Origin of the sequence: Herbaspirillum lusitanum (assembly GCF_046025995.1) — a bacterium.
In the GTDB taxonomy this organism is placed as follows: domain Bacteria; phylum Pseudomonadota; class Gammaproteobacteria; order Burkholderiales; family Burkholderiaceae_D; genus Herbaspirillum; species Herbaspirillum lusitanum_A.
In genome coordinates, this window is sequence record NZ_JAQQFM010000010.1 from 115,343 (window position 1) to 172,333 (window position 56,991).

Genomic DNA, 56,991 nt, shown 5'->3' on the forward strand with positions numbered 1-56,991 from the left:
GCCGGGCCCTTTTGCACCACGTAGCCGCCCGCCTGCGGCCTCGCCTCCAGCCCGCTGTGCCAGAGGATCTGGATCAAGCCTTCCGCCGCAGAATAAGCGCCCCGCAAGCCGGCGCTCTGCAGGCCGGCCGTGGTGTCGGTGGAAAAGGAAATCAGCAGGCCGGTTTCACGGCCGAAGCGATTCAGCACGCTTTCCATCGATCCCGGCGCGATGTCGAAACGGAGATGTTGCTGCGCTGCCTGGCTGGAGGATATGGCGCCGGATGCGTCGGCATAGGTGTCGGCGCCATGCACCGGCGCAGCGGCAATCAGCCAGGCCGACAAACTTAAGGCCATGCGCGGCTTTGCAGTTTTTGCCATTCTGCGCGAGAGGGAAAAAATCATCCGCTCCTCCCGATCACGCAGGATTCAACATCGGAACGGCCGGCCTCATTTCTTTTGCGCGGCAGGAATGACGCTGACCCAGTAGCGCGTCAGATAGCGCAGCTCGACCGGCTGGCTGGCAGTCAGAATCTGCAGCACGCGCTCGGTGTCGGCCAGCGGATAGGTGCCGGAAATGCGCAGATCGGCCACGGCCGGATCGCAGCCCAGATGGCCCTTGCGATAACGGCTGAGTTCGGCCACAAAATCTTCCAGCCGCGTATTTGAGGCCACGATCATGCCCTCGGCCCAGGCGCCGGCGCTATTGTTCAGTGCCAGCGGCGTGGACACGCTGTGATGGCTGAATTCGGCGCTCTGGCCGGCATTGAGCGTGGCGCTGCGCTCAGGCGCATCGTGCGGGATGATCTTCACGCGATCGCGGAACACGTCCACGTGCGATACCCCGTCGATATGCCGCACTGCGAACACGGTGCCCAGCGGCTGCACCGTGCCGCGCGCGGTGGCGACCAGAATCGGGCGCGGCTGCGGATGACGGTCGGCCGCCGTGGTGAGCATGATTTCACCTTGCAGCAGTTCTATGCGGCGCTCGCGCTCACCATATTGCAGGCGCACGCGGGTGTCGGTGCCGAGCACCAGCGTGCTGCCTTCCGGCAGCGTCAGCGTGCGGCGCTCGCCGATGACAGTGCGTTCTTCGCCGGTCACGTCGAACAGGCCGCGATACTCGGCCAGCCAGGCGCCGCCGCCGGTCGCCGCCAGCAAGAGCAGCAGCTTGCCGAGGCGCCGACGGCCGGCATCGGTGCTGGCCGCCGGATGGGTCAGCGCCTTGTGCACGGTGGCGGAGGAGCTTGCCGCACTCAGGCCTGCCAGGCGCTGATTGATGCGCTCGATCTGCTGCCACGCCGCCAGATGGTCGGGATGCTGCGCCAGCCATTGCTCCAGCTTCCGGAGCGTCAGCTTGCGGCCGGCCTCGTCCTGCGCGCCGGATTGCAGCTCCAGCAGCCATTCGATGGCTTGCCGCGCGACATGCGGTGGAACGTCGGGTGTGTTGAGGGAGTCGCGAGTGCCACGTGTGCTGCGAGCATTCATGGAAGCGACATCGAGAAATAGCACTGCGCCGCCGCCTTGACCAGATAGCGCTTGACGGTGGCCAGCGAGATGTCGAGTTCGGTCGCGATTTCAGCCTGCGTCATGCCATCCAGCTGCGACAGCAGAAAGGCGCGCCGCACCACCAGCGGCAAGCCGTCCAGCATGGCATCGATTTCGAACAGGGTTTCCAGCAGCAGGGCGCGTTGTTCCGGCGAGGGCGACTGCGCCGGCGGCAGACAGGCAAGGGCGTCGAGGTAGGCGCGCTCCAGTGTCTGACGACGGTGGTGATTAAAGACCAGGCGTTGCGCCACCGTGGTCAGGAAGGCGCGCGGTTCGCGGGCGGCGATCAGTTCTTCGCGGGTCAAGAGGCGCAGGAAGGTGTCTTGCGCCAGATCGGCGGCCTGTGCGGCATCGCCGAGTTTCCTTTTCAGCCACTGTTGCAGCCAGTCGTGGTGGTCGGTGTACAGCATGCCGACTTCCAGCCGTAGTGCATTTTCAGTCACAGACATGCCGCTTTTCTCCCCTGATCCAGATCCGCCGTGTGGTCTCCCTCTCCGATTGATGTCGTATTAATGTGGATACTGACTCAAAATAAAGATAAGAATGATTCGTATTATTTTACGCGGCGGCCTGTGGCGCTGCAACTTGAGCGTCCCGGGTGTTGCTTTGCAAGCGTTTTACCAAAATTAGCTTGCCAACTGCGCCGGAAGCTTATCCGGCAGGGTCTGAGGCCCGGGCCGAAGTTCAAGTTCTTGACTCTATTGCAATCCTGAGATCGATTTCGGCGGTCTGCCGAAAAACCGCGTGAAGGCCGCACTGAAGTTGCCGGGATGTTCATAGCCCACCTGCCAGCCGGCCTGCGCCACCTGGCAACCGTTTTCCAGCAACGTCCAGGCATGACGCATGCGGATTTCCAGCAGTAACTGATAGGGACTTGCCTGGTACAGATAGCGGCAGCCTTGCTTCAGCTTGAATTCGCTGAGGCCGACGCGCGCGCACAGATAAGCAATGCTGAGCGGATGCGCCATCTGGCTGTGCATCAGCTCACGCGCCTGCTCCACCCGCAACAGATCGGCTTCGGCTATGCGTCGCCGGGCGGTTTTGGCGACGTCGGGGATATTCAGCGTCGGCAGCAGCCGCAACTGTTCCGCCAGCAAGCTCAATGCGTGGATGTGCAAATCCAGCGTGGAGGCGGGGATGTCCCCGGCCCGGGCCGGCAATTTCGCCAGGCCCGGCAGCCGGCGCGGCCTGATCTGCGGCAGCAAGGCCGCGGCGTGCACATTGCTGGCGGCAGCGGTGCGGCCGAAGGCCAGACTGCGGACGCCGGATTCCGGCAGCAAAGCGGCGCAGCGTTCGGCGCCGACGTAGCGCGCCAGCAATGATTCTTCAATCAGCAAACGCAACTGCGCCACGCGCTCGCCGGCGGCATAACGGCGCTGGCCGATGCTGTGGCGGAACGATGAAACCGTCGTATGGCCGCCGCGAAACGCCAGCTGCGAACCGTCGCGGCTCTGATACGCCGAATTGCCCTGCAGGCCCAGCGTGATCACCAGCACACGCGGTTCCTCTGGATTCACGCTGTTTTCAGCCAGCGCCTGGCGCGGCTGGTAATCCGAATGCACCAGCGTCAGGCCCGGTTCCAGCACGCGGCGGTGGGCGTGGCAGGCACCATGCCCGGTCGCCAGTTGCAGGCGTTCCCAGCCGAGAGCCGGCGGCACCGTTAAAGCCTCTGCCGGATGTGTATTCATGGAGTTTCCTTGACGTCATGGCGCCGGTTTGACGGTCGGCGCAGGCGTTTGCGCCGGAATTCATATGAAATCCGCCGTATTTCATATGAATTCAGATGATAACCATTCTCATTGTTGCATAGAATTTCTTCGATGCCAAAACAGCCGGATGCAGTCCGGCAGGCATGCCAAATCACATCGGGGAGTTCGAATCCATATGAAAACCATCGCAAGGCCTTGCCGCCGACCGGCGCCGCTGCATCCTGCCAATCCGAGAAATCAGGTGTATCCGCAACGCAAGCTGCTGCTCTGCCTGTTGGCCGGCGCGCTATTGTGCGGAACCGCATTCCCGGTGCTGGCGCAGCAGTCTGAGGCTGGCGCCGCCGCCAGTTCATCAAGCACGACGGCCGCGGCTTTGCCCGCGCTCACGGTCACCGCCAACAAACAAGAGCAGACCTTGGAAGCGGTGCCCGCCAGCATCACCGTATTCGACGGTGAAACCCTGCGCGAAACGCATGCCGGCAGCATCGAAGCGCTGGAGCAGATGACGCCAGGCCTGTCCTTTCAGCCCTTCGGCCAGAGCGGTGTGCACTCGCCGGTGGTACGCGGCATGACGGCCAATTTCTTCTCTTTCTCAACCTCCACACTCCTGCTGGTGGATGGCGTGCCGACGCTGATGGCGCAGGGGTTCGACAACAATCTGCTGGGCGTGGAGCGGGTCGAAGTGCTGCGTGGCCCGCAAGGTACGCTGTACGGCCGCAACGCTGAAGCCGGCGTCATCAACATCTGTTCGCTGGCGCCCGACAACACGCCGCGCAGCATGATTTCGGCGGGCGCCGGCAGTCGCAATCTGCGCAGCCTGAGTGTCGAACTCAGCCGGCCGCTGGTGCAGGACACGCTATATGCCAGCATTGCCGCCGAATGGCGCAAGCAGGACGGCTTCATCGACAATCGCAACCGCGGCGGCAAGGAGGATGGGCATGAGAGCACCGATCTCAAGCTGGCGCTGCGCTGGACCCCGAGTGCGCGCACCGACGCCACCTTGCGCTACAGCCGCAGCGATCAGGACGACGGCGGCTCGCTGTGGGGCGCGCCGAGCGCTGAACGCGCTACCGTGCGTTCCGGCACGCCGAGCTGGAATCATTCGAGCGGCTCGACCCTGTCGCTGAACGTGGCGCATGAGCTGGATTCCGGTCTGCGTCTGCGATCCATCACTGCCTGGAACGAATGGTTCGACCACGTGCAGCAAGACACCGATTTTCTGCCGGCTGACACCCTGCACATCGGCCGCGATCACCGCTTCACCACGCTGTCGCAAGAACTGCGGCTGGAAGGCAAACTGGGCCAGGCGACCTGGCTGGCCGGCGCCTATGCCGACCACGACGACCACCATCTGGTCAATGAGCAAAAGCTGCCGCTGGCCCTGAGCGTCAGCCGCGCCAGCCAGACTGGTGATTCGGCGGCGCTGTTCACCGACTGGAGCATCCCGCTGGCAGAACGCTGGACGCTGGCGGCCGGCGCCCGCGCCGAGCGCGACAGCGTGCGCTTCACGCCGCAAGGCAGCAGCCAACGCAGCGCCAGCTGGACACGCTTCTCACCCAAGCTCAGCCTGCAATATCAATGGGCCAAGGAACAGCAGATCTATGCCGGCGTCACCGACGGCTTTCGCGCCGGCGGCTATAACGTGTTCGTGCCCGCTGCCGGTTATGCCGCCTACCAGCCGGAAACCGTGCGCTCCTATGAACTCGGCGGCAAGGGCTGGCTGTGGCAGAAGCGCTTGCGTTATTCGGCGGCTGCGTACCTGATGAATGTGCGCAACATGCAGGTGCAGCAGATGCCCACCGCCGGCGTGGTGTACATCACCAATGCCGCCTCGGCGCGTTCCGGCGGCGTAGAGCTGGAGCTGGATTACCTGCTCGGCGGCGGCTGGCAGCTCAGGTCAGGGCTGGCCTATAACCGCACCCGCTTCGACCGCTTCCGCGACGGCAGCAATGTCTACGACGGCCATCGCAATCCCTTCGCGCCCGATCTCAGTGGCCATCTGACGCTGCGTTACGACGCGCCGTCCAGCTGGTATGCGCAGGTTTCGCTGAACGCCACCGGCAAGGTGTATCTGGATGCAGCCAATCGCTACAGCCGCAACGGCTATGGCCTGCTCAACGTGAGCGGCGGCTACCGCATCGGCCAGACCGAAATCTCGGCCTACATCAACAACCTGGCCAACCGCCGCTATGACGCGGTCGGCTACCAGAACGGCATCGTCACGGTCTACAGTCCGCCGCGCGAAGCCGGCTTGCGCCTGACCTGGCGCATGTAACCGGAAAGGACATCACGTGAATTTCGAGCAACATCACCCGTTGCAACCGTACTGGAATCTGGCGGTCGCCGGCGTCCATGCCGAAGCGCTCGACGTCGCCCTGGAGGCCGGCCTGTTTGATCTGTTGCAGGAGCGGACCGACTCCCTCAAGATTGCGTCCGTGCTGGACTGGCAGCCGCGCCAAACCGAGCTGATGCTGGAGCTGCTGTGGAGCATGGGTTTGCTGGAGCGCCAGTCGCCCTTGCCCGGCGCGGTCGGAGCTTTGCCCATGTATCGCGTCGCGGCCGCCCTAACGGCCTATCTCCAGCGCGCCAGCCATCAATATTGCGGCGATGCGCTGGCCTATCGGCTGCATTCGCTACGCCATTTCGGCACGCAGTTGCCGGGTTTGCTGCGCGGACGCGCGCAAGCGCCTGCGGCGCAGCCGGCGACCGTTGCTGCCGGACATCTCCCATCCGCCAGCGGCGCCGGCTGGGCCGATGCCGCGCGTCGCCAGATCGGCCAGGAGCAGCGCGCTGCCACTGCCGCCGCCGCGTTGAGCATTGTGCGTGGCATTCCCGAATTCGCCAGGCTGTTCGCGACCCGTAGCGCCACCGCAGACAGCAGCACGCGTGATCCTGCCGGCTTGCGCCTGCTCGACCTGGGCGGCGGCCCCGGCTGGATCGCCATCGAACTTGCGCGCGCCTGCGCGCAAGTGCAAGGTGCCGTGTTCGACTGGCCGGAGACCGTGGCCGTGGCGCACGAGAACATCGCGCAGGCCGGTCTGGCGACGCGTTTGCACGCATTGCCGGGCGATCTGGCGGCGGACGACATCGGCACCGGCTACGACCTGATCTGGTGCTCCTCGGTGCTGCATTTTGTCGGCGACATGCCGCAGGCCTTGCTGCGCATGCATGCGGCGCTGGCCGATGGCGGCGTGCTGGCGTGCGCGCAGGCGGAGGTGCCGGAAGATGCCGCCGCCGCCGCACGTGTCTTGCCGTATTACCTGCCGATGCGCATGCAAGGACGGCACGTTACCCAGCAGGGCGGCCTGGCGCAGTTGCTGGCGCAGGCCGGTTTCAGCGGCATCGAGCAAAGCAGCTGCCATGCATTTCCGATGGCGCCGGTGCAGGTGCTGATTGCGCGCAAGGCCGCGCGGTGAGCACCACCATCAGCATCATCGGCACCAAGAGAAAACCTGAAATTGGAAGAAGGATCAACATGAGAACAGCAGAATGAGCGTAGCCTATCGGCCAATGAAGGGCGGTGCCGGCGCGCGCGGCCACGGCTGGCATCAGGTCTGCTTCGGCTGGCTCAATCTGGTGCTGACCGCGCCCAGCGTCTATCTGTGGCTGGGTTTGCCGCTGATCATGCGTCAGCACGGCTGGTCCGGTGTCGAGCTTGGCCTGTTTCAACTGGCCGCCTTGCCGGCCGCTTTCAAATTTCTGATGGCAGCCCCCATTGACCGTCAGACCTCGGCGCTGCCCGGCGTCGATATCCTGCGCCGTTACCGGCGCTGGGCCTGCATGCTGTGTCTGTTGTTCGCCGCCGTGCTGTTGCTGATCGGGCGCCGGCCCTTGCTCGCTAGCCCCCATGAATTGTTTGTGCTGGCCTTCGGCGCCGCGTTGCTGGCGACCTGGGCCGATGTGCCGGTGAATGCGCTGGCGATTCGCCTGTTGCCGCCCCATCAGCGCCAGCGCGCAGGTGGCATCCGTTCGGCGGCGCTATCGCTGGGCGCGATTGTGGGCGGTGGTCTGATGCTACTGGCGCAACAGCGCTGGGGTTGGCGCGCGCCGTTCTGGATCATGGCAGCGTCCTTGCTGCCGGGTTTGCTGGCGCTGATGAGTCTGCGTTTGCGGCCGGCGCCGCCGCTCGCGTCGTCGGCCGCCGGTCCGACGACGGCTGTTGCTGCAGCCGACTGGCGTGGCTATTTCACGCAGCGCGGCGGCGGGCGCTGGAGCGTACTTCTGCTGCTGTGCTTTCCAGTGATCGGTGCGACCTGGTTTTACCTCAAACCATTGATGCTGGATCACGGTTTCGCGCCGCCGCAGGTGGCCGCGATTGCCGGTATCGGCGGCGGTGTGGTGGCGGCGGCCGGCGGCATGCTGGCGCCCCTGTTCAGCCGTCGTTTTGGTCTCGCCAGAGCATTGCCCGGCGCGGCCGGCTTGTGCCTGCTTGCCTTGCTGAGTCTGTTGGGGGCGGTGCTGACAGGCGGCGCGCCGTGGATATTCGTCGCCGCCGCCGGGCTGGTGGCGCTGGCCATGGGTTGCACGGCAGCGGTGGCGTTTGCGCTGATGATGTATTTCGCCCGCAGTAGCCGCAGCGCCGCCGACTACGGCGTGCAGGCCAGTTTGTTTTCGGGCGGACGGATTGCGGTACCGCTGCTGGCCGGCATCGCGCTGGATCGTTTCGGCTACGGCGGCATGCTGGGCATGCTGCTGGCGGCGATGCTGCTGATCCTGTGGTTGACCGTGAAGGCACGCACCGTGATCGGCGAGCGGGCGGATAAGTACCCGACTTGTTCTTGAACCCGGGTTGTCCCTCGCTCGGATTTGCTTCACATGCCCATGTAGCGGCCGGGACGGTGATTCAGCATGATCACCAGATTGGTGGCGACGGCGCCGCAGATCGAGGCCAGCAGCACCAGCGGCGTGACCACCAGCAGCGAAGCCAGCACGATCACGACATCCACGCCCATCTGCAGCTTGCCGGCGCGGATGCCGTGGCGATCCTGCAGATACAGGGCCACCACGTTGACGCCGCCGAGGCTGGCGCCGTGGCGGAACAGCACCACGAAGCCGGTGCCCATCAGCAGGCCGCCCAGCACGGCGGCGTAGAACAGATTGAGTTCGCCGAGCTGGATGAAATGAGGATGCAGCATGGAAAAGCCCGACACCAGCGCCACCGCGCAAAAGGTCTTGCCGGTGAAGCGCAGACCCATGCGGCGGAAGGCGAAATAGTAGAACGGGATGTTGATGGTGAAGAAGATCGCGCCGAAGGGAATGCCTGACAAATAATGAATCAGGAAGGCCAGACCGGCAGTGCTGCCGGTCAGCAGGCCGGCGTGGTTGTACAGCGTCACGCCGAAGGACACGAACAGCGTACCGATCACCAGCGCCAGCGCGTCTTCATGGCGTGCATGGCGTACCGCCGGCACGCTGCCGGCTGCCGCCGCTTCAGCCACGAATCACCTCGGCCATGGCCAGGCAGACCTTGTCGACATTGCCCGGATTGAGGCCGGCCACGCAGATGCGTCCGCTGGAGACGGCGTATACGCCATGCTGCTCGCGCAGGCGTTCGACCTGTGCGGCGCTCAGGCCGGTGTAGCCGAACATGCCGTTCTGGCGCAGCAGGAAGCCGAAGTTGTACTCCGGCAGCACCTTGGCCAGACCGGCGTGGAGACGCTCGCGCATGCCGTGCACGCGTTCGCGCATCTGATTGACCTCGCCCTCCCATTGCTGGCGCAGGTGCGCATCCGACAGCACCCTGGCCACGATCAGCGCGCCATGCAGCGGCGGGCTGGAATAGTTGCGGCGCACGGTTAGCTTGAGCTGGCCCAGCACATTGTTGGCCTGGCCGTCCTGCGGGCAGAACACCGACAGCGCACCCACGCGTTCGCCGTACAGCGAGAAAATCTTGGAGAAGGAATTGCTCAGGAAGAAGGCGATGCCGCGCCGCACGCATTCGCGCACCGGCCAGACGTCTTGCTCCAGGCTGGCAGCGAAGCCCTGATACGCCAGATCGAAGAAGGGCAGCAGCGCGCGGCGTTCCAGCACTTCGATGATTTGCGTCCATTGCCCGCGATCGGGGTCGATGCCGGTCGGGTTGTGGCAGCAGGGATGCAGCAGCACCACCGAGCCGGCCTCCAGGCTTTCCAGCTTGCTCAGCAGGGCGTCGAAGGCCAGTCCCTTTTTATCGGCATCGTAATAAGGGTAGCGCTGCACGCCGAAACCGGCGCCTTCGAAAATGCCGATGTGGTTGTCCCAGGTCGGATCCGGCACCCAGATCTGCGGCTGCGGAAAGAAGCGTGCGATCAGATCGGCGCCCACTTTCAGCGCACCCGAACCGCCCAGGGTCTGAATGATCGCCAGATGGTTTTGGTCCGGCAGTTCCGGGCCGAACAGCAATTGCGCCACCGCCTGCCGGTAGCCGGTATGGCCTTCCATCGGCAGATAGGTGCAGGGCGCGCTGTTGAAATGATCTTCAACTTCCACTGCGCGCACCGACGGCAGCACCGGAATCACGCCCGCGCCGTCGGCATAGACGCCGATGCCGAGGTTGACTTTGTCGGCGCGCGCATCGCGCTGGTAGCTTTCCATCAGGCTCAGGATGGGATCGCCGGCGTAGGGAGGGAGATGTGCAAACATGATTGTTCCTGCAATAAAAGAATTCGATAAAGGACGATCGGACCGGGTGCGCGGCGGCGCAGATGAGCGCGTCACAGATATTTTTTCAGACGCAGATGATAAACCGTTACGGCCGCCAGGCTCAGCACTGCGCATCCCATGAGGTAATAACTCGGGGCCACCGGGTTGCCGGTGCGCGCCACCAGCCAGGTCACCATGAAGGGGGTGAAGCCGCCGAACACGGTGGCGCCCAGGCTGTAGCTGATGCCCATGCCGCGCACCCGGGTTTCGGGCGGGAAGATCGACGACAGCACCACGCCCAGCGAACCGAAATAGACCGCCTTCAGAATGCCGGCCCACACCATGACCGCCATCATCACCCACAGCGTCGGGGTCTTGATCACCCACACGAAAGAGTAATAGATGGTGCACAGCGTCAGCACGGTCGACACCACCATCACGCGGGTGCGCCCGAAGCGATCCGCCACCATGCCCATGAAGGGCGCGCCGAACATCAGGATGGCGCCGCTCACGGCGGTGGCGGCGAAGGCGGTCGATTGCGGCAGATGCAGTTGCTTGATGGCGAAGGTCGGCATGTACAGCAGCATCAGATAGCTGGCTGCGGTGGAGACCGACAGAATTCCCATCGACACCAGCACGCGCAGGGTCTGCAATTTCCAGCCGGCTTGTTCGCCGGTGGCGGCGACGCTCTTTTTGGGCGGCGGCGTTTCATCGATGTAGCGGCGGATGTACAGACCGACCGGCGCGATCAGCAGGCCGAAGGCGAACGGCAGGCGCCAGCCCCAGGACGCGATCTGATCCGGCGTCAGCAGCGCATTGAGCAGAAAGCCGGCCAGCGCCGCCAGCAATGCCGCCGCGCCCTGGCTGGAAAACTGCCAGCTGGCCATGAAGGCTTTGCGCTTGGAACCGTGCTCGGTCAGCATCGCCGTGGCCGAGCCGAACTCGCCGCCGGCCGACAAGGCCAGCAGCAGGCGCGCCACCAGAATGCCGACCGGCGCCAGGATACCGATGCTTTCATAAGTCGGAATCACCGTGCAGATCAGGGTGCCGGCCACGGTCATGCTCATCGACACCAGCAGCGCCGCCTTGCGGCCCACCTTGTCGGCGTACCAGCCGAGCACGATGGCGCCCAGCGGACGGAACAGATAGGACAGGCCGAAGGTGGCGAAGGTCACCATCAGCGACACGGTCTCGTTGCCGACCGGGAAAAACAGTTTGGCGATGGTCACTGCGAAGAAGCCGTAGGCGACGAAGTCGAACCATTCGAGCGCATTGCCGATCGAGGAGGCGATGATCAGGCGCGTGGTCTTGTCGCCCGATCTGGTGTTGCTGTCGGCGCCGGCATTGAGTGCGGCGGCGCCGGAGCTGCTGGGTGTGGAAGTCATGGGTGTGTTCCGATAGGTGCGTGAAGCAGAACGAAAATGAAAAAGCGGATGTGAATCTTGTCTTGTATCTGTAAATGGCGCGTCAATCGGGCCGGCCGGGCTGGCGTTGGCCATGTTGGCTGCGTTGGCGCCGTACCGCATCGCCCTGTTCGCCCAGATCCCACAGCAGGCCGGCCATCAGTTGCAGGCCTTCGCGCGCAACGCTGCCCAGCAGATGCTCGTCCGGCGCATGTTGCGAGCAGGACGGATAGGAATGCGGCACCCAGATGGTCGGCAAGCCCAGTGCCTCTGAAAAACAATGGTTGGGAATGGTGCCGCCCAGATTCGGCAGCACGCTGACCGGCTTGCCGCTGCTGGTTTGCATCGAGGCTGTGGCGAAGGCCACCCAGGGATCGTCGGGATCGAGCCGGGTCGCCGGCGCGCTGCCTTCGAAACTCAGTTGTACCGAGTGGAAACCGCCGGCATCCAGATGGCGGCGCAGATGCTGTTCTGCGTTCTCCCAGTCGGTGCCGACCACGAAGCGCAGCTGAAACACCGCCTGCGCGATGGCCGGAATGGCGCCCACCGGACGCGCCGCATTGCCGGCCTCGAAGGCGATCATTTCCAGCGTATTCCAGGCGAACAGGCGCTCGGCCGGCGTCAGGCCGGGTTCACCCCAGCCGGCCGCCAGGGCCGGATCGCCGGCATCGGCGCCGACGCTGAAATCGCTGACCAGCTGCCGCACGCGCGGCGTTACCGGGGGCGGACGCAGGCCGGCCACCTGGATCACGCCGTCGGCGCTGACCAGACTGGCCGCCGCGTGCGCCAGCACCATGGCCGGATTGAGCAGCACACCGCCCCAGTTGCCGGCATGGTGGGCGCCGTTCTGCGGATCCAGCGTCAGACGGAACTGCAGCGCGCCGCGCGAGCCGAGGAACACGGTCGGGCGGCCGGCCGCCAGACGCGGCCCGTCGGAGGCCAGGAACAGATCGGCGCGCAGAAATTCGGCATGTCCGGTGCAGGCTTCCAGCAGACCGGGCGAGCCGATTTCTTCGCTCATCTCGAAGATCATCTTGAGGTTGACGCCAAGCTTGCCCGCGCGCGCCTTGAGCGTGGCCGCCAGGGCGCCGAGATTGATGCTGTGCTGGCCCTTGTTGTCGGCGGTGCCGCGCCCGTAGCATTTGTCGCCCTCATGGCTCAGCGCCCAGGGCGAGCGATCCTGCTGCCAGCGGCCTTCCTGGCCGTTGACGACGTCGCCGTGCCCGTACATCAGGACCGTCGGCAGGGCCGCGTCTTCGATGCGGCGCGCCAGCAGCAGCGGCGGCTTGCCGGCCTGGGCGTTGTCCACCTGCCGCAGTTCGAAGCCCATGTTTTCCAGGCTGAGGCCGATTTCGCGGCGCAGATAATCTTGCAGCTCCTGCGCCCGCTGCGGGTTCTGGCTTTCGGTGGGGCAGGCCACGCGGCGCGCCAGATCGGCGAAGAATTCGCCCGAATCGTAATACTGCGCGGCCAGCGCCAGCGCATCGTTCCTGCTCAGGTGGGGGCTTGCTACTTGACTCATGGTGCGATTCCGGTCCGGTATTGAATGGGCTTGCGTGTTGTCTGGCTGCGTCCGTCCGGCTGAAAAAGCGGAGCGCTGCATTCGACAGGCCGATTCTAGGAGTCGCGGACGTTTCTAACAATGTCAATTTTTCTAATCAATATTTGCCATAATTGGAAAGTAAAAAATGCCTGTTGCAGTGCAAATTTTCACTTTCGTGGTGCTGAATCTCTTTGTTTTAAGGCATGCATGCGTTTTTGGATCGCGTTGCACCATTCCGATCTTTGTCAATCTGTATAAAATAGAGACATTAGTCTTCTGATAATCAGAAAGATGCTTCCGCCCGGCAAGGACGCCTCATGCACAATCCCAATCTGCGCTATTTCTATCATGTCGGTCGCACCGGTTCGCTCACCGCCGCCGCCGAAAAATTGCACGTGGCGGTGTCGGCGGTGAGCCGTCAGATCGCCAAGCTGGAAGAAGAAACCGGCGTGCCGCTGTTCGAACGACGCGCCCGCGGCATGCTGCTGACGCCGGCCGGCGAAGTGCTGATGGCCTATGCACGGCGCAGTTTTCTGGAGCTGGAGCAGGTCATGGCGCAGGTCAAGGGCGTCAATGCCATCGGCCAGAGCGTGGTGACCATCGCCAGTTCGGAAGGCTTTGCCTGGGAAATGCTGCCGGTGGTGACCGCGCGCTTTCGCGAGACCTATCCCGGCATCCAGTTCCGGCTCAATGTGGTGGCCGCCGACAAGGCCTCGCAACTGGTGCTGGACGGCGAAGCTGACATCGCCATCACCTACAGCCTGACGCCGGCCGAGGGGCTGGCGATTCTGCATCGCGAGCAGGCGCCGATCTGTGCGCTGATGCGGCGCGAACATCCGCTGGCCTCGCGCAGCCTGCTGTCGCTGGCCGAACTGCAGCCGTATCCCATGGCGCTGGCGGAAGAGGGCTCGACCATCCGCCAGTTGTTCGACATCGCCTGCAGCTTGCGCGGTCTGCTGTTTGCGCCGGTGTTTTCCAGCCACTCGCTGGGCGCGATCTATCGTTTTACGCAGCAATCGCCGGATGTCGTCTCGCTGACCGGTTTTCTGAGCGTGCACAGCCGCGTCCAGGACGACGGCATGGCGCTGGTGCAGATGGCCGAGACCGAGCTGCATCAGCGCAGCCTGCAGATTCAGGCCATGGCCGGACGCCGCTTGCCGGCTTCGGTCAGCGCCTTTGTCGATTTCCTGATCGGATCGATGCGGCAGGCCGGCGCCAGGGCGCAGTTTCCGGGCGACCCCGGCGCATTCTGACGCTGCGGCACAAAAAAAGGCGGCGACATCTGCATGTCGCCGCCTTTTGCTTCCCCTGCGCGCTGTTTCAGCGAGCCAGCTTGGCGCCCGGCCACATGCGCACTACCAGCGCTGCCAGCGAGGTGCTCACGGCCAGTGCCACTACGCCGCTCCAGCCCCATTGCGCCAGCAGCAGGCTGCCCAGTCCGGCGCCGCCGGCCATGCCGATGAACATCCCGACAAACAGCACGGCATTCAGACGGCTGCGGGCGCCGGGTTCAATGCTGTAGACGATGGTCTGATGCGCCACCAGGGTTGCCTGCACGCCCAGGTCGAAGCCGATCGCAGCCAGCGCCAGCAACCAGAGCTGGCCGCTGCTCGACAACATCGGCGCCAGGGCCAGCGCAGCAAACGAGACGATCGCCAGCATCAGACCCAGACGCGTCACCAGCTCGGGGCCCTTGCTGTCGGAGATGCGGCCGGCCAGCGGCGCCGCCAGCGCACCGGCGGCCCCGGCCAGACCGAAAGCACCGGCTGCGGCGCTGCCCAGATGGAAGGGCGCCGCGTGCAGCATCACCGCCAGCGTCGACCAGAAGGCGCTGAAACCCACCGACAGCAGACCTTGCGCCAGTGCCGCACGGCGCAGCGCGCCATGCTTGCGGATCAGCACCAGCAACGAAGCCAGCAGCGCGCTATACGCCAGATGCGTGGTGGCCTTGAAGCGTGGCAGACCGCGCCAGGCGGCGACCCCGATGAGCGCGATGCTGGCGGCGGCGCCGACGAACATGGCGCGCCAGCCGAAATGCTGGGCGACGAAACCGCTCAACACGCGCGACAGCAAAATCCCCAGCAGCAGCCCGGTCATCACGGTGCCGACCACCTTGCCGCGCCGATGCTCCGGCGCCAGCGTGGCGGCGGCGGGGACGATATCCTGCGCCATCGTGGCCGCCAAGCCGACCGCCAGACTGGCCGCCAGCAGCAGCCCGATGCCGGAGGCGGCGCCGGCCATCAGCAAGGCCACGGTCAGCACCGCCGCCTTGATCAGAATGATGCGGCGGCGATCAAAGCGGTCGCCCAGCGGCGCCAGCAGCAGAATCCCCAGCGCATAACCGAGCTGGGTCAGCATCGGCACCATGCCGACCGTGCGTTCGGAGGCGCCGATGTCGTCGGCCAGCACGCCCAGCATGGGCTGCGAGTAATACAGAGACGCCACCGACAGGCCGGCGCCGGCTGCCAGCAACAGAATCAGCGAAGGCGACAGCACCGGGTCGGCATGCTGAGACGCATGGGCTGTCCCGGCTTTGCCGCCGCCGGTTGTTGTCGATGTGCTTGCTGCTATGGCAGCTGTCGCTGCGGCGCTGCCGCCGATGTTGCCGCCGCTTGTATGCGATTTTTGAATGACGTTCATGTGATGAAACTCCCTGATCCGATTGTTGCCGGCCCCCTTGTTAAACAGGCTTGATCCAGCATTGGAGCGAAGTTTGCGCTGTCGCGACGATCAGCGGTAGTACCGCAGTTTGAAGAATTGTTATACGCTGAACGTATGACCAAGCCATTAAATCTCGAAAAATGACAAAATCAGGCGCAAAAAGCAGCCCAGTCCCGCTTGCGGCGCTGGCTGCAGCCTCCACCGACCGCATTGAGCTGATGCAGACCTTCGTGCGCATCGTCGAGGCCGGCAGCCTGTCGGCTGCTGCAGCCCAGCTCGATACCACCCAGCCGACCATCAGCCGCCGTTTGCAGCAACTGGAACGCTCACTCGGCGTGCGTTTGCTGCAACGCTCCACCCACGCCATGAAGCTGACCGAAGACGGCGAACGCTGCTTCGAGCGCGCCAAGGAACTGCTGGCCGGCTGGGAATCCTTTGAAACCGATTTGCGCGGGGCCGGCATGCAGGTCGAGGGTTCGCTGCGGGTGGTGGTGCCGCACGCCTTCGGCCAGAAGCAACTGATCGGGCCGCTGGCCGAGTTCATGCGGCGTCATCCGCGCATTTCGGTGGAATGGCTGCTGCATGATCGCGCCGCCGATTTCATCACCCACGGCATCGACTGCGCCATCGAGGTCGGTGAAGTCAGCGATCCCTCGGTGGTGGCGATCAAGCTGGCTGAAGTACCGCGCATGATGGTGGCGGCGCCGGCCTTGCTCAGCCAGTATCCGGCGCCGACCCATCCGCGCGAACTGGCCGAGATGCCCTGGCTGGCGATCCCGGCCTTTTATCGCCGTGAAATCACGCTGACGCACGTCGCGACCGGCGAGAGCTGCGAGGTGGCGTTCCGGCCGCGCATGATTACCGACAGCCTGTACGCCTTGCGCAATGCCGCAATTGAGGGGCTGGGCATCGGCCTCGGCTCGGCCTGGATCATGTCCGAAGATCTGGCGCAGGGCCGTCTGCAGCAATTGCTGCCCGAATGGCAGCCGGCGCCTTTGCCGGTCTCGCTGATTTATCCCTATGCGCGTTTTTATCCGGCGCGCCTGCGCCACTTCATCGACACCATGCGCGAAGCCATGCCTTCGGCCGTGCTGGGGGCGACCGGCTGGGATGCGGACTGAGTGTGTTGCAGCGCCGCAGGCTGACCGCATCAAAATGAAAAAACGGCAGAGCATGCCTGAAGCACGCTCTGCCGTTGTCACCATCCGTACCGGATTGTATTGACCCCAGACTAAATCGAACCGTCCTGAATCAACTCAATCCATGCGCATGGTCTTGCGCTGCGCATAGTGCGCGTGCCAGGAGAGCGCCTCGCCGAGCAGATGCGGCGTGTGGCCGCCGGCGCGGCTGGCACGCTCGAAGTAGTCGCGCAATTGCGGACGATAATCCGGATGCGTGCAATGCTCGATCACCAGCGGAGCGCGTTCGCGCGGCGCCAGTCCGCGCAGATCGGCCAGACCCCATTCGGTCACCAGCACATCGACATCGTGTTCGCTGTGATCGACGTGCGAGACCATCGGCACCACGCTGGAAATGCGGCCATCCTTGGCCACCGACTTGCTCACGAAGATCGATAACTGGCCGTTGCGCGCAAAGTCGCCCGAACCGCCGATGCCATTCATCATGTGGGTGCCGCCGACGTGTGTGGAGTTGACGTTGCCGTAGATGTCGAACTCCAGCGCAGTATTCAGGCCGATGATCCCGAGCCGGCGCACCAGCTCGGGATGGTTGCTGATCTCCTGCGGACGCAGCACCAGCTTGTCGCGATATTTATCCAGATTGGCCAGGAAGCGTTGGTTCATGGCCGACGATAGCGTGATCGAGGAGGCCGAAGCGAAGGCCAGCTGACCCGAGTCCAGCAGTTCGATGGCGCTGTCTTGCAGCACCTCCGAATACATCGTCAGATTGCGGAAGGGTGAATCGGTCAGACCGTGCAGCACCGCATTGGCGATGGTGCCGATGCCGGCCTGCAGCGGCGCCAGATCATGGCTGAGGCGACCGGCCTCGACCTCGCATTCCAGAAACTTGATGACGTGGCCGGCAATCGCGCGCGTCTCGTCATCCGGCGGCAGGATGTTGGAGGGGCTGTCCGGCGTTTCGGTGATGACGATGGCGGCGATGCGTGCCGGGTCGAACGGGATCGCGGCGCCGCCGATGCGCTGATCGGCGCGCGTCAGCGGAATCGGCTGACGCTCAGGCCGCGCCGCCGGCAGATAGATGTCGTGCAAACCTTCCAGCGCCAGCGGCACGCTCAGGTTGAGTTCGATGATGATCTGCTGCGCCTGCTGCACGAAGCTGGCCGAGTTGCCGACCGACATGGTCGGGATGATGCCGTCTTCGCTGATCGCCACCGCCTCGATCACCGCGATGTCGATGCGCGACGGCGTGCCGCTGCGCAATTGCTCGGCGGTTTCGGACAAGTGCTGGTCGATGAACATCACCTCGCCGGCATTGATCCTGTTGCGCAGCGTCGGGTCCACCTGAAACGGCAGGCGCCGCGCCAGCAGGCCCGCTTCGGCCATCAGGCCGTCGCTGCCGTTGCCCAGCGAGGCGCCGGTGATCACGGTGAAGCGCAACTCCTCGGTCCTGGCGCGCTCGGCCAGTGCGCGCGGCATGGCCTTGGCGTCGCCGGCGCGGGTGAAGCCGCTCATGCCGATGGTCATGCCGTTCTTGAAAAATGCAGCTGCCTGTGTGGCCGACATGACTTTGTCGGCCAGCGCTGGCTGGCGTATACGCTGGCGAATCATGGTGTGCTCCCGCTCGGACTCTGGTCGATGGTGGTGGCTTGCCTGCTCCGTTCATGTCCGCCAATTGCAGCCGGGCAAAAGGACAAGAGGCAAGGACAGAGGGCGAGCCTTGATTGTTTTGCGTTCGAGTATAAAATCCGCTATTCATGCCCTGTATGATTTAAATGCTCCTGTTCCATTCGGTTTTTGCATACTTCACCCTGACGGAAATACCGTGGATATTCGCGCCCTGCGCTACTTTGCCGAGACAGTCCGGCTCAACAGTTTCAGCCGCGCCGCCGATGCGCTGCACGTCACCCAGTCCACCGTCAGCAAGATGGTGCGCCAGCTGGAGGACGAGGTCGAAGCGCCCTTGCTGATCCGCGACGGCCGCAATCTCTTGCTGACCGACACCGGCCGCGTGGTCTATGAGCAGGCCCAGCAGATCCTGGCCGGCATGCAGCGCCTCAACGCCGAAGTGCGCGACACCAAGGCGATGCGGCGCGGCCATCTGGACATCGGCATTCCGCCCATGATCAATCTGCTGTGCACGCCGGTGCTCAAGGCGTATCGCGAGCAGCATCCGGAGATCGTGCTGACGCTGAAGGAGGACACCGGCCCGCAGATCGAGCAGCGCGTGGCCAGCGGCGAACTGGAAATCGGCATGACGGTGTTGCCGGTCGATCCCGAACTGGAGCTGACGGTGATGCCGGTGGCGCGCTTCCCGATCTGGGCGGTGGCCCAGGCCGGGCGCTTTCAGAAAAATCGCGCCACGCTCAAATGTCAGGCGCTGGAAGGCATGCCGCTGGTCATGCTGAACAACGAATTCGGCCTGACGCGCAGCCTGCGCGGCATGTTCCGCGACATTGGCATCGCGCCGCAGGTCGCCGCTCAGAGCGGCCAGTGGGACTGGCTGGTGGCGATGGCGCTGGCCGGCATGGGGGTGGCGCTGCTGCCCGAACCGTTCGTGCATCGCATCGCCACCGATCAGTTGCAATCGGTGCGGCTGGTCGAGCCCGAGGTGCAATGGCAGGTGGCCTACGTCACGCGCGGCGACTATCTCTCGCATGCGGCGCGCGCCTGGCTGGCGCTGAGTCAGGCGATCTTTGCCCAGGCGCCGGCCTGAATGGAAGCCAGGCTGCTTGGCGCTGGCATTGCACCTGCAATCTGTTTCGCACCCTGCTCCATGAAAATTACGACTCACACCATGGAATTTAAGTCATACAGAGAATGACTCTGCTTTTCTATACTTTCTCCGTCGATACCTGCTGCGCATAGCCGGCGGCCGGAACCGGAATGACGGTCGCCGGCGATGAGCGCAGGTATCGATGTTTCTGCACCAACCGAGCTGTATCGTTTGCGGCGCCATGCGGACCGCCATCGGCAGCAGGCCGGCGCAGATCGCTTCAGCTTCATCCAGGCAGCCCGGTGCGTAGCTGTTCAATGCGCTTGCACCACCTCAGCCGGCCACCCATTCAGCTACCCAGCGCTTGAGCGCACAACCCGCATGCCGCACTCCCTCCGCTCTCTGTCTTCGACTATCTTGCCGAGGCTGTGCCCGGCTTCGCGCCGGTTGCTGCAATCCTTGTCGGCGTTGCAGCAACCGGCACGGCAGGCGCTGCTGCGCATCTATCGCCGCTGGGATGCACGCTTCCCGTTGCGCAATGCGAATCTGTCCGAAGGCTTGCGCGCCGCCTGCTGCGCCAGCAGCATGTTGCTGCTCGGCGAGTGGCTGAACATGCCCTTGTTTTCCTGGGCTGCCATCGGCGCTTTTCTCACCTGTCTGGCCGACAGCGCCGGCTCCAATCGCGCGCGCCTGATGTCGATGGGCGGCTTCACGCTGGCCTCCACCGCCGGCGGCATGTTCGCCGCCACGGTAGCGGGCTGGGGCATGGCGCCGGGTTTGCTGGCCATCATGTGCTGCGCCGGCGTGGCCGGCTTCTCACGTATCTACGGCGCCTCGACCGGGCTGGTGCTGATGCTGGCGGCCGGGGTTTCCGCCATCATGGCCGACTCGCCGGTGGTGTTGATGCCGCTGGCGCACAGCCATGTGCTGATCTACTTCGCCGGCTGCGTCTGGGCCACCGTGCTCGGGCTGACGGTCTGGCGTATCCATCCGTTCGCGCCGGCGCGCAATGCCGTGGCGCGTGTCTACGGTGCCCTGGCGGGACTGGCGGATATTGCAGCTGGCCACACCGATCATGAGCATCAGGGGCCGCAGCGCAATCTGCGCGCTCATCTTTTGCGCGATCCGCCGGCGGAACTGGCCGAACTCAGCGCGCAGAGCCGCAAGCACGTGCGGGCCGACATCGCCGCCGCCAACCAATGCGTGGCGGCGGTGTCCGGCCATCGCGCCGAGTCGCTGCAGCTGTACGAACATCTGCTGGTGAAACTGGCGCGCGCCGGCGCGCTGCTCGATTGCATCACGGTGCTGGCCGACCTGCGTTTGTCGCCGTATGAAAATGCGGCTTCGCGCCGCCGCACCGGGCGCGTACTGGAAGCCATCGCCCGGCTCTTGCGCGGCGTACAGCGCGAGCTGCAACGCGAAGGCAGTCAGGCCCGGGCTGGCCGCGCTGCGGCCGATGCGCGCGTGATGCAGCGTCTGCGGCAATTGATGGGACGCATGCATCTGACGCATGGCCATTTGCTGCACAGCTTGCCGGAGCCGGCGGCCTCAGCGGGGTTCAATGCTGTACCTGCTGCAGGCCGTATCGCGCATTCAAATGCCAAACCGGAGAGGACGCATCATCACGGCCTGCATCTGGCATGGCGCCGGCTCAAGGCGCTGGCGCAAACCGCCGCCTTGCATTGCAGCCCGGCGTCCGCCGAACTGCAACACGGCCTGCGTTGCGCCGCCGCCGCCGGCGCCACTTATCTGGTGGTGCATCTGTTGCGTCTGCCTTTCGGCTACTGGGCCACCATGGCGACCATGCTGGTGATGCAGCCTTCGATTGCCGATAGCTGGTCACGCAGCATGGAGCGCGCCATCGGCAGCGTGGTCGGCGGCGCGCTGGCGGTGCTGCTCTGTCTGCTGATTCATTCGCCGCTGGCCTTTGCGATTCTGGTGTTTCCATTGACGGTGCTGACCATGGCGCTGCGCCCGGTCAGCTATGGTCTGTATGCCACGTTTCTGACGCCGGTGTTCGTGCTGGTGGCGGATGTGGCGGTCGATCCGCACAATCAGCTGAGCAATGCGCTGCTGCGCGGCGGCAACAATGTGATCGGCGTGCTGATCGCGATTCTGGCCAGCTATCTGTTCTGGCCGCGGCGGCAGGATGTGAATCTGCATGGGCAGCTGTCGCGCATGATCCTGGTCAATCTGGCCTATCTGCGCGCCGCGCTCGATCCGCAAGCGCAGGCGCAACGTGAAGGAGTGGAACCGGCGCGCCTGATGCATGCCCAGCGGCGCGAAGCTTGTCTGAGCAACATTGAAACCGGACTGTTGCTGCAGCGGATGATGCGCGAGAAGCAATCCGGCGCCCATCAGCTCAGCGAAAGCCGCATTCGCAGCGCGCGCACGGCACTGGCGCTGTCGCGTCGCCTGGCTGGCGCCGCCACGCATATCTGGCTCAGCGGCCACGGCGAGGAGCAGTTCCCGGCATTGGTGGCCTGGCTGGAGCAGATGAGCGGCCTGTTCGAGCGGCGTTCCGGCGCAGTATCGGCCTACAGCGCCTTGCTGGCGCAGCGCCCGCTGCCGTCGGCGCTGGCGCAGGCCGATGCGGTCGATACCGTGTGTCTGCTGGCGGCGGCGGTGTATCCGGCGTTGGCCGAGAGTGCCGAGGGGCGATGAAAACGGTAGCGCGGATCGCATACTTGTTCATTTCATATCATCCGCACATCAGCCGAAATAAGATCCGCTGAAACAAAATCCCACTTCCCGGTTCATACCCGAGCAGGTGTGCTTTGCAACATGGAGCGCGCACCGCATCCGCTAAAAGAACAGGGAAGGGATGTATGAATTTCAACGTTTTGGACGATCTGCATGAAGGGCCGCTGCGTTCGGGCCTGATCGTGCTGGCCGCAGCTGCGGTCGCGGTTGTGCTGGCGGTGCTGTTGCATCGCGCCGCGATTCTCTTGCTCAGACGCATTGCGCGCGGCAAGCCCTTCACCAGCAATGCCACGCGCGTGGCGTATCGCGCCAGCCGCGTCGCGGTGGTGCTGTTTGCGCTGCGGCTGGTGCTGACCGGGGCGCCGGACGACACGCCCGGCATCATCTCGATGTCGTATCTGTGCACCGTGGCGCTGATTGCTGCGCTGACCTGGACCGCGATGCGCTGCATCGAATCGATAGGCCAGACGGTGGCCAAGCTGAATCCCTACGATGTTGCCGACAATCTCAAGGCGCGTCGCATCCTGACCCAGACCCGCGTGCTCACGCGCAGCGCCTATTTCATCGTGGCCTTGCTCGGCTTTGCGTTTGTGCTGCTGACCTTGCCCGGTGCGCGTCAGTTCGGCGCCAGCCTGCTGGCCTCGGCCGGCGTGGCCGGGCTGGTGGCCGGTATTGCCGCCAAGCCGGTGCTCGGCAATTTTTTCGCGGGTCTGCAGATTGCGTTTTCGCAGCCTATCCGCATTGACGACGTGCTGATCGTCAAGGGCGAATGGGGGCGCGTCGAAGAAATCACGGGCACCTTTGTGGTGGTGCGCATCTGGGATGAACGCCGCATGATCGTGCCGCTGCAATGGTTCATCGAAAATCCCTTCGAGAACTGGACGCATCGTTCGGCGACCTTGCTCGGCACGGTGTTTCTGTGGCTGGATTTTGCAGTGCCGGTGCAGCCGCTGCGCGAGAAATTCGAAAGCATCTGCAAGTCCATCCCGCAATGGGATGGCCGGGTCTGCGTGTTGCAGGTGACCGACACCAGTGAGCGTTCAATGCAGATTCGTCTGCTCACCAGCGCGCAGGATTCCGGCACCGCCTTCGATCTGCGCTGCATCATCCGCGAACAGATGATCGCCTTCATCGCGGAAAATTATCCGCTCGCTCTGCCGCGTCTGCGCACGGCGATCGATCCGATAGCAAGCGATGCGCCACTCAAAAACAGAGCGGATGCGCTCGACACTATCATCGACGGCTCGCCGCAAGAACGCTGAGGAGTCGGGAAAGAAAAGGGAGAGAGGAATGAGGAAACAAAAAGTAGCGGTGAAACGAAAAAAGGCGGAACCGTCAGGCGCCGGGCAACTGGGAATGATTGCCGGGCCACAGCGGACCGCCTTCCAAATCTACATCCACATCTGAATCTGAAACCAGTTCTGAAAAGAAAACATGCAAGGGAACAGTCAATGCTCTCGAGGTCTTCATCGTCAGCGAATCAGTATCTGATCGCTGCGATTATTGGATGACCTGAGCCTGATTAGGATACTGATCGGTCACAGCGATCTGGCCTTGCGCTTGTGCTTCCTTCAGTTGATTGATCACCTCGGCGCGAGTCAGGGTCGAATGAAACGGCTTTTCCACCGGATATTGATCTGTGGTTGCGATTTCGCCGTTGGCGCGCGCCACCTTCAGTTCGGCGATCACTTCAGCGCGAGTCTTGGTCGACACGAAAGGCTGTTCAACCGGATATTGATCGGTGATTGGGATCAGGCCCTTGGCGCGCGCATCCTGCAATTCGGCGATGACTTCGGCACGGGTCTTAGTCGATGCGGTGCGGGTTTCTGGTGGATAGGGAGCTTCTGCCATGGCGGCGCCGACGATGGTGGACAACAGCAGACCTGCAATGATGTTCTTGGTGTTCATGATGGTTCCTTGGTAAGTTGAGTGATGAAGCAGACCTGTCGCGTTTCGCTTCAGTCATCTTGCGTTTCATCGTGATACCAAGTGTAGGGATCGCAAGCCGCGGGAAAAAGAGGGCGGATCGGAAAACATAATTCTCGTTTTGAGAACAATGGATGCGATTAAGGCTGATCATGCAAAAAACCGATGCAATCAATAGCTGCAGTCGATCGGCCGGAATTCAAGAAGTGGGGAGAGATCCTTGTCTGAGCAGGCTTTGCGCCTGTCGTTGGCAAAAAAGAAAATACAGGAAAATACATGAATCTCAGCCTGCGAGAATTCCTCCGCATATGACATGGCGAGCGTGAGTGCTGCAAAAGTGAATTCATGCGGGAGACTTGTTCAAACGTATTGCAGCTGTCGTTCAAGCACATTCAAGCTGGCGTGCCGGAGTGAGCAAGCAAGATCCGGCTACCCCGCAAAATCCGATATCAAGCTCTCAGGATTCTTCCCAATTCATCTCGGGCCGAAAAAAAAGCATCGGGTTTTTAATCCGATGCCGCATGTTCTTACGTTCTTGTTGTTGGTTTTTTCTTTTTCATATTCCTTGCCGCCAGCGCTCTCTATCAATGCAGCGCTCAGTCCGTCGGCGTCAATCGCAGCGGCCGCGGCGTGATATCCACTTCATGCTTGCCGCGTACCGTACCGTGTGCGCTCACTTGATTGACCTGATTGCCGAGGCGGAACTGGCGGCCGGCATCGGCCAGCTTGTTGGCCTGCGCGCGCAGCATGTCCGAGGTTGCGGTGGCCTGCTCCACCAGTGCCGCATTCTGTTGCGTGGCGTCGTCGATCTCGGTCACCGCGCGGCTGATCTGCTCGATGCCGGCGCTTTGTTCCTGACTGGCGGTGGCGATCTCGGCCATGATGTCGGTCACGCGCTTGACGCTGGCGACCATGTCGGTCATCGTCACGCCGGCTTCGTTGACCAGCTTGCTGCCGAAGTCCACCTTCTCCACCGAGTCGTGGATCAAGACCTTGATTTCCTTGGCGGCCGCCGCCGAGCGTTGCGCCAGCGAGCGCACTTCCGACGCCACCACGGCGAAACCGCGACCCTGTTCACCGGCCCGCGCCGCTTCCACTGCCGCGTTCAGCGCCAGGATATTGGTCTGGAAGGCAATGCCGTCGATCACGCTGATGATGTCCACGATCTTGTTGGATGAGCTGTTGATCGCACCCATGGTATCGACCACTTGCGACACCATGCCGCTGCCCTTTCTGGCCACGTCGGATGCGCTCATCGCCAGCTGGTTGGCCTGGTGTGCGTTTTCGGCATTCTGCTTGACGGTGGAGGTCAGTTCTTCGATCGAGGCTGCGGTTTCTTCCAGCGAGCCGGCCTGCTGCTCGGTGCGCGAAGACAGATCGAAATTGCCGGAGGCGATCTCATTGGCCGCGCTGGAAATCGATTCGGTGCCCAGCTGCACTTCGCTGACGATCTTGCGCAGCGAGGTATTCATCTCGCCCAGCGCCTGCATCAGTTCGGCGATTTCGTCCTTGCCGTGCTGTTCGATAGAGGCGCTCAGATCGCCGGCCGCCACCATCTTGGCCACATCCAGCGCACGCTTGAGCGGGGTGGTGATGCTGCGCGAAATGATGACCACCGCGACCGCGCCGATGGCGATCAGCAAGACGCCGAGCAGCGCCATCAATTGCATGCTGCGGCTGCTGCTGCGGTCGATGGCTGCGGCCATCTCATCGATGGTTTTGCGCTGCATGCTCAGCAGTGCATTGACCTGCGAACCGTAGGTCTTGGCGGCCGGGTCGAAACTTTCCTTATAGGCCTTTTCGGCGCCATCGGCATCGCCGTCCTTGCGCTTGTTCATCACCAGCTCTTTGGCGCTCTGATACTTCTGGCGCGCATCGAGGATGACCTTGAACAGCGCCTTTTCCTCTTCGGAGACCAGCAGCGGCTCCATCTTCTTGATGATGGCGCTGCCGCGCACGACGCTCTCGGCAATGTCGTCCTTGAAGGTGACCGGCAGCGCAGCGTCGCTGCTGCGGGCGATCATCGAGGTACGCACGATGGCCGAGTAGGTCAGTACAAACCAGTCGGACACCAGGCGCTCTTTCGCCAGCGGCAACTCCATCATCTGCCGGGTGGCTTCCGCATTGCGTTTGGAATCGATCAGCGCCAGCGACGTGGAAAGTATGGCGAGCACTAAAACCAGTGCGAAGCCGAAGGTCAGGCGGTTGGATATCCGCATGTTGCTGAGAAATTTCATGGATGTCCCCCTGGACGTAACTGTGTGATCGGCAACTTGATTTTGCTGTTTTCCACGCGCTGCGCAATATCTCTTGGCCGGATATGCTGAAGCGCGTCGATGCAGAGTACAGGCTTTTATGCAGGCCGGAAATAGCGCCGGAACGGAAAGCAACACAGTTTCCTCATGGCATTTTTTCTCGCCAGAATCGGCAGATATCAATGCCGCGCTCGCAATCGCATTTTCCAAATAAATATCGCTTCAAAAGCCTTGCCGGGTAAGCTTGAACGCCTGCCTCTGGTACCTGAAAAATGCCGGCTCGGCACGCATTCCGATAGGGGGAACGCAAGTCATTGTTACTCGCCGCTTTTGGCGCGATTTCATCACCTGCCTCGCCGCCCTCAATAAATGCGGCAAATTCCCGGCATCAGTCCGGCCTATACCTGGCAGGTATGCGCCTCTTCAAAAACGGTATTGGACGGCGGCCCGCCCGCAAAACTAAGATCGCCCTCAGACCAAGATCCGATCAGTACCTCCCTGACGGGCGGACAAGTTGCGGCAGCATTGCAATCGGACGATGCGGACGGCGGCGACCCTGCCTGATTCACTGCACATACCAATAACAATTTCGGAGACCTTATGAGCAAGCCCTATTCCATTCCCGGTCTGATCGACGGCGCCAGGCTGACGTCATTGCAATGGCGCATTTTTGCGTTGTGCTTTCTGGTGGCGATCTTCGACGGCTTCGATACCCAGGCCATCGCTTTCACCGGCCCCTCCATCATTCAGGCCTTCGGACTCGGCGCCGGCGCACTGGCGCCTATCCTGACCGCCGGCATCGTCGGCATGGTGCTGGGCGCCATGTCGCTGGGCCTGCTGGGGGACAAGCTGGGGCGTCGTCCGGCCATCCTCGGCGCGGTGGCGCTGTTCGGTTTCGCATCGCTGGCGACTGCCTTCGCCACCACCACCGACCAGATTCTGGTACTGCGTTTCATCGCCGGTCTCGGCATGGGCGGCGCCACGCCGGTGGTCTTGTCGCTGGCGGCGGAATACGGCCCTGCGGGCAAGCGCGGCACCATCATGACCACGGTTCTGCTCGGCTTGCCGGCCGGCGCGATTCTGGGTGGACTGCTGGCCGCGCGCATGCTGCCGGTGATCGGCTGGGAAGGCATCTTCATGGTCGGCGGCGCGGTGCCGCTGGTGTTGCTGCTGGTGCTGTTCTTCGCCTTGCCGGAATCGCTGCAATTCATGGCGCGCCGCAAGTCCGCCGATGACGGCGCGCGCATCGCCCGCATCCTGACCCGCATCACCGGCGTGCAGATTGCCGCCGACGCGGCTTACTCGCTGCCGGAAAAAGATGTCAAGACCAGCGTCTCTTCGCTCTTCGCCAAAGGTCTGGCGCGCAATACCGTGGCGATCTGGACTATCTATCTGTTCAACTGGGTGGCGTGGTTCATGTTCCTGTCGTGGCTGCCGACTGTGCTCAAGGCCACCGGTCTGCCGGTGCAGCAAGCGCCGATGGGCACTGTCGCCGTCAATACCGTGTTTGTGCTGTGCGCGATTCCGCTGGCCAGCATTCTGCCCAAGGTGAATACCCGCCTGCTGCTGCTCGGCCTGTTCACGTTCGGCATCCTGCTGGCGGTGGGTCTGGCCAACAGCGGCACCAACTGGACCCTGGTCTTCATTCTGGCAGGCGCTACCGGCCTCGGTATTGGCGGCCAGCAGATCGTGCTGAACTACATGGTGGCCGAAGCCTATCCGACCTCCCTGCGCGCCACCGCCACCGGCTGGGCGATTGCTTCGGGCCGCGTCGGCGCCATCATCGGCTCGGCCAGCGGCGGCTGGTTTCTGGAACACGGCGGCCCGTCCGGCTATTACATGGCGCTGGTGGCGCCGCTGGCAGTGGCAGCAGCCGGCCTGCTGATCATCCGCACCCGCAGCGGCGTCGCCAAGGGCGAGCTGCTGGCTTCGCACTAAATCAGCAAGGCGCTCGATTCATGGCGGCAGCGCAGACCGTGGCGTGGTCTGCGCCGCCGCTGTTTCAATTGACTTCACATTCGACATCACATTCGGACGCAATCATGAGCAACAAACGATTTGAGGGCCAGGTCGCCATCGTGACCGGCGCCGCGCAAGGCGTAGGCCGCGCAACCGCCTTGCGCATGGCGCGCGAAGGCGCGCAGCTGGTGCTGGTGGACCGTGCGCTGGAGCAATGCAACAAGCTGCGCGATGAAATCGAAAGCGCCGGCGGCACGGCCATGGCGCTGGGGCTGGACATGGAACATCACAGCGGCGCCATCGAGATGGCGGCGCGCACCGTGGAGCGCTTCGGCCGCATCGATATCTCGGTGCACAACGTCGGCGGCACCATCTGGGCCAAGCCATTCTGGGAATATTCGGAAGAAGAAATGACGAAGGAAATCACACGTTCGCTGTGGCCGACCTTGTGGAGCTGCCGCGAGGTGATTCCGGTGATGCGCAAGCAGCAGCGCGGCGCCATCGTCAACGTCGGCTCGGTCGCCACGCGCGGCGTGCATCGCGTGCCGTACTCGGCGGCCAAGGGCGGCGTACATGCCGCGACGGTGTGCATGGCCATGGAGCTGGGCGACTCAGGCGTGCGCGTCAACTGCGTCTCGCCCGGCGCGCTCGACAACGGGGTGCGGGCGACGCCGCGCAACCCGCATGCCTTGTCGGCGCAAGAAAAGGAATGGATGGACGGCGTCTACGTGCAAAGTCTGCGCGACACGCCCATGGATCGCCTCGGCAGCGCCGAAGAAGTGGCCGCCGGCATCTGCTTCTATGCCGCACCCGAGTCTTCCTACATCACCGGCCAGATCATGTATGTGGCCGGCGGCGGCATCGGCTGAAGTGCGCCGCCCGGGCGCTCGCTCAGGCGGCCATGGCGGCCTCGATCAATGAGCGATGGGCAGCGACGCCGGCCATCACGCCGGACGACGAGGCCATCGTCGCGTTGTACATCATGCTGGCGGTATCGCCTGCGGCAAACACGCCGGGTACGCTGCTCAGTTTGACGTCGTCGACGCGGATAAGCGGGCCGAGCGGGCCATCGTCGATAGTGCAGCCCAATTGTTGAGCCAGCGGACTGGCCAGGTGCGTCTTCGGCGCGGTGAAGATGGCACCCAGCGCAATCACGCGGCCGTCCTGCAGTTGAACTCCCTCCAGTTGCGGCGCAGTACCGAGCAAGGCCTGCACCGGCGAGCGCTCTATCTTCACGCCGCGCGTCTGCAGTTGCTTCAGCTCGGCTTGCTCGGGTTCGTACAGGCCCTGCGTGAAATAGGTGGTCGGACCCCAGTCCGGAATCATCACCGCTTGGTGCACCGACATCGGCGACGTTGCGATGACGCCCAGCGCCTGATCCCTGACTTCATACCCATGGCAATACGGACAGTGCAGCACCGAGATGCCCCAGCGTTCCTGCATGCCGGCGATGGCCGGCAATTCATCGCGTACGCCGGTGGCCAGAATCAGCCGCTGTGCCTGATACTGCCTGCCGTCCGCCAGCGTGACGCGAAAGGATCCGATGGCGCCGTCCGCGCTTGTCGCCTCTCCTTGCGTGAATTCAAGCGTCGGATATTTGAGCAATTGCCGCAGGCCTTCCTGCTGCAGCTCGAACGGCGATTTGCCGTCTTGCGCGAAGAAGCCGTGGGCGCTTTTGGCGTAGCGATTGCGTGGCTTGCCGCTGTCGATCAGCAGCACGGTGCAACGTGCGCGCAGCAATTGCATGGCGGCGGAAATGCCGGCGAAACTGGCGCCGACGATGATCACATCATGTTGCATGGAATTCTCCTTGAGGAAACAAGCTGATGGCGTGCCGTCTGAGAGGACGAGCGTCGCCCGGCCGCTGCTCATGCCGGCGGCTAGCTATCTGGCTGAATACTGTTTGAACGCAGTGAAGCTTCCCCAGACGGGGTTCTGATGCGGGTGGCGGTACTACCTTCTCTGAAATAGCTCAGTGGCGGCGCGAAGGCTTTCCGGACGCTGCCTGTTGCTTGCAGAACAGACGGTTGACGTCGACCGTGAGATCGGCCAGCGTGATCCCGGCCAGACGTTCATCCATCAGGCGATTGGCTGCGGCCATCGCTTCGCCGATGGCCTCGTTGACCGCGCGCTCCACCAGACAACCGGGGCTTTCGCCATTGGCTGCAACGCTGAACAGGCGCTCGTCCAAGGCCTGCTGGACTTCATGCAGCGTGATCTCCGATAGTGCGCGCGCCAGCTTCCAGCCGCCGCCATGCCCTTTGACTGAAGTCACGATGCCGGCTTCACGCAAGCCGGCGAAGGTGCGTCGGATCACCACTGCATTGGTCTCGACGCAGGCCGCCATTTCTTCGGACGTCATCGGGTCGTCGGCACGCTGCGCCATATGCAATAGCACGTGCAAGGCCACAGATAATCTGTCGTTTCGTTTCATGTAACTAATATTATTACGTGAAATTGCGGGTGTCAACCTTGACTGATGCGAACACAAATATGCGTGCAATGAATGTGCAGTGGCGTCAAAAAAAAGCCGGCCAGCAATTGCTTGCAGGCCGGCCTTGTGCACCTGAACGTTCATGGCACTGCGCTAGACCAGTCCGGCTTGCGCAGCCATCACGCGCGCCAGCACGCGGGCGCCGCCGGCGAAGTCCTGTAAGTCCATCGCTTCGTCGGGATTGTGGCTGCCATTGCCGTTGCGCACGAACAGCATCGCGGTCGGAATGCCTTGATTCGAGAACAGCGCCGAATCGTGGCCGGCGCCGCTGGGCAATTCGCGGTGGCTCAGTTGCAATTCTTTTGCCGCCAGTTGCATGATGTTGCGCAGGCCTGCATCCATCTCGGCTTCCTTGCTGCCGGTGCGCTCGCCCAGTTCAAAGCGCACGCCATGCGTTTGCGTGGCCTGCGCGATGGCGGCTTGCAGATGCTGATCCATCAGCGCCAGCGCTTGCGGACTGCGCGAGCGCATGTCGATGCTGAAATTGACCAGGCCCGAGACCTTGCTGATATCCGCCTGCTGCACATCCGTGTTGACCTGGCCGAAGGTCAGCGTCATTTCGTGGCCGGCGGCTTCCATATTGGCCCAATGCTGCTGCAGCCGGGAAATCACCTCGGCCAGCGCCACCACCGCATCGCTGCGATGCGAGCGCGGCGTCGCGCCGGAGTGGGCATAGCTGCCGAACACCTGTGCATGGCGATAACGCAGGCTGCCGCAGATGCCGGTGACCACGCCGACTTCCAGTTGCTCTTCAACCAGCACCGGCCCCTGTTCGATATGCAGTTCCAGAAAGCAGCGGATCTTGTCTGCGCTCAGATAAGCCTCGCCGGCGGCGATGCCTTCGGGGTTGCCGCCATGCTGGCGCAGATGCTCGCTCAGGCTGATGCCGGTGTCCATGCGCCTGATGTCCAGGGCCTCGGCCGGCAGCAGACCGAAGGCCGATTTGCTGCCGATGTACGACACCGGAAACCAGGCGCTTTCTTCCGCGCGCACACCCATCACGGTGACGTCGCAGTGCGGTTGCAGACCGGCGGCGACCCAGCCGCCCAGCACGCTCAGACCCGCCACCACGCCGGCCGCGCCATCGTAATTGCCGCCGCGCGGCACCGAGTCCAGATGCGAACCGGTCAGCACCGCCGGCGCATTGCGGTCGCTGCCCGGCAGCGTCATGTAGAGATTGAGTGCAGCGTCGGTGCGCACTTCCAGTCCCAGCGCGCGCGCCGTCTGCGCCATCAGATCATGCGCACGCTGCTCGCCGGCGCCATAGGTATCGCGCGTGATGCCGATGCCGTCGAAACTCTCGGCGCGCAATTGCTCGAACAGTTGCTGCGCCAGTTTGATATCAGGTTCAATCATTTCGCTAGGGATAAAAGGAGGTGAATGCGAGGAGGTGAATGCGTCAGTGCAGCAGCTTCGCCGCCCATGCCAGGATTGCAGGGATGGGCGGGATAGAGATGATAGCGGCAATTGCGGGGTGGGCATGTTTCCCGAACAGCCGCCATATTGCCTGCGGATTTCCGGCGCCATGAGAATTCGGCGCGTCCAACCCGCGGATTGCCGCCAGATATCAGAGATCCGCTGTCGGACGATGCCTTGCTTTCTCTGTTTTGCGAGGTCGGCGAAGCGCAATATCAGCGCTTGTCCGACATAGCGCGGCTGTGCATTTTTGTATATTGAATGAGCCGCATGACTGTCGCCGACGTGACGGTCACAGCAACATGACATTCCTAATTACGAAGCCAAGGAGATCAATAATATGAAAGCACGCCACATTCTCATTTCGTCCATTTTCATGGCCATGACCGGCGCCGCGATGGCGCAAAGCGCAGCGCCTTCGACTGCGCCGACCACCGACCCGTTCGTGCAAAAGCGCCAGGCCGATTCCGACGCCAAGGCCGACTACAAGGCCAAGAAGAAGGAAGCCAAGGCCGAGTACAAGTCCGACAAGAAGTCCGCCAAGAAGTCGCTGAAGAATGAAAAGGCCGACTCCACTGCCCAGCGTAACGCTGAGCTGGCCGCCACGCCGAAAGACAAGAGCGACCTGAACAAGGGCCAATAAGCTTTTGATTCAATAAAGAAATGGCGGCGGGATCTGCATCACATGCAGTCCCGCCGATTTGAAAGCCGGATTCGTCCGGCTTTTTTTTTGCCTGTGCACTTTGCGGACATTGCCGAGGGTTCAATTCACCCCCGCAAAAAACCCGCCGCCTTTGCCTCACCATCAAACACCGCAGTGCAATACTGATCGAAGATTTTCAACGCGCGCACGGTGGAGCTGGTCGGTTGCTTGTGGGTGAGGCGGTAGCAGGTGTAGGGCGGCGGGGTGTCGCTCAAGGGCCGGATCAGGTAGTCGCCGCGGCGTTGCGCCGCTTGTGCGATCCACAGCGGGACGATGGCCCATTGGCGCGGTTCGCGCATCATCGACAGAATCAGGTGGCCGCTGTCGAGTTTGATGCGCGAAGGCGTCAGCGGATTCCACCACTGATCGTGCCAGGTGTTGAAGGGCGGCGCCCAGGGGATGAAGAGTTCTTCGTTGGGATCGAGCTCGCCCGGATGCACCGCGTCGGCCGGATCGGGCCAGGCATTGCGCTTGCGCCTGCCGCGCGCAGATGCGGCCGTCGCGGCGCCCGCCGCCGGTGTGAGCACCACCATCGGCGAGGAAAAGAACACGCTGAAATCGACTTGCGCGGATGGTCTGTCCTGCAGCGAGAAGGCGACGTCGAGCTGGCGTTTTTCGATTTTCTCCACCATCTCATTCGAATGCAGCGTCTGGATTTCTATCTTCAGCGAGCGCTGCTGCGCATGCAGCGCCTGATACACCGGCGGCAGCACGAACACGTTCAGGCTATCCACCGCGCCTACCGTCAGCGACAGCGTCGGCCCCTGCGATTTGAGGATGCGGGCCTCGCGCGACAGCAGGCTCCATTGTTCGGCGATCTTGCAGAACTCCTCGCCGGCATGCGTCATGCGCAACTGGCGCATGCCCTTGCCGCGCTCGATCAATACCATGCCCAGCTCTTCTTCCAGCGCCTTGAGGCGCTTGCTGATGGTGGTCTGGGTCAGGTGCAACTCTTGCGCGGCGCGGCTGAGGTTGCCGTTGCGGACGACGGCTAGATAGGTTTCGATGGCGAGAGCGAACATGGAATGAGCCTGTGGGTACGGGAATTCCGCCGCCAAATTGGCTTAAATAGTCCATATGCGACTATTTTATGGGCGAAATACTCATTTTACTGCCTGATTTGGCTTATCTATTATCCGCCCATAGAACCCGCTTCTGAATGACACTGGTTCTGGCCCGCCCAACAAAAGCAAGAAACACGGCGGGGATGCAGGGATGGAAGAGATGCGCGTCGCAGCAGCGGCCCGGTCTTGTGCGCAAGCGGCTGCTATCCACGGCAAAGGGCAGCCACAGCGCGTGCAAGTCTCAAGGCCGGCCCCACCGTGCACCGTGTTCGCACGGTCGGCGCGAAGGCGTAGAGACTTCTCTCCATCCAATACAACAATGAATGGAGATCGCCAGACATGAACGTAAAACAGGACGCAAGCGCTGCGGCGCAAGCAGGCACGCCGTCGCAAACTCAAGCCGCGCGCGGAAAAGTACCCGGCTTCCGCTGGGTGGTGGCCGGCATGATCTTTCTGATCTATACGATTGCCGCTGCCGACCGCGCCAACATCGGCGTGGCTTTGCCTTTCATCCGCAAGGAATTCGCGATGAGCAACACCGAGGCCGGCGCGCTGCTCAGCCTGTTCCTGTTCGGCTATGCGCTGGCGCAATTGCCGTCCGGCTTTGCCACCAGCCGTTTCGGCGTGCGCAAGATCTTTTCAGGCGCGATGATTCTGACGTCGCTTTTCACCGGACTGATCGGCACCACCTCGTCGATCATTGCGCTCAAGATCTATCGCTTCGCGCTGGGTCTGGCCGAAGGCCCGCTGCCGGTCGGCATCGCCTCCACCATCAACAACTGGTTTCCGCCGCATGAAAAGGGCACCGCCAGCGGCATCTTCCTGTCGGCGGTGAAGTTCGGCCCGGTGATCGTGCCGCCGTTGTGCGCACTCATCATCGCGGCCTGGGGCTGGCGTGAAATCTTCATTTTCTTTGCGATTCCGGGGCTGATCTTTTCCGTGATCTGGTATCTGCTGGTGACCAATCATCCTTCCCAGAGCCGCTTCTGTTCGCCCGAAGAACTGGAGTACATCACCGAATCCAGGGGCGCCGGCGCCTCGGCTTCTGCCACCGTGCGCAAGACCGTGCCGGCCTGGCTGGACTATCTGATCCGCGCACGCCGGGTGCCGCAACTGACCGACAGCAAGAGCGTCTTCAAATCCTGGAACATCATCGGCTGTGCGCTCGGTTACTGCTTCCAGCTCGGCATTTCCAATGTGCTGCTGGCCTGGATTCCGACCTATCTGCTGACCGTCAAGAAATTCTCGGTGATGAACATGGGCCTGGTCGCCTCGGCGCCGTGGATAGGCGCAGTCATCGGCAATCTGCTGGGCGGTCTGCTGTCGGACCGTCTGCTGGCCAAGCGCCGCAAGCCGGGCATGATGCTGTCGGCGCTGGCCACCGCCGGCATGATGTATCTGCTGATCAATTCGCCGGCCGACCCGCTGCGCTACGGCATGCTGCTGTTCGCCACCGGCGTGTTGCTCAGCATCGGTTACTCGGCCTACATGGCCTACCCGATGAGCGTGACCGACAAGAAAATCTTCCCGGTCGCCAGCTCGGTGGTCAACATGGGCGGCCAAATCGGCGGCGCGTGCGCGCCCCTGGCCACCGGCATGCTGCTCGACACTTACGGCTGGAGCTATGTGTTTGCCTTCATGGCGATCGGTTCGCTGCTCAGTTTCGCGATTCTGGCTACCATTGCCGAACCGATACAAGAATGATGCCGCGCCAGCCCGCTGGCTCCCCGCTTCAATTGAGCAATTGAACATTTGAGCCAGCGGGCGGCCGCTCTCCCCAGGCAAACCACATCCACATGACTCAGACAAAAATTACCTCGCCGGCCAAAGTGCCCAGGCATCTGCAGCAGTTGCTGTGCCTGGATGACTTTGAAGAAGCGGCGCGTCGTTTTCTGCCGCGTCCGGTGTTCGGCTACATCGCCGGCGCCGCCGAAACCAATTTTTCGCTGCAGCAGAATCGCTCGGCCTTTTCGCACTACGCTTTTGAGACGCGCGTGATGCGCAATGTGTCGCAGCGCACCCAGTCGATCACGCTGTTCGGCAAGACCTATGCCTCGCCGTTCGGCATTGCGCCGGTCGGCCTGAGCGCCCTGTCGGCCTATCGCGGTGATCTGGTGCTGGCGCAGGCGGCGGCGCAGGCCGGTGTGCCGATGGTCATGAGCGGCTCTTCGCTGATCCGGCTGGAGGAGGTGGCGCAAGCTGCACCTGAGAGCTGGTTTCAGGCCTATCTGCCGGGCGAGGATGCCAAGATCGAAGCGCTGATCGAGCGCGTCAAGGCGGCCGGTTTCGGCACGCTGGTGATCACCGTCGATACGCCGGTCGCCGCCAATCGCGAAAACAATGTGCGCACCGGTTTTTCCACACCGATGCGCCCCGGCCTGCGCCTGGCCTGGGATGGCATCACCCATCCGCGCTGGTTGTTCGGCACCTTCCTGCGCACCATCGCGCTGCATGGCATGCCGCATTTCGAAAACAATTACGCCACGCGCGGTGCGCCCATCATGTCGCCCAGCGTGGTGCGCGATTTTGCCGATCGCGGCCATCTCAACTGGGCGCATTTCAAGAAGATTCGCGCCATGTGGCAGGGCCCGCTGGTGATCAAGGGCTTGCTGGCGGCGGACGACGCCAGGCTGGCGCGCGACTGCGGCGCCGACGGCGTGATTGTCTCCAACCACGGCGGCCGCCAGCTGGATGGCGCCATCGCACCCTTGCTGGCCTTGCCGGCGGTGGTCGCGGCCTGCCCGGATATTCCGGTGATGATGGATAGCGGCGTGCGGCGCGGCAGCGACGTGATCAAGGCGCTGGCGCTGGGCGCCAGATGCGTGTTTGCCGGCCGGCCGTTCGCCTATGCCGCAGCCATCGGCGGCGCAGCCGGCGTCAGCCGGGCGCTGACGCTGCTGGCCGATGAAGTCTCGCGCAACATGGCCATGCTCGGCATCACCGCGCTCGACCAAATCGAGCCGGGGCAACTGGTTAGGCTGAGCAGCCGCATCTGAGGACGTGCTGACGGCCGTCGGAGGGATTGTTTCCGGATTTGTTTTCTGAACCTGTTCTTGTTTCTATCGAGGTATTCGCATGACGGCATCTCCTTTTCTGATCAATCCGGCGCCGGCGCTGGCCGATGAACAACTCTGCGCGGACCTGCGCGAGATCGTGGTCTCGCATCTCAGCGACAATCTGCAACGGCTGTCGGGCCTGAGCGGGCTGCAGCGCATCCATCGCAGCCGCAAGCTGGTCGGCACCGCTTTCACGGTCAAGACCCGGCCCGGCGACAATCTGCTGATCTACAAGGCGCTGACGATGATGCAGCCCGGCCACGTGCTGGTGGTGGACGGCGGCGGCCATCCGACCAACGCGCTGGTGGGTGAACTGATCATGCTGTACGCGCAGCAACGCGGTTGTGTCGGCTTCGTGCTGGATGCGGCGGTGCGCGACACGGCCGCGTTCGAAGCGGCGGATTTTCCCTGCTATGCGCGCGCGGTCAGCCATCGCGGCCCCTACAAGCACGGTCCCGGCGAAATCAATGTGCCGGTCACGCTGGCGGGGCAGGTGATTCAGCCCGGCGATCTGATCGTCGGCGACGAAGACGGCGTGGTCTCCTTTCCGCAGTCGGCGGCGCCGCAGCTGATCGCGGCCGCGCGCAAGACCGCTGCCGTGGAAGAGGCCATCAAGGCCGAGATCGCCAACGGCAAGCTGGAGCAGAGCTGGCTGACCAAGGTCTTGCAGCCGCACGGGCTGGATGGCTGATCAGACGCCTGTAGCAAATTGAAAACACCGGCCTGGGCCGGTGTTTTTTTCAGCGCGCAACACTTCCAGCACTCCTTGCTTACAACTCATTCAAACAAGGAGGGCCGGCGTTTCTTGCCGCTGCCATCGCGGCTCAGATCCTCGATCTGGAACAGATCGGAGAACTCGCAGCATTCCTGCGCCAGCATCAGAATCGACGAGATGAAGCTGCTCTTGCGCTCACCGCGATACAGCGCGACATAGGAAATCTCCGGCAGCGCCGGCGTGGTTTCGATCACCTCCAGCGCGCCGTTTTCAATCAGCGAGCGCAGGCAGTTGTACGGCAGATAGCTGACGCCCATGCCCGATACGGTCAGCCCGATCAAGGCCACCACGCTGCTGCAGCTCAGCGAATTGGCCGGCGAGATCGACTGCGATTTGATCCAGCGATCATAGATGATGCCGGTGCCCGATTTGTTGCCCTGGGTCAGGATGGTCTGCGACGCCAGCTCGTGCATGCGCAGCGGCCCGCTGTTTTTCACCAGCCCCGGCTTGCCCATCCACACGCTCTTGACGCTGGCCAGCGGCAGCGCCGACAGACCCGGTTCGGCGAAAGCATCGGGCACGATGATGGCGTCCATGTCGTCGTTGAGCAGCTTGTCGCGCAGGTTGACGCTGAGGTCTACATCCGGCTCGATGATCACGCGCGGATAGTGCTGATGAATGCGGCGCACCAGACGCGGCAGCCAGGTCATCGCGGTCAGTTCGGTGACGCCGATGCGCAGACGCCGTTCGATCACTTCGGGTTTGCTGAACTGCTCCACCGCGACGTCGCGCTGCTCCAGCAGGCGGCGCGCAATCAGCAGCATCTCTTCGCCTTTTTCGGTCAGCCGCGCCTGGCGCTGGTCGCGGTCGAACAGCGGGGTATCGAAACTGGCCTCCAGTTCCTTGATGCGTTTGGACACCGCCGACTGTGTGGTGTTGAGTTTGCGCGCGGCAGCCGCGAAGCCGCCCAGCGTGGCGATCCAGTACAGCGCTTCCAGTTGCTTGAATGAAAACATCTTGCCCGCGCCTTCACGCTAAAAAACGATTGATTCCAAAAAGTGATTGATTATTATAATTAAATATCGCTTTTTTTTGTTTTTCCCCGCTCCTATGATGCGGTCATCGATCAACTAAAACCAATAATGGAGATGACAATGACTGCTTCCGTCACGCCCGCAACTTCAGTTTCCGCACCTCAGAATTTCGTCATCAACCCGGCTCCGGCGCTGCTTGCCGCGCCCGTCATTGAGGCCCTGCAAGGCATCGTGGTTTCACATCTGAGCGACAACCTGCAGCGCTTGTCCGGCGTGCGCGGCCTGCAGCGCATTCATCCGTCGAAGAAGCTGGTCGGCACCGCCTTCACGGTCAAGACCCGTCCCGGCGACAACCTGGTGATCTACAAGGCGCTGATGATGCTGCAGCCGGGCCATGTACTGGTGGTGGATGGCGGCGGCGATACCAGCAATGCGCTGGTGGGCGAGCTGATCATGCTGTACGCGCAGCAGCGCGGTTGCGCCGGTTTCGTGCTGGATGCGGCGGTGCGCGACAGCGCCGCCTTCGTGGCTGCGGATTTTCCCTGCTATGCGCGCGCCGTCAATCATCGCGGGCCTTACAAGAACGGCCCCGGTCAGATCAATGTGCCGGTCACGGTCGGCGGCCAGGTGATTGAGCCGGGCGACGTCATCGTCGGCGATGAAGACGGCATCGTGGCCTTCGCGCCGGCGCAGGCCGATAGCCTGATTGCGGCTGCCGCCAAAACCGCCGCCTTCGAAGACGCCATCAAGGCCGAGATCGCCAACGGCAAGGTCGAACAGGCATGGCTGGCGCGCACGCTGACGCCCTTCGGCCTGTGATCTGCAAGGCGTGATGCGCTGCGGCCGCCGCCCGCGCGTTTCTTCTTTTTTCAGTGATGAAGAGGTTCTGCCCGCTTCTTCATCCCGATCGTGCCGGCCTGATTATCCGGGCCGCACCTCGACCTCATTTTCACCCTTCGTTTCCGGAGTATCTGATTGGACAAGCAGCTCGCCCACCGTCTCGATAGCGTCAAACCATCGCCCAGCATGGCCGCCAAGGCGCGTGTCGACGCCCTGCGCGCCGCCGGCCGCAGCATCACCGATTTCACCATCGGCGAACCCGATTTCCCGACGCCGCCGCACATCGTCGAAGCCGGCGTCGCCGCCTTGCACGAAGGCCACACGCGCTACACCGGATCGACCGGCACCCCGGCGCTGCGCCAGGCCATCGTCGACAAGCTGGCGCGCGAAAACACGCTGCACTATGCGCCGGAAGACATCGTGGTCGGCAACGGCGCCAAGCACATCATTTACAATGCGTTCGCTGCAACGCTCAACGACGGCGACGAAGTCATCATCCCGACGCCGTTCTGGGTGTCTTATCCGGACATGGTGGCGATCAACGGCGGCACGCCGGTGATCGTGCCCAGCGCCGCCGCCCAGGGTTTCAAACTGAGCGCCGCCGCACTGGAAGCCGCCATCACGCCGCGCACCCGCTGGCTGGTGCTCAACACGCCCAACAATCCCAGCGGCGCGGTCTATACCGAAAGCGAACTGCAAGCCTTGTGCGAAGTGCTCATGCGCCATCCGCAGGTATGGCTCATGACCGACGAAATCTACGAGCATTTCGTCTACGGCGGTGCGCGACATCTGTCTCCTCTGCAAGTTGAGCCGGCGCTGACTGCGCGCACGCTGGTGGTCAACGGCATGTCGAAAGCCTATGCCATGACTGGCTGGCGCATCGGCTACGGCGCCGGCCCGCGCGTGCTGATGAAGGCGCTGGCGCTGCTGATTTCGCAGAGCACCACTTGCCCCGGCGCCATGTGCCAGGCGGCAGCAGTGGTGGCGCTCAACGGGCCGCAGCAATGCGTGGCCGAAGGCGCCGCGCTGTTCGCCGCGCGCGCAGTGCGCATGGTGGAGCTGCTGGACGCCATTCCCGGCATCGCCTGCAAGCGTCCGGATGGCGCGTTCTACGCCTTCCCCAGCGTCGAAGCTCTGATCGGCCGCATCACGCCGCAAGGCAAGCCTTTGCAGAACGACGTCGAGGTCATGCTGTATTTCCTCGAGCAGGCCGGGGTCGCCACCATCGACGGCACGTCGTACGGCCAGGCGGGATATCTGCGCGTGTCGTTCGCGACCTCCATGGAGCAGATCGAAAAAGGCTGCGCGCAGCTGGCGGATGCCGTGGCGCAATTGAAAGCCGGATAAGAAATGCAGCAGTGTTGAATCGCAGGGGAGCAGTAAGCCAGGCAACAAGCAGGAAATAAGCAGGAAATAAGCAGGTAAGAACGCAGGTAAGAACGCAGGCAGAAAACACCTGGCATCAGGAAGTAAACAGGCAGCACAAACCAAAGTCGTCCGCGCCATGTGCCATATCGATGGCGCAGGTTTGCTGCAGCGATGCAGCGGGGCGGCTACACAATCAATCAAATCTGAACAGCGGAGGGACCATGTCCATTTTCAAGAAATCAGTTCTCGCAGCAGCATTGCTGGCAGCCAGCTTCTCGGCAGCGGCGGATCAGCTGGCCGACATCAAGCAAAAGGGCACGCTGATCTGCGGCACGCTCGGTACAGCCGAACCGTTCAGCTTCCCTAATCCGTCAACCCGCGAAATCCAGGGTTACGACGTCGATTTCTGTAAGGCCGTGGCCAAGAGCCTGGGCGTGAAGCTGGAGCTGAAGATGATCTCGGTCGCCGCACGCGTGCCCGAGCTGCAGCAGAACCGCGTCGACATCGTCGCCGCCAATCTGGGCTGGACTGCCGAACGCGCACAGCAGATCGCGTTCTCCGATGCCTACTACGTCAGCCTGCAAAAGGTTGCGGCCAAGCGCACCTCGGGTCTGAAGGCGCCGGCTGATCTGGCCGGCAAGCGCGTCAGCGCCACCAAGGGTTCGACCTCGGAAATCGCCGTGCGTCAGGCCATCCCGACTGCCTCCACCATCACTTTCCAGGACCCGCCGGCGGCTTTTCTCGCCATGCAGCAAGGCAAGGTCGAAGGTTTCGCCGTATCCGAACTGATGCTGGTGAAATTCCAGCAGCAGGTCGAAGGCAGCTCGCCGATCGACATCCTGACGCCGGCGCTGAGCAATGAATACTGGGGTATCGGCATCCGCAAGGAAGAAACCGGCATGATCAAGTACGTCAACGGCGTGCTGGAAGGCATGGAAAAATCCGGCGAAGCCAAGCAGATCTTCGACAAGTGGCTGGGCACCGGCACGCAGTACAAGCTGCAGCGCGGCTTCAAGATCGAGCCGATCAAGGGCTGATCAGACCTCGTCTGTTGAGGACATTGCTGCTGCGATCCCATGCAGAGCGCAGCAGCAATCTGTCGCTCGCCCGTTCGTCATTTTCGCAGCCGGCGCTTCAGGCGCCGCTGCCGTGCGCCGCATCCGCCTCAGTCTCATTCTGAACCGGGATGCGGCGCCATGGTTTTCAAGAGGTCTCTCCCATGCCGCTCAAACTCGATTTTTCGGTGCTGCTGCGCGACGACTATCCGCGCATGATCATCGAGGGCGTGATCACCATGCTCAAGCTGACCGCCTATTCATGGCTGCTGGCCATGGTGGTCGGTATCGTGCTGGCGGTCATCCGCATGAGCAACAACCGCATCGCCGAATACGGTGTTGCCGCCTACGTCGAATACCACCAGAACGTGCCCATGCTGGTGCAGATCTTTCTCTGGTATTTCGCTTTGCCGACGCTGCTGCCGGAGTCCTGGCAACTGTGGATCAACATGCATCAGAGCGACTTCGTGTTCGCCGTGATCGCGGTCGGGCTAGCGATGGGCGCCTATATGTCGGAAGGCCTGCGCGCCGGCATCCGTTCGATTCCGCCTTCGCAGATGGAGGCGGCGCGCGCGCTCGGTCTGAGCTACCTCAAGGCCTCGCGCCTGATCATCCTGCCGCAGGCGCTGCGCATTGCGCTGCCGACGCTGGTCAGCTACAGCGTGCTGCTGTTCAAGAACACCAGCCTGGCGATGGTGATCGGTGTGGCCGAGCTGACCTACGCTACGCGCGAGATCGAAAGCCAGTCTTTCCACACCGTCGAAACCTATCTGGTCTCCACCTCCATCTATCTCGGCATCTCGCTGCTGATCATGGCGGCCGGCGCGGCGCTGGAAAACCGCTACCGCATCCGGACCCGCTAGTTTCGCCAGCTTCGCCAGTTTTACCCGCTCCCATCCGACTCTCGGGATTTCAGGATTTCAGGAATACAGACAGGCCATGACCGATATCTACTCTATTTTGCGCGACAACTGGGTGCTGCTGCTGATCGGCCAGTATCCCAACGGCCCGCTGGGCGGACTGGCGATCACGCTGCTGCTGTCCATCGCCGGCCTGCTGCTGGCGTTTCCCGTCAGCGTGCTGCTGGCGGTGGCGCGCGTCAGTCCCTTGCGTTTCGTGCGCGCACCGGCCACGGTGATCATCTACGTGGTGCGCGGCGTGCCGCTGGTGATGTTCATCTTCTGGGTCTACTTTTTCGTGCCGCTGCTGATCGGCCGCACGGTCTCCGGTTTCACCACCATGCTGGTGACGCTGGTGATCTACGAAGCGGCCTATCTCGCCGAAGTGATCCGCGCCGGCATCGAAGGTTTGCCCAAGGGCCAGATGGAGGCCTCGCGCGCGCTCGGCATGAGCTACCTGCAGACCACCTTCAAGGTGATTCTGCCGCAGGCGCTGTACAACATGCTGCCGGCCATGGTCAGCCAGTTCGTCTCCAACATCAAGGAGACCTCGCTGGGCTACGTGATCAGCGTCAATGAACTGACCTTCGCCGCCAACCAGATCAACAGCACTCTGCTGACCAAGCCCTTCCCGGTCTTCATCCTGCTGGCGGTGATCTATTTCGTGCTGTGCTTCATGCTGACCCGCCTGGCGCGTGCGCTGGAAAAGCGCATCGCCGCCAGACGCACGGCCGGCGGCCCGGCTGCCGCCACACCGCTGACTGCGCCGCCGGTGCCGGTCTGAACAATCCGCCTACCTCCAAACTTCACTACGGAAAACCAATCATGGCGACGAACTCCCCTGGCGATGCCAAAACGATGATCTCCTTCGAACAGGTCAACAAGTGGTACGACAGCTATCACGCGCTGGCCGATGTCAGCGCTGAAGTTGCACGCGGCGAAGTGGTGGTGGTCTGCGGTCCTTCCGGTTCCGGCAAGTCGACCCTGATCCGCACGGTCAACCGGCTGGAAGAAATCCAGAAAGGCCGCATCGTGTTCGACGGCCAGGATATCTATGCGCCCAGGCTCGACCTCAATCATTTCCGCGCGCGAGTCGGCTTCGTGTTCCAGAGTTTCAATCTGTTTCCGCATCTGTCGGTGGCGGAAAACATCATGATGGCGCCCATGAACGTGCTCGGGCAAAAGCGCGCCGATGCGCGTGTGCGTGCGCTGGAGCTGCTGGAGCGCGTCGGTCTGGCAGCCAAGGGCGATTCCTTTCCCGGTCAGTTGTCCGGCGGCCAGCAGCAGCGCGTGGCGATTGCCCGCGCGCTGGCGATGAATCCGCCGGCCATGCTGTTTGACGAACCGACCAGCGCGCTCGATCCGGAAATGGTGGGCGAAGTGCTGCAAGTGATGAAGAGCCTGGCGCGCGACGGCATGACCATGATCTGCGTCACGCATGAAATGAACTTTGCCCGCGAAGTGGCCGATCGCGTCTGGTTCATGGATCAGGGCAGCATGGTGGAGACCGGCACGCCGGAAGATTTCTTCGCGCGCCCGCAAAGCCCGCGCGCACAGAAATTCCTGGCCGATCTGCGCTCGCATTAGGCATCAAGAGGCCTGCGCATCCGGCAGCGAGCAACAAAATCAATCAAGGGGAAGCGGAATGAAATGGAATGATGTACGTGTTTCGGTGCGGCTGTCGGCCGGCATCACCGGCCTGCTGGTGGCGATGATCGCCGTCGCGGCGGTCACGCAATACTACTCGGCGCGCTCGATGGAGCACGCGCAGGAGCAGGTGCGTGAATACGATCAACGCATCATTTCCGCGGTGCGCTGGCTGGGCACCGCCGAGCTGACCAGCGAACGCATGGTGGCGGCGCTCAATACCTCCGACGGCGATCTGGCGATGCGCTATGAACAGGATGCGCAGGCCGGCATGGAACAGACGCTGGCCATGGGCAAGCAGATTGCGGCGCAGGATCTGAGCGCTGCCGACCGCAGCGCCCTGGGCAATGTGGATGCGGCGCGCAGCACGGTCAACGGCGTCGCCGGCAAGACCCGCGAGCTATCCTACAAGGGTGATATCGGCGGCACCCAAAGCATGATCGAACATGATCTGAAACCGGCGATTGCCGCTTACCACGGCGCCCTGCGCAAGTTCGTCGCGCTGGAAGAACAGCAGCGCGACGCGGTGCTCGGGCAAGTGGCGCAGCAGCGCCGCCAGCTGATGATGATAGGCCTGGCATGCGCGCTGGCGTTGCTGGCCGCCGGCATATTGATGTCGCATCTACTGGCGCGCTCCATCACGCGGCCCTTGAAGCAAGCCATCGAGCTTGCCGAAAAAATCGCACGCGGCAATCTGCTGCGCGACGAGCCTGCGCCAGGCGCAGCGCGGCGTGATGAGTTCGGCCAGCTGCAGCAGGCACTGGAACGCATGTCGGATGGTTTGCGCACCTTGGTTGCGCGCGTGCGCAGCGGCGTGGGCTCAGTCTCGGTGGCCACTTCGGAAATCGCCAGCGGCAATCAGGAGTTGGCGCACCGTACCGAGCAAACGGTCGGCAATCTGCAAATCACTGCCGCCAGCATGGAGCAATTCACCGGCACCATCGCGCAGTCGGCCGGTACGGCCCAACAGGCCAGCCAGCTGGCGGCGCAGGCGGCGCAAACCGCTACGCGCGGCGGCAAGGCGATGGGCGACGTGGTGGAGCGGATGGCGCAGATTTCGGCGTCCTCCAGGAAGATCGCCGAGATCACCAGTGTGATCGACGGCATCGCCTTTCAGACCAATATTCTGGCGCTCAACGCCGCCGTGGAAGCCGCGCGCGCCGGCGACCAGGGCCGTGGCTTTGCGGTGGTGGCCGGTGAGGTGCGCAGCCTGGCGCAACGTTCAGCCCAGGCCGCGCGCGAAATCCGCGAACTGATCGACAGTTCCATGCACACCGTCGCCGCCGGTTCGCAACAGGTCGGCCAGGCCGGCGCCACCATGCAGGAGATCGTCGGCGACGTGCACCGCGTCAGCGGTCTCATCAATGAAATCACTGCCGCTGCCAGCGAACAGAATGCCGGCATCAATCAGGTCAACAGCGCTCTGGGCGATCTGGACGCGATGACTCAGCAAAACGCCGCATTGGTGGAAGAGGCCTCGGCCGCCGCCGAATCGCTGCGCGATCAGGCCGCTGAACTGGCGCAGCTGGTCAGCGTGTTTGAGATCGGGGCCGAGTTGTCGACCTTGTCCGCAATGCGAGGCGTGTCGCAAGCAACTTTGCCGCTAGCGCATAGCCTGTCGATCAGCGCTTGAGTTTGCGCGGGGCGGCAGCATGGGCTTTCCTTACCATGACATCGGCGGCGGCCAGGGGCCTGCCGTCGCTGGCCTGTACTTGCAGGGCCGCCACCGGCTTGCCGCTTTCTCTTTCAACCAGCCGGGAATGCTTTTCGCCGGCGCCGAACAGATGCCGTTCGCCCCATTGGCGCAGGCTGAGCACGACCGGCAGCAATTCTTCTCCTTTGGCGCTCAGTACATATTCCTGATAGGCGCTGCCGTCCGAGGCCGGTACGCTGTCGAGCACGCCGGCATCCACCAGCTTCTTCAGCCGGTCGGCAAGGATGTTGCGCGCCACGCCCAGGTTCTTCTGAAACTCGCCGAAGCGGCGCAGTCCATCCATCGCATCCCGCACAATCAGCAAGGCCCAGCGGTCGCCGATCAGATCGAGTGAGCGTCCGACCGGGCAGTGCTCGGCGTAGCTGGAATATTCTTGGGTAGAGACTTCAGTTTTGACGGTCTTCATATCGTTCCCGGCGCGCGGCTTGTTCATGCGACACATCGGAGCGATGCATCAATTCAATCTGGTTGCATTTTAAAACTTATGCATCTACACTCCAACTGGTTTTTATTTGAAACTGAATGGGGTCTATGGCAGTTTGCGAAATCAATGCGAAAAATCCAGGCGATGCCAAGGCCGTGGCTTTGCCGCGCGGGCTGATCATGTTGTTCGCAAGCGCCGCAGGCATCAGCGTTGCCAATGTGTACTACGCCCAGCCCTTGCTGGATGTGCTGGCGGCAGACTTCGGCATATCGACCGCCGCGATCGGCGCCGTGGTCGGTGCGACGCAGGCCGGCTCTATGCTGGCGCTACTGCTGCTGGTGCCGCTGGGAGATTTGCTGGAGCGGCGGCGGCTCATGCTGTTGCAAGGCATGGCATTGGCCGCTTGTCTGTTGCTGGTCACGATGAGTACGTCAACGCTGGCGCTGCTGGCCGGTATGCTGCTGTTGGGTTTGCTGGGCACGGCCATGACCCAGGGGCTGATTTCTTACGCCGCGACGCTGGCCGCCGCGCATCAGCGCGGCAGTGTGGTCGGCACGGTTCAGGGCGGGGTGGTGATCGGCCTGTTGCTGGCGCGCGTGGTGGCTGGTGTGCTGGCTGAGGTCGGCGGCTGGCGGCTGGTGTATCAGTGTTCTGCCATCGCCATGATGGCTTTGGCGGCGGCGCTGAGATACAGCTTGCCGCCGCCGCGCCAATCGGCGCCTGGGGAATTGCGTGGATGGCCTGCCTACGGCGTCTTGCTGGTGTCAATGGCCGCTTTGCTAAAGCACGAACGCGTCCTGCAGATTCGCGGAGTGCTGGCCTTGCTGATGTTTGCGGCGTTCAACGTATTCTGGAGCGCGCTGGTACTGCCGCTGAGCGCACCGCCTTATTCGCTGTCGCAGGCTGCGATCGGCGCCTTCGGCCTGGTGGGCGTAGCCGGCGTACTGGGGGCGGCGCGCGCCGGCCATTGGGATGATCGCGGGCTGGGCCAGCGCGCGACCGGCGCCGCGCTCATGTTGCTGTTGTTGTCGTGGCTGCCCTTGAGCTGGCTGCAGGCGGGCGCGCACTGGATGGCGCTGGTGCTCGGGATTCTGCTGCTGGATGTCGGCGGCCAGATCATTCACGTCAGCAATCAGAGCATGATCCTGCGCGACGGCCGTCATGCACAGAGCCGCATGATCGGCTGCTACATGATGTTCTACGCTGTCGGCAGCGGTCTCGGCGCGCTGGCCGCAACCAATATCTATGCATGGGCCGGATGGCATGGCGTATGCCTGCTGGGCGCGTTCATCAGTCTGCTGGCACTGATCTGGTGGGCGGCGACGCTCAAGCTGATGCCGGCGGCTACTCCCACTACTCCCGCTACTACTGCTACTCCCGCAGCTCCGCCACTTCCTCTAGCGCCTTGCGCTCGGCATTGACGCCGTAGCGCAAGGCGGCCACGCCGGCCAGCACGGCCAGCGCCGCGCCGACGGCGTAGCCGATGGCAACCGAATGGCGGTCGCCGCTGTCGATCAGCCAGCCGAACAGCACCGGCGCGATGAAGCCGCCGGTGCCGGTGCCGACTGCATAAAAAATCGAAATCGCCATGGCGCGCATCTGCAGCGGAAACACTTCGCTCGCCGTGAGATAAGCCGAGCTGGCGGCGGCCGAGGCCACGAAGAACGCCACGCTCCAGCACAGCGCCTGCGTCAATGCCGTCAGCAGGCCGGCGGTGAAGGCCCAGGCGGTGAGCGCCAGACCGATGCCGCTGAGGATGTAGGTCAGCGCGATCATGCGGCGCCGGCCCAGGCTGTCGAACAGATGGCCCAGCAGCAGCGGGCCCAGCACATTGCCCAGCGCGAACGGAAAGATATACAGCGCGACGCGATTGTCCTGCACGCCGTAAAAGCGCGTGAGCACCAGCGAGTAAGTGAAGAAGATGGCGTTGTAGACGAAGGCCTGCGCCACCATCATCAGCGTCACCAATGCACTGCGTGCGCGATATTGCTGCAGCAGTACCTTGAAAATCCGGCGCAGCGGCAGCGATCCTTGCACCGTGCCCTGGGCGCCGGCCGGCACCGGCCTCAGCGCGCCATGTTCAGCGCCAACTTGAGCTTCGATATCGGTCACGATCTGTTCCGCTTCGGCATGCCGGCCATGCATCAGCAGCCAGCGCGGGCTTTCCGGCACGTGGCGGCGCACCAGCACAATGGCGACTGCCAGCACCGCCCCCAGCAGAAAGCAGGCGCGCCAGCCCGTGGCCGGACCGAGCACGCGCGGATCCAGCAGCACCAGACTGAGCGCCGCGCCTAGCGCTGCGCCCAGCCAGAAGCTGGCATTGATCGCCAGATTCACGCGCCCGCGCACGCGCGCCGGGATCAACTCGTCGATGGCGGAATTGATGGCCGCATATTCGCCGCCTATACCGAGGCCGGTGATGAAGCGGCATACCGCGAGAAAGGCAAAGCTGGTGGAAAACGCCGTGGCCAGCGTCGCCAGCATGTACACCGCCAGCGTCAGCATGAACAGTTTCTTGCGGCCGAGACGATCGGTCATACGGCCGAACAGCAGCGCGCCTAACACGGCGCCGCCGATGTAGAGCGAGCCGGTCCAGCCGACCTGCGAGGCGTTCAGCGCCAGCGTATCGGGCCGCTCCAGAATGCTGCCGATCGAGCCGACCAGTGTCACCTCCAGACCATCCAGCACCCAGGCCGCGCCCAGCGCAATCACCACGCGCCAGTGCCAGCCCGACCACGGCAGGCGGTCGAGACGGGCGGGGATATTGCTGGCGATGCTACTCATGGCGGGTCTCCTGTCATCTTGTTCTCATCAGAAACCTGACAGGCGAGCAAGGGGCGGGGTTCCCGACGCGGTGACGCAGGCGCGGGGGCGCGGGTCTGATGCAGCGCGCCGATGTGCCCGCTCACCATGAAAAAAGCCGGCGCTGTGATAGCCGCCGGCTTTGCATGAGCGCGCCTTGTCTGGCCCGCTGCGTGTTTTCTGATGCTGCCTCGATACAAGGCTTTCAGTGCAACTCTTCCGCCTCAAAGCCGCCATCGCGCAAGGCCTGCAACACCAGCGCCAGATGTGCGCGGCCGCGGGTTTGCAGCACCAGTTCGATGTCGACGTTCTGCGCCGCCAGCAGGGTGAAGGCGCGCTGGTGATGCACTTCGTCGATGTTGGCGCCGGCTTCGGCGACGGTGGCGGTGATCTTGGCCAGCGTGCCGGGCACGTCGCGCGAACTGACGCGCACGCGCGCCAGACGGCCGGCGCGCACCATGCCGCGCTCGATGATGGCGGTCAGCAGCAGCGGGTCGATGTTGCCGCCCGACAGCACCAGGCCGACGCGCTTGCCGCGGAAGCGTTCCGGGTGGCGGATCAGCGCTGCCAGCCCGGCGGCGCCGGCGCCTTCAACCAGCGTCTTTTCGATTTCCAGCAGCATCAGCACGGCTTGTTCGATATCGCCTTCGTCCACCAGCAGCAGCTCGTCCACCAGTTCGCCGATGATGGCCTTGGTCAGTACGCCCGGCGTGCCGACCGCGATGCCTTCGGCGATGGTGCTGCTGCCCTGCGCATGGGTGGTGCCCTGAATCGCATTGACCATGGCCGGGAAGCGCCGCGTCTGTACGCCGACGAGCTCGATGTGCGGATTGCGCGCCCGCGCCGCCACCGCCATGCCGGCCAGCAGACCGCCGCCGCCGATGGCGACCACCAGCGTGTCCAGATCCGGCACCGCATCCAGCATTTCCAGCGCGACCGTGCCCTGGCCGGCGATGATGGCTTCATCGTCGTAGGGATGGACGAAGGTCAGGCCTTCCTTTTCTGCCAGTTCGTAGGCGTGGGCACGCGCGGCTTCCAGCGTGTCGCCATGCAGCACCACTTCTGCGCCGAAACCGCGCGTGCGTTCGATTTTCACCCCGGGGGTGAAGATCGGCATCACGATGCGCGCCTTCAGGCCCAGTCGTTGCGCATGGTAGGCCACGCCCTGAGCATGGTTGCCGGCCGACATCGCAATCACGCCGCGTACGCCCTTGTTGGCGAGATCGACCATCTTGTTGCAGGCGCCGCGCTCCTTGAAGGAGGAGGTGAATTGCAGATTTTCAAATTTGAGAAAGACCTGGGCGCCGACGATTTCCGAGAGCGTGCGCGATTCCACGCAGGGCGTTTCCAGTATCTGTCCTTGCAGCCGCAGGGCGGCGCGTTCGATGTCTTCTATATTTGTCATCCGGCGATTGTAGTGGGATTCAGGCAAGTTGTAGAGAGGGCGTGACCGAATTGATCTGCATGCACCGCCATCGGCGCCATCCGGCGGCAGCGCGCGATTCCTTGTCGTTACAGCAACATCGCAGCAACATCGGACACAGCTTGCCGGGTTGCGGGCCGCCCTGAAAAAATCTTTTGCAAGCGGAGTTGAACTCCTGTGCCTGAGCGACTAGATTGAAGATTCGTTCCGGCGCGCGGCCATCGCGCGCGGTGCGCCACAAGCCGTTCCGGCCATGTCCCGGAAGGCAGACCTTCATCGCGATTCATCCCGCAGTTGAGCAAGGCCCAGGCATTGATTGCATCACCATGCCGGTGGTGCCTGTCCATGCGTCAATCAACAGCACGTCATTCAAGGAGACTGTAATGACTATCGCAAGCAGCCATTCCGAAGCCCGGCCATCGCCGGTCTTTACTCCCCCGCCGCCGTCTGCCGAGAAACAATACTATGAGCGGTCAACGCCGCTGACGCTGAGTCTGATCGAGCTCAATCCGCAAGATGTGGTGGAAGGTCTGATGACCGAAAAAGGATTCGTGGCCGCCGAGGTCACTCCGGTCGGGCCCATGCGCGAGGCTTGCCCGCATTGCAGCGGGGTGGCCTTGCAACTGGTGCTGCGGCACCGTCACGTCAAACGCTCGCATCTGTTTTGCCGGGTCTGCACCCGCTGCTACGACGCCGTGACGGAAAACGGGCATTCGGTGCTGATGCTGTGAGCCCTTGCTTTCTGCTTTTCAACGCACAGCCGGACTCTGTTCCGGCTGTTTCATTTGCGCAGCGGCATCGGGCGCTTGTTCAATCCGGCGCGCAACCGCGTTGACCATCTCGCGCAGGTCGCTGCGCATCAGGGCGGGGCCGAACAGGCCCGGCACGTAAAAATCGGGCGCAATCAAGCCGCTGTAACTCAGCGTGATCTGATCTGGCCCGGTCTCGCTCAGTTGCCAGCGGGCATTGAATTTGCGCATATTGCCGTGCATCAGCGCCATGTCGATCTGACTTAACGGCGTTTCCTTCACGCGCAACACCAGCTCCAGTTTCTGTTTCAGAAACAGGAAGCGGGCGTAGCCGTGCTGCTCCACCACATGTTCGCCCGGTGTCGCCGTCATGCCGGTCTCCGCTTCCAACTCCCTGGACGAATCGAGATTGGGCACGAATTCGGCCAGCCGGCTGTAGTCGGTCAGCACCTGCCATGCGCGTTGCAGGCTGGCGTTGACGCCGACTTCGGCGCGTACATCGAATTGCGGATAACCGGCAGGCCGGCTCATGCTGACGCTCACCGTGGCCGGCTGCCGGTCGGGCTGGGGCGCGGATTGGGCCAGCGCCGCGCCCGGGCAGCACAGCAGCGCCACGGCAGACGTCAGCAGCATGTGAAGAACGGACGAGGATCGTGGAGACATGAAATCGAGGTGTCAGCGCCGGCAATGCCGCAATGGAATGTCAACAGATCAACAGCATAAGGCATCACGCGCCGCCGCAGATGAAGGAACGATTACCGGTCATCCTTTCTAACAGAATTTAACCCGGATGCAGGCATGCAGAAAGGAAGGCGCAATGGCGATTCGCCGCAAACAGGATTTCCCGGTGCATCAGGTGCGCCGCTATCTGGAACCCGGCCCCATCGTGCTGGTCTCTTCGGCCTGGAAGGGCGAGACCAATATCATGACCATGGGCTGGCATAGCGTAATGGAGTTTTCGCCTTCGCTGATCGGCTGCGTCATCGCCGGCGGCAATCACAGTTTCGAGCTGATCCGCAAGAGCAAGCAGTGCGTGATCAATCTGCCGACCGTGGAGATGCTCGACACCGTGGTCGACATCGGCAATTGCAGCGGCGCCGACACCGACAAGTTCGCGCGCTTCAGCCTGACGGCGCAGCCGGCAGAGCAGGTCGATGCGCCGCTGATCGGCGAATGCCACGCGAATTTCGAATGCCGTCTGGCCGACGGCAAGCTGATCGGCAAGTACAACTATTTCATCTTCGAGGTGGTGAAAGCGCATGTGGCGCGCTCCCCGAAACATCCGAAGACCGTGCATTACATGGGCGATGGTCAGTTCATGGTGGCCGGTGAGGTCATCAGCCGGCGTGCCCGCTTCCGGCCCGGCATGCTGTAGCGTCAGGCTAAAAAAATGCCGGCTGCGAATGCGCCGGCATGATGTGCATGAAGTTCAGAGAGACAGGACCGGCTGGCGATTCAGATGGGGCGAATGCGCCGCGCCGGATCTTGTCTTTGCTCCGCGAAGGCGGATGTAGATGCGGGTGGAAATCTGCCGCGATACTGTATTCAGGCCGCCTTCAGAAACTCCGGACCGAAATCCAGCAGCACGTCGCGCACCAGCGAGGCGGTGCTCTGGCAACCCAGCTTGTCCTTGATGCTGGCGCGATGCACGTCGACGGTCTTGACGCTGATGTTCAGGTCGCGCGCGATGACCTTGCTGGAAAGACCCAGAATCACTTTTTCCATGATCTCGCGTTCACGCGCGGTCAGCGTCTTGAGACGCATCTTGAGCTGCACGCGGCGCTCGCGCGCCTGCATGTTGCCGGCCACGTTCTTGAGCGTGACCTGGATGCGTTCCAGCATCTGCTGCGAGTTGTAGGGTTTCTCGAAGAAATCGACCGCGCCGTTCTGCAAGGCGCGCACCGACATCGGAATGTCGCCGTGGCCGGAGACGAAAATCACCGGGATGCCGGCGCCCAGTTCATTCAGACGTTCCTGCAGCTGGAAGCCGCTGACTTCCGGCATGCGCACGTCCAGAATCAGACAGGACAGGCTGTTGGCGTTATAGGCCTTGAGGAAGGCTTCCGGGCCTTCGAAACATTCGGTGCGGATATTGACCGAGCTGAGCAGCCAGGCCAGCGAGGTGCGCACGGCTTCGTCATCATCGACGATATAGACCACAGGGGTATTGGCTTCGAGCATCATCGTCATCCCGTCAGAGTTGCCGGCTGCCCGGCGTGGTTCGATCCTGGCCGGCGAGTCGTCACGGCGGGCACAGGTTGCACATACGTACATTGATCTTTAGCAAAAACCAGGCCTGCAACGTACCAGATAAATGCGCCTCGCGATATGCCTTGCGCGGCTTGCAATAATGTCGCTTGTGCAGCGCGGGATCATTACGTTTTCGCGTGTAATCAGGTGTGCAGAGATGCCAGCCCGGCATCTTTGGCAGCTTGCTGTGCAGTGCATCTAGGGGTTTTTACCTAGATGAATTATCTAATTCCCCCGCACAAGTGGCGCTCGCGCGAATTGTGAGGCGCCGACGATTGCCTTAATCTGGTGACACTCGCACCGCCATGCATCACCGACGTGCCATCTGCGCGCAGGCAATGCATGTTGATCAGGCAAGTGCCGGATGGAAACCGGCCGGCCGGATCTCGGCGATGCCGGTACCGCGCCCGTCCGGGAGCGCGGCAAAACATATCAGGAGCACACATGAGCGCCAGCGGCGTCACTAGCGTCAACACCCCAGCAGCCGACGGCACAGCTTCCAGAACCGGCGCTGCCGCGGGCAATCCGCTGAGTCAGGATCAGATCAATTTCCGCCATGCGATGGCGCATCTGCCGGCGGCGGTCAGCATCATCACCACCAACGGCGCCGGCGGCCGCTGCGGCATCACTGCCAGCGCGGTGTGCTCGGTGACCGATTCGCCGCCGACGATTCTGGTGTGCATCAATCGCGGCAGCGCCATGCATGAGGTGTTCAGGCAGAACGGGCATCTGTGCGTGAACGTGCTCAGCGATGAGCAGGAACAGCTGGCGATGCATTTTTCGGGCGCGACGAAGGTGGCGATGGAGGAACGCTTTTCCTGGAATATCTGGGAGGAGGATGGCGTGCTCCAGCAGCCGGTGCTGCGTGATGCGCTGGTGAAGTTGCAGGGGCGGATCAAGGAGTTCAAGGAAGTGGGTTCGCACTCGGTGATGTTTGTGGAGTTGTCGGATGTGCAGGTGTCGGAGGAGAAGGATAGTCTGATCTATTTCAATCGGCTGTTTCATAAGGTGAAGCGGATGGCGCTTTGATGCGTTTGCTTTCACTTGGATTTTTTTAAACGCTGGCTTTGGCTGGCGTTTTGTTTTTGTACTTGGGGTGATGTGAATGCTGGTTTTTCTTCGGACGACCTCAGTTGCCGGGGGTAGCCCGGCAGCTACTCACTTTCTTTGCTTCGCCAAAGAAAGTAAGCAAAGAAAGGCGACCCCTAAGTGCCAGCCCCTTCGGGGTTCCCGTCGTCACGCTGCAAAAAATGGGAAGGGAAACAAACTCGCTGCGCTCAGACAAGTTTCCCTTCTGATCCATTTTTTACAGCGTGCCGACGGCTGGCCCACAAGGGGGACTTCTTTTAACCGCCTCGCCTTTGGCATCGGGATGGGGCTCGCCTGCGGCTTTGCTTGGTTGTTCCTATTTGTGGTAGGAAGGGCGAAAAAAAACCGTTCGGGTTAAGCGAACGGTTTTTTTAATCTGCAAACAGATTTTTCAGATGCGATTTCTCTTCAGAGATCCAGCACCAGCATCCCCGATCTGGCCCGCGATACGCAGGTGCAGATCTGGTCGTTGGCGGCTTTTTCTTTTTTCGAGAGGCAGTTGTCGCGGTGGTCGGGCTGGCCTTCCAGCAGCGGGACGACGCAGGTGCCGCAGATGCCTTCGCGGCAGGAGGTGTCGATGCTGATGCCGGCCTCGGTGAGGACGTCGACGATGGTGATGCCGATCGGGATTTGCAGGACCTTGCCGGAGCTGGCGAGCTTGACTTCAAACGCGCCGTCGCCGTTGCCTTCAGCACCTGCTGCTGCGGCGGCAGGTTCCGGCGCCTTGAAGTGTTCCAGGTGGATCGCTTCTTCAGGACGGCTGCGGGCGGCGCAGGCGACCACTGCGTCCATGAACGGCGCCGGGCCGCAGGTGTAGACGTGGGCCTTGGCGTCGGCGGCGTCGAGGCAGGCTTGCAGATAGTGATCCATGTCGGCCGGTTGCACGCCGTAATGGAAACGCACATGGCCGGCGAACGGCGGTGCGTCCAGCAGGTCGGCGAAGGCGGCGTATTCGCGCGAACGCACGAAGTAATGCAGGGTGAATTTCTCGCCCCTGGCCATCAGGCGATAGCCCATGCTCATCAAGGGCGTGACGCCGATGCCGGCGCCGAACAGTACGTGTTCCTGTGCTGCGGCGTCGAGCGCGAACAGATTGCGCGGAGTGCTGATTTCCAGCTCGCTGCCGACTTTGACCGCATCATGCAGGGCCGAGGAACCGCCGCGCGATGCAGCTTCCTTCTTCACCGCGATGGTGTAGGCATGCAGGTCATCGAGCGGGCCGCACAGCGAGTATTGGCGCATGACGCCGGTCGGACCGGTGACGTCGATGTGGGCGCCCGGTTCGTATTGCGGCAGGGCGGCGCCGTCGGCGCTGATCAGGCGGAACGAGCGGATGTCGCCGGTTTCGTCGATGATTTTGTCTACGATGAGTTTCATGGTGGGGCAGTTTCTTTGAGTCGGGGCTGGCCGGGATGACGATGCTGAATCATTCCGGCCAGGACGGATTGCCTTACAAAAGGAATCCCAGTGCGTTGAGCGAATCCTCCGAATTGATCAGACGAACCACTTTCTGTTCCAGCTTCGGACCGTCCGCCGTGAAGCGGATGCGGTGCGTCAGGTTGGCCACGAACAGGGTGTGCGTCTGGCGCTTGTAGCCGACCAGGATCTGCGCCGAGTTGACTTCCACCAGCTCATTGCTCAGATGCACCGGTACGAAACGCGACACCGTGCGCACCGTGGCCGAAGCATCGGCGGCCGACATCGCAAAGCCCGAGGTCAGGCGTTCGATGCGCATCTTGCGCATGCGGGCATCGTCGTAGGCGTAGTTCAGTTGCGCTTCGAAGTCGGTGGCGTCCGGGTCGATCGGCACCACGTAGTAACCGTCGTCGGCCCACAGTGCCGACCAGCTGGCGTAGTCCTTCTTGTCGAGAATCTCGGCTTCCTTCCAGATGAAGGCGATCGCCTTGGCCAGCGGTTCGGAAAAGCCTTGCAGGCTGTCGTTGTTCGTCATCATTGCTCCATCATCTTTTTCCACATGGCATACGCTTCGCGCATGCCGGTTTCATCGGTCGAGTGCGATACCTTGTCGCCGTTGTCGTCCACCCATTCGCGGTTGAGGCCGCGGTTCACCAGCAGCGGCACGTTGCGGCC

50 protein-coding genes (2 of these 50 only partly in view) are annotated in these 56,991 nt (G+C 62.8%); 25 read left to right on the forward strand and 25 right to left on the reverse strand.

The features are described from left to right. The 4 genes from PQR62_RS21405 to PQR62_RS21420 form a co-directional block, all read right to left on the reverse strand. Positions 1–335, reverse strand: the 5' portion of a protein-coding gene (locus tag PQR62_RS21405) for a TonB-dependent siderophore receptor (RefSeq protein WP_408160060.1). The gene continues 2,098 nt to the left of window position 1, outside the view; the window shows 335 of its 2,433 coding nt (coding positions 1–335); the start codon lies at positions 333–335; the stop codon falls past the left edge of the window. Between the two features lie 93 nt (positions 336–428). Beyond that, complete coding sequence (locus tag PQR62_RS21410; protein ID WP_408160061.1) at positions 429–1,466, reverse strand: FecR domain-containing protein; 1,038 nt, start codon at positions 1,464–1,466, stop codon at positions 429–431. Then, on the reverse strand, positions 1,463–1,975 hold the full coding sequence (locus PQR62_RS21415) for a sigma-70 family RNA polymerase sigma factor (RefSeq protein WP_408160062.1): 513 nt from the start codon (positions 1,973–1,975) through the stop codon (positions 1,463–1,465). Before PQR62_RS21415 ends, PQR62_RS21410 begins: the two co-directional genes overlap by 4 nt. A gap of 249 nt (positions 1,976–2,224) precedes the next feature. Further along, positions 2,225–3,214, reverse strand: coding sequence for a helix-turn-helix transcriptional regulator (locus tag PQR62_RS21420; RefSeq protein ID WP_408160063.1), 990 nt, complete (start codon positions 3,212–3,214; stop codon positions 2,225–2,227). A gap of 196 nt (positions 3,215–3,410) precedes the next feature. On the opposite strand from PQR62_RS21420, the gene PQR62_RS21425 reads away from it, so the two are divergent. The 3 genes from PQR62_RS21425 to PQR62_RS21435 all read left to right on the forward strand — a co-directional run bounded on the left by PQR62_RS21425 (position 3,411) and on the right by PQR62_RS21435 (position 8,017). After that, positions 3,411–5,510: a TonB-dependent receptor gene (locus PQR62_RS21425; protein WP_408160064.1), complete on the forward strand. Its 2,100-nt coding sequence runs from the start codon at positions 3,411–3,413 to the stop codon at positions 5,508–5,510. Positions 5,511–5,526: 16 nt separating this feature from the next. Then, on the forward strand, positions 5,527–6,651 hold the full coding sequence (locus tag PQR62_RS21430; RefSeq protein WP_408160065.1) for a methyltransferase domain-containing protein: 1,125 nt from the start codon (positions 5,527–5,529) through the stop codon (positions 6,649–6,651). A gap of 73 nt (positions 6,652–6,724) precedes the next feature. Continuing rightward, positions 6,725–8,017 carry an MFS transporter gene (locus PQR62_RS21435; RefSeq protein ID WP_408160066.1) on the forward strand — a complete coding sequence of 431 codons (1,293 nt, stop codon included), beginning with the start codon at positions 6,725–6,727 and terminating at the stop codon, positions 8,015–8,017. 29 nt (positions 8,018–8,046) lie between these two features. On the opposite strand, the gene PQR62_RS21440 is transcribed toward PQR62_RS21435, so the two are convergent. From PQR62_RS21440 to PQR62_RS21455, 4 genes are all read right to left on the reverse strand, one after another. Next, positions 8,047–8,673, reverse strand: a complete 627-nt coding sequence (locus tag PQR62_RS21440) for a YitT family protein (RefSeq protein ID WP_408160067.1) — start codon at positions 8,671–8,673, stop codon at positions 8,047–8,049. Continuing rightward, the gene (locus PQR62_RS21445) at positions 8,666–9,856 is read right to left on the reverse strand and encodes an amino acid aminotransferase (protein ID WP_408160068.1); all 1,191 of its coding nucleotides are present in this window, start codon (positions 9,854–9,856) and stop codon (positions 8,666–8,668) included. Before PQR62_RS21445 ends, PQR62_RS21440 begins: the two co-directional genes overlap by 8 nt. Before the next feature lie 71 nt (positions 9,857–9,927). Continuing rightward, a complete protein-coding gene (locus PQR62_RS21450; protein WP_408160069.1) occupies positions 9,928–11,241 on the reverse strand; it encodes an MFS transporter in 1,314 nt (437 codons plus the stop codon). Positions 11,242–11,323: 82 nt separating this feature from the next. Then, the gene (locus PQR62_RS21455; protein WP_408160126.1) at positions 11,324–12,757 is read right to left on the reverse strand and encodes a M20 family metallopeptidase; all 1,434 of its coding nucleotides are present in this window, start codon (positions 12,755–12,757) and stop codon (positions 11,324–11,326) included. Positions 12,758–13,119: 362 nt separating this feature from the next. On the opposite strand from PQR62_RS21455, the gene PQR62_RS21460 reads away from it, so the two are divergent. Continuing rightward, positions 13,120–14,055, forward strand: coding sequence for a LysR substrate-binding domain-containing protein (locus PQR62_RS21460; RefSeq protein WP_408160070.1), 936 nt, complete (start codon positions 13,120–13,122; stop codon positions 14,053–14,055). 67 nt (positions 14,056–14,122) lie between these two features. Here the strand turns inward: PQR62_RS21460 and PQR62_RS21465 are convergent, their stop codons facing one another. Further along, positions 14,123–15,442 (reverse strand): MFS transporter, encoded by a 1,320-nt coding sequence (locus tag PQR62_RS21465; protein WP_408160071.1) that lies wholly within the window; start codon positions 15,440–15,442, stop codon positions 14,123–14,125. A gap of 161 nt (positions 15,443–15,603) precedes the next feature. On the opposite strand from PQR62_RS21465, the gene PQR62_RS21470 reads away from it, so the two are divergent. Then, positions 15,604–16,584 (forward strand): LysR family transcriptional regulator, encoded by a 981-nt coding sequence (locus PQR62_RS21470; protein WP_408160072.1) that lies wholly within the window; start codon positions 15,604–15,606, stop codon positions 16,582–16,584. Positions 16,585–16,719: 135 nt separating this feature from the next. Here PQR62_RS21470 and scpC read toward each other — a convergent pair whose 3' ends face one another. Next, positions 16,720–18,210: a succinyl-CoA:acetate CoA-transferase ScpC gene (scpC, locus tag PQR62_RS21475; protein ID WP_408160073.1), complete on the reverse strand. Its 1,491-nt coding sequence runs from the start codon at positions 18,208–18,210 to the stop codon at positions 16,720–16,722. 214 nt (positions 18,211–18,424) lie between these two features. Between scpC and PQR62_RS21480 the strand changes: the two genes are divergently transcribed. From PQR62_RS21480 to PQR62_RS21490, 3 genes are all read left to right on the forward strand, one after another. Next, on the forward strand, positions 18,425–19,315 hold the full coding sequence (locus PQR62_RS21480; RefSeq protein ID WP_408160074.1) for a LysR family transcriptional regulator: 891 nt from the start codon (positions 18,425–18,427) through the stop codon (positions 19,313–19,315). A gap of 381 nt (positions 19,316–19,696) precedes the next feature. Next, a complete protein-coding gene (locus PQR62_RS21485) occupies positions 19,697–21,979 on the forward strand; it encodes an FUSC family protein (RefSeq protein WP_408160075.1) in 2,283 nt (760 codons plus the stop codon). A gap of 164 nt (positions 21,980–22,143) precedes the next feature. Beyond that, positions 22,144–23,280 (forward strand): mechanosensitive ion channel family protein, encoded by a 1,137-nt coding sequence (locus PQR62_RS21490; RefSeq protein WP_408160076.1) that lies wholly within the window; start codon positions 22,144–22,146, stop codon positions 23,278–23,280. A 238-nt stretch (positions 23,281–23,518) separates the two neighbouring features. Here the strand turns inward: PQR62_RS21490 and PQR62_RS21495 are convergent, their stop codons facing one another. Next, positions 23,519–23,926 (reverse strand): DUF4148 domain-containing protein, encoded by a 408-nt coding sequence (locus tag PQR62_RS21495; protein WP_408160077.1) that lies wholly within the window; start codon positions 23,924–23,926, stop codon positions 23,519–23,521. A 614-nt stretch (positions 23,927–24,540) separates the two neighbouring features. Beyond that, positions 24,541–26,181, reverse strand: a complete 1,641-nt coding sequence (locus PQR62_RS21500) for a methyl-accepting chemotaxis protein (RefSeq protein WP_408160078.1) — start codon at positions 26,179–26,181, stop codon at positions 24,541–24,543. Between the two features lie 618 nt (positions 26,182–26,799). Between PQR62_RS21500 and PQR62_RS21505 the strand changes: the two genes are divergently transcribed. Then, the gene (locus tag PQR62_RS21505) at positions 26,800–28,137 is read left to right on the forward strand and encodes an MFS transporter (protein WP_408160079.1); all 1,338 of its coding nucleotides are present in this window, start codon (positions 26,800–26,802) and stop codon (positions 28,135–28,137) included. Positions 28,138–28,241: 104 nt separating this feature from the next. After that, positions 28,242–29,027, forward strand: a complete 786-nt coding sequence (locus PQR62_RS21510; protein ID WP_408160081.1) for a 1,6-dihydroxycyclohexa-2,4-diene-1-carboxylate dehydrogenase — start codon at positions 28,242–28,244, stop codon at positions 29,025–29,027. A gap of 22 nt (positions 29,028–29,049) precedes the next feature. Here PQR62_RS21510 and PQR62_RS21515 read toward each other — a convergent pair whose 3' ends face one another. From PQR62_RS21515 to PQR62_RS21525, 3 genes are all read right to left on the reverse strand, one after another. Next, the gene (locus PQR62_RS21515) at positions 29,050–29,958 is read right to left on the reverse strand and encodes an NAD(P)/FAD-dependent oxidoreductase (protein ID WP_408160082.1); all 909 of its coding nucleotides are present in this window, start codon (positions 29,956–29,958) and stop codon (positions 29,050–29,052) included. Between the two features lie 172 nt (positions 29,959–30,130). Further along, positions 30,131–30,592 (reverse strand): Rrf2 family transcriptional regulator, encoded by a 462-nt coding sequence (locus tag PQR62_RS21520; protein ID WP_408160083.1) that lies wholly within the window; start codon positions 30,590–30,592, stop codon positions 30,131–30,133. Positions 30,593–30,745: 153 nt separating this feature from the next. Further along, positions 30,746–32,008, reverse strand: a complete 1,263-nt coding sequence (locus tag PQR62_RS21525) for a Zn-dependent hydrolase (RefSeq protein ID WP_408160084.1) — start codon at positions 32,006–32,008, stop codon at positions 30,746–30,748. 400 nt (positions 32,009–32,408) lie between these two features. On the opposite strand from PQR62_RS21525, the gene PQR62_RS21530 reads away from it, so the two are divergent. Then, complete coding sequence (locus tag PQR62_RS21530) at positions 32,409–32,711, forward strand: hypothetical protein (protein ID WP_408160085.1); 303 nt, start codon at positions 32,409–32,411, stop codon at positions 32,709–32,711. Positions 32,712–32,836: 125 nt separating this feature from the next. Here the strand turns inward: PQR62_RS21530 and PQR62_RS21535 are convergent, their stop codons facing one another. After that, positions 32,837–33,793, reverse strand: coding sequence for a LysR family transcriptional regulator (locus PQR62_RS21535; protein ID WP_408160086.1), 957 nt, complete (start codon positions 33,791–33,793; stop codon positions 32,837–32,839). A gap of 381 nt (positions 33,794–34,174) precedes the next feature. Between PQR62_RS21535 and PQR62_RS21540 the strand changes: the two genes are divergently transcribed. The 3 genes from PQR62_RS21540 (at position 34,175) to PQR62_RS21550 (ending at position 37,582) form a co-directional block, all read left to right on the forward strand. Next, positions 34,175–35,539: an MFS transporter gene (locus PQR62_RS21540; protein ID WP_408160087.1), complete on the forward strand. Its 1,365-nt coding sequence runs from the start codon at positions 34,175–34,177 to the stop codon at positions 35,537–35,539. Positions 35,540–35,631: 92 nt separating this feature from the next. After that, a complete protein-coding gene (locus tag PQR62_RS21545; protein WP_408160088.1) occupies positions 35,632–36,831 on the forward strand; it encodes an alpha-hydroxy acid oxidase in 1,200 nt (399 codons plus the stop codon). Positions 36,832–36,910: 79 nt separating this feature from the next. Next, entirely contained in the window at positions 36,911–37,582 is a 672-nt protein-coding gene (locus tag PQR62_RS21550; protein WP_408160089.1) for an RraA family protein, read from the forward strand. Positions 37,583–37,668: 86 nt separating this feature from the next. Here PQR62_RS21550 and PQR62_RS21555 read toward each other — a convergent pair whose 3' ends face one another. Beyond that, positions 37,669–38,622: a LysR family transcriptional regulator gene (locus PQR62_RS21555; RefSeq protein WP_408160091.1), complete on the reverse strand. Its 954-nt coding sequence runs from the start codon at positions 38,620–38,622 to the stop codon at positions 37,669–37,671. A gap of 138 nt (positions 38,623–38,760) precedes the next feature. On the opposite strand from PQR62_RS21555, the gene PQR62_RS21560 reads away from it, so the two are divergent. The 7 genes from PQR62_RS21560 to PQR62_RS21590 all read left to right on the forward strand — a co-directional run bounded on the left by PQR62_RS21560 (position 38,761) and on the right by PQR62_RS21590 (position 46,082). Further along, on the forward strand, positions 38,761–39,459 hold the full coding sequence (locus PQR62_RS21560; protein WP_408160092.1) for an RraA family protein: 699 nt from the start codon (positions 38,761–38,763) through the stop codon (positions 39,457–39,459). Positions 39,460–39,666: 207 nt separating this feature from the next. Continuing rightward, positions 39,667–40,827, forward strand: coding sequence for a pyridoxal phosphate-dependent aminotransferase (locus PQR62_RS21565; RefSeq protein ID WP_408160127.1), 1,161 nt, complete (start codon positions 39,667–39,669; stop codon positions 40,825–40,827). A gap of 242 nt (positions 40,828–41,069) precedes the next feature. After that, a complete protein-coding gene (locus PQR62_RS21570) occupies positions 41,070–41,885 on the forward strand; it encodes an ABC transporter substrate-binding protein (protein WP_408160094.1) in 816 nt (271 codons plus the stop codon). Positions 41,886–42,067: 182 nt separating this feature from the next. After that, positions 42,068–42,766 (forward strand): amino acid ABC transporter permease, encoded by a 699-nt coding sequence (locus PQR62_RS21575; RefSeq protein WP_408160095.1) that lies wholly within the window; start codon positions 42,068–42,070, stop codon positions 42,764–42,766. A 76-nt stretch (positions 42,767–42,842) separates the two neighbouring features. Beyond that, complete coding sequence (locus tag PQR62_RS21580) at positions 42,843–43,586, forward strand: amino acid ABC transporter permease (RefSeq protein ID WP_408160096.1); 744 nt, start codon at positions 42,843–42,845, stop codon at positions 43,584–43,586. Between the two features lie 74 nt (positions 43,587–43,660). Further along, positions 43,661–44,389 (forward strand): amino acid ABC transporter ATP-binding protein, encoded by a 729-nt coding sequence (locus PQR62_RS21585; protein ID WP_408160128.1) that lies wholly within the window; start codon positions 43,661–43,663, stop codon positions 44,387–44,389. Between the two features lie 58 nt (positions 44,390–44,447). Beyond that, complete coding sequence (locus PQR62_RS21590; RefSeq protein ID WP_408160097.1) at positions 44,448–46,082, forward strand: methyl-accepting chemotaxis protein; 1,635 nt, start codon at positions 44,448–44,450, stop codon at positions 46,080–46,082. Here the strand turns inward: PQR62_RS21590 and PQR62_RS21595 are convergent. Beyond that, positions 46,072–46,569, reverse strand: a complete 498-nt coding sequence (locus PQR62_RS21595; protein ID WP_408160098.1) for a winged helix-turn-helix transcriptional regulator — start codon at positions 46,567–46,569, stop codon at positions 46,072–46,074. The two genes, PQR62_RS21590 and PQR62_RS21595, sit on opposite strands and share 11 nt — an antisense overlap. A gap of 125 nt (positions 46,570–46,694) precedes the next feature. On the opposite strand from PQR62_RS21595, the gene PQR62_RS21600 reads away from it, so the two are divergent. After that, positions 46,695–48,008, forward strand: coding sequence for an MFS transporter (locus PQR62_RS21600; protein ID WP_408160129.1), 1,314 nt, complete (start codon positions 46,695–46,697; stop codon positions 48,006–48,008). Here the strand turns inward: PQR62_RS21600 and PQR62_RS21605 are convergent. Together PQR62_RS21605 and PQR62_RS21610 are read right to left on the reverse strand one after the other, a co-directional pair. Then, positions 47,959–49,371: an MFS transporter gene (locus PQR62_RS21605; RefSeq protein WP_408160099.1), complete on the reverse strand. Its 1,413-nt coding sequence runs from the start codon at positions 49,369–49,371 to the stop codon at positions 47,959–47,961. The genes PQR62_RS21600 and PQR62_RS21605 overlap by 50 nt on opposite strands. A gap of 223 nt (positions 49,372–49,594) precedes the next feature. After that, a complete protein-coding gene (locus PQR62_RS21610; protein ID WP_408160100.1) occupies positions 49,595–50,794 on the reverse strand; it encodes a threonine ammonia-lyase in 1,200 nt (399 codons plus the stop codon). Positions 50,795–51,195: 401 nt separating this feature from the next. Here PQR62_RS21610 and PQR62_RS21615 point away from each other — a divergent pair, with 401 nt between their 5' ends. Beyond that, positions 51,196–51,543: a hypothetical protein gene (locus PQR62_RS21615; RefSeq protein WP_408160101.1), complete on the forward strand. Its 348-nt coding sequence runs from the start codon at positions 51,196–51,198 to the stop codon at positions 51,541–51,543. Positions 51,544–51,561: 18 nt separating this feature from the next. Here the strand turns inward: PQR62_RS21615 and PQR62_RS21620 are convergent, their stop codons facing one another. Beyond that, the gene (locus tag PQR62_RS21620; protein ID WP_408160102.1) at positions 51,562–52,194 is read right to left on the reverse strand and encodes an SRPBCC family protein; all 633 of its coding nucleotides are present in this window, start codon (positions 52,192–52,194) and stop codon (positions 51,562–51,564) included. 184 nt (positions 52,195–52,378) lie between these two features. On the opposite strand from PQR62_RS21620, the gene PQR62_RS21625 reads away from it, so the two are divergent. Next, positions 52,379–52,936, forward strand: coding sequence for a flavin reductase family protein (locus tag PQR62_RS21625; RefSeq protein ID WP_408160103.1), 558 nt, complete (start codon positions 52,379–52,381; stop codon positions 52,934–52,936). A 170-nt stretch (positions 52,937–53,106) separates the two neighbouring features. Here the strand turns inward: PQR62_RS21625 and PQR62_RS21630 are convergent, their stop codons facing one another. Then, positions 53,107–53,742, reverse strand: coding sequence for a response regulator transcription factor (locus PQR62_RS21630; protein WP_408160130.1), 636 nt, complete (start codon positions 53,740–53,742; stop codon positions 53,107–53,109). 513 nt (positions 53,743–54,255) lie between these two features. On the opposite strand from PQR62_RS21630, the gene hpaC reads away from it, so the two are divergent. Beyond that, positions 54,256–54,840 carry a 4-hydroxyphenylacetate 3-monooxygenase, reductase component gene (gene hpaC / locus PQR62_RS21635; protein WP_408160104.1) on the forward strand — a complete coding sequence of 195 codons (585 nt, stop codon included), beginning with the start codon at positions 54,256–54,258 and terminating at the stop codon, positions 54,838–54,840. A 468-nt stretch (positions 54,841–55,308) separates the two neighbouring features. On the opposite strand, the gene PQR62_RS21640 is transcribed toward hpaC, so the two are convergent. From PQR62_RS21640 to PQR62_RS21650, 3 genes are all read right to left on the reverse strand, one after another. Beyond that, the gene (locus tag PQR62_RS21640) at positions 55,309–56,277 is read right to left on the reverse strand and encodes a PDR/VanB family oxidoreductase (protein WP_408160105.1); all 969 of its coding nucleotides are present in this window, start codon (positions 56,275–56,277) and stop codon (positions 55,309–55,311) included. 73 nt (positions 56,278–56,350) lie between these two features. Further along, the gene (locus PQR62_RS21645; protein ID WP_408160131.1) at positions 56,351–56,851 is read right to left on the reverse strand and encodes an aromatic-ring-hydroxylating dioxygenase subunit beta; all 501 of its coding nucleotides are present in this window, start codon (positions 56,849–56,851) and stop codon (positions 56,351–56,353) included. After that, positions 56,851–56,991, reverse strand: the end of a protein-coding gene (locus PQR62_RS21650; protein ID WP_408160106.1) for an aromatic ring-hydroxylating oxygenase subunit alpha. Its footprint extends 1,146 nt past the window's final position; only the last 141 of its 1,287 coding nucleotides appear in the window; the start codon falls outside the window, past its right edge; the stop codon is at positions 56,851–56,853. Before PQR62_RS21650 ends, PQR62_RS21645 begins: the two co-directional genes overlap by 1 nt.

Excerpts from the sequence above, each read along its gene's own strand:
- PQR62_RS21410 (WP_408160061.1), bottom strand. The coding sequence starts at position 1,466 with ATGAATGCTCGCAGCACACGTGGCACTCGCGACTCCCTCAACACACCC.
- PQR62_RS21415 (WP_408160062.1), bottom strand. The coding sequence starts at position 1,975 with ATGTCTGTGACTGAAAATGCACTACGGCTGGAAGTCGGCATGCTGTAC.
- PQR62_RS21420 (WP_408160063.1), bottom strand. The coding sequence starts at position 3,214 with ATGAATACACATCCGGCAGAGGCTTTAACGGTGCCGCCGGCTCTCGGC.
- PQR62_RS21425 (WP_408160064.1), top strand. The coding sequence starts at position 3,411 with ATGAAAACCATCGCAAGGCCTTGCCGCCGACCGGCGCCGCTGCATCCT.
- PQR62_RS21435 (WP_408160066.1), top strand. The coding sequence starts at position 6,725 with ATGAGCGTAGCCTATCGGCCAATGAAGGGCGGTGCCGGCGCGCGCGGC.
- PQR62_RS21445 (WP_408160068.1), bottom strand. The coding sequence starts at position 9,856 with ATGTTTGCACATCTCCCTCCCTACGCCGGCGATCCCATCCTGAGCCTG.
- PQR62_RS21450 (WP_408160069.1), bottom strand. The coding sequence starts at position 11,241 with ATGACTTCCACACCCAGCAGCTCCGGCGCCGCCGCACTCAATGCCGGC.
- PQR62_RS21460 (WP_408160070.1), top strand. The coding sequence starts at position 13,120 with ATGCACAATCCCAATCTGCGCTATTTCTATCATGTCGGTCGCACCGGT.
- PQR62_RS21465 (WP_408160071.1), bottom strand. The coding sequence starts at position 15,442 with ATGAACGTCATTCAAAAATCGCATACAAGCGGCGGCAACATCGGCGGC.
- PQR62_RS21470 (WP_408160072.1), top strand. The coding sequence starts at position 15,604 with ATGACAAAATCAGGCGCAAAAAGCAGCCCAGTCCCGCTTGCGGCGCTG.
- scpC (WP_408160073.1), bottom strand. The coding sequence starts at position 18,210 with ATGATTCGCCAGCGTATACGCCAGCCAGCGCTGGCCGACAAAGTCATG.
- PQR62_RS21485 (WP_408160075.1), top strand. The coding sequence starts at position 19,697 with ATGCCGCACTCCCTCCGCTCTCTGTCTTCGACTATCTTGCCGAGGCTG.
- PQR62_RS21490 (WP_408160076.1), top strand. The coding sequence starts at position 22,144 with ATGAATTTCAACGTTTTGGACGATCTGCATGAAGGGCCGCTGCGTTCG.
- PQR62_RS21495 (WP_408160077.1), bottom strand. The coding sequence starts at position 23,926 with ATGAACACCAAGAACATCATTGCAGGTCTGCTGTTGTCCACCATCGTC.
- PQR62_RS21500 (WP_408160078.1), bottom strand. The coding sequence starts at position 26,181 with ATGAAATTTCTCAGCAACATGCGGATATCCAACCGCCTGACCTTCGGC.
- PQR62_RS21505 (WP_408160079.1), top strand. The coding sequence starts at position 26,800 with ATGAGCAAGCCCTATTCCATTCCCGGTCTGATCGACGGCGCCAGGCTG.
- PQR62_RS21510 (WP_408160081.1), top strand. The coding sequence starts at position 28,242 with ATGAGCAACAAACGATTTGAGGGCCAGGTCGCCATCGTGACCGGCGCC.
- PQR62_RS21515 (WP_408160082.1), bottom strand. The coding sequence starts at position 29,958 with ATGCAACATGATGTGATCATCGTCGGCGCCAGTTTCGCCGGCATTTCC.
- PQR62_RS21520 (WP_408160083.1), bottom strand. The coding sequence starts at position 30,592 with ATGAAACGAAACGACAGATTATCTGTGGCCTTGCACGTGCTATTGCAT.
- PQR62_RS21525 (WP_408160084.1), bottom strand. The coding sequence starts at position 32,008 with ATGATTGAACCTGATATCAAACTGGCGCAGCAACTGTTCGAGCAATTG.
- PQR62_RS21530 (WP_408160085.1), top strand. The coding sequence starts at position 32,409 with ATGAAAGCACGCCACATTCTCATTTCGTCCATTTTCATGGCCATGACC.
- PQR62_RS21535 (WP_408160086.1), bottom strand. The coding sequence starts at position 33,793 with ATGTTCGCTCTCGCCATCGAAACCTATCTAGCCGTCGTCCGCAACGGC.
- PQR62_RS21540 (WP_408160087.1), top strand. The coding sequence starts at position 34,175 with ATGAACGTAAAACAGGACGCAAGCGCTGCGGCGCAAGCAGGCACGCCG.
- PQR62_RS21545 (WP_408160088.1), top strand. The coding sequence starts at position 35,632 with ATGACTCAGACAAAAATTACCTCGCCGGCCAAAGTGCCCAGGCATCTG.
- PQR62_RS21550 (WP_408160089.1), top strand. The coding sequence starts at position 36,911 with ATGACGGCATCTCCTTTTCTGATCAATCCGGCGCCGGCGCTGGCCGAT.
- PQR62_RS21555 (WP_408160091.1), bottom strand. The coding sequence starts at position 38,622 with ATGTTTTCATTCAAGCAACTGGAAGCGCTGTACTGGATCGCCACGCTG.
- PQR62_RS21560 (WP_408160092.1), top strand. The coding sequence starts at position 38,761 with ATGACTGCTTCCGTCACGCCCGCAACTTCAGTTTCCGCACCTCAGAAT.
- PQR62_RS21565 (WP_408160127.1), top strand. The coding sequence starts at position 39,667 with ATGGCCGCCAAGGCGCGTGTCGACGCCCTGCGCGCCGCCGGCCGCAGC.
- PQR62_RS21570 (WP_408160094.1), top strand. The coding sequence starts at position 41,070 with ATGTCCATTTTCAAGAAATCAGTTCTCGCAGCAGCATTGCTGGCAGCC.
- PQR62_RS21575 (WP_408160095.1), top strand. The coding sequence starts at position 42,068 with ATGCCGCTCAAACTCGATTTTTCGGTGCTGCTGCGCGACGACTATCCG.
- PQR62_RS21580 (WP_408160096.1), top strand. The coding sequence starts at position 42,843 with ATGACCGATATCTACTCTATTTTGCGCGACAACTGGGTGCTGCTGCTG.
- PQR62_RS21585 (WP_408160128.1), top strand. The coding sequence starts at position 43,661 with ATGATCTCCTTCGAACAGGTCAACAAGTGGTACGACAGCTATCACGCG.
- PQR62_RS21590 (WP_408160097.1), top strand. The coding sequence starts at position 44,448 with ATGAAATGGAATGATGTACGTGTTTCGGTGCGGCTGTCGGCCGGCATC.
- PQR62_RS21595 (WP_408160098.1), bottom strand. The coding sequence starts at position 46,569 with ATGAAGACCGTCAAAACTGAAGTCTCTACCCAAGAATATTCCAGCTAC.
- PQR62_RS21600 (WP_408160129.1), top strand. The coding sequence starts at position 46,695 with ATGGCAGTTTGCGAAATCAATGCGAAAAATCCAGGCGATGCCAAGGCC.
- PQR62_RS21605 (WP_408160099.1), bottom strand. The coding sequence starts at position 49,371 with ATGAGTAGCATCGCCAGCAATATCCCCGCCCGTCTCGACCGCCTGCCG.
- PQR62_RS21610 (WP_408160100.1), bottom strand. The coding sequence starts at position 50,794 with ATGACAAATATAGAAGACATCGAACGCGCCGCCCTGCGGCTGCAAGGA.
- PQR62_RS21615 (WP_408160101.1), top strand. The coding sequence starts at position 51,196 with ATGACTATCGCAAGCAGCCATTCCGAAGCCCGGCCATCGCCGGTCTTT.
- PQR62_RS21620 (WP_408160102.1), bottom strand. The coding sequence starts at position 52,194 with ATGCTGCTGACGTCTGCCGTGGCGCTGCTGTGCTGCCCGGGCGCGGCG.
- PQR62_RS21625 (WP_408160103.1), top strand. The coding sequence starts at position 52,379 with ATGGCGATTCGCCGCAAACAGGATTTCCCGGTGCATCAGGTGCGCCGC.
- PQR62_RS21630 (WP_408160130.1), bottom strand. The coding sequence starts at position 53,742 with ATGCTCGAAGCCAATACCCCTGTGGTCTATATCGTCGATGATGACGAA.
- hpaC (WP_408160104.1), top strand. The coding sequence starts at position 54,256 with ATGAGCGCCAGCGGCGTCACTAGCGTCAACACCCCAGCAGCCGACGGC.
- PQR62_RS21640 (WP_408160105.1), bottom strand. The coding sequence starts at position 56,277 with ATGAAACTCATCGTAGACAAAATCATCGACGAAACCGGCGACATCCGC.
- PQR62_RS21645 (WP_408160131.1), bottom strand. The coding sequence starts at position 56,851 with ATGACGAACAACGACAGCCTGCAAGGCTTTTCCGAACCGCTGGCCAAG.